General features: G+C 38.3%; 52 protein-coding genes and 1 tRNA gene (1 of these 53 running past the window's edge). 6 read left to right on the top strand and 47 right to left on the bottom strand.

The features are described 5' to 3' along the window. The 21 genes from RUH74_RS16625 to RUH74_RS16525 form a co-directional block, all read right to left on the bottom strand. Nucleotides 1-717, bottom strand: partial view of a serine hydrolase gene (locus RUH74_RS16625; protein WP_313801981.1) — the 5' portion only. 75 nt of this gene lie to the left of the window's left edge; only the first 717 of its 792 coding nucleotides appear in the window; the start codon lies at nt 715-717; the stop codon falls past the left edge of the window. Further along, nucleotides 714-1,724 (bottom strand): ABC transporter ATP-binding protein, encoded by a 1,011-nt coding sequence (locus RUH74_RS16620; RefSeq protein ID WP_313801979.1) that lies wholly within the window; start codon nt 1,722-1,724, stop codon nt 714-716. The genes RUH74_RS16625 and RUH74_RS16620 overlap by 4 nt, the downstream gene beginning before the upstream one ends. Nucleotides 1,725-1,741: 17 nt before the next feature. Next, on the bottom strand, nt 1,742-2,656 hold the full coding sequence (locus RUH74_RS16615; RefSeq protein ID WP_313801977.1) for a C40 family peptidase: 915 nt from the start codon (nt 2,654-2,656) through the stop codon (nt 1,742-1,744). Continuing rightward, entirely contained in the window at nt 2,640-3,749 is a 1,110-nt protein-coding gene (locus tag RUH74_RS16610) for a dipeptide epimerase (protein WP_313801975.1), read from the bottom strand. Before RUH74_RS16610 ends, RUH74_RS16615 begins: the two co-directional genes overlap by 17 nt. A 29-nt stretch (nt 3,750-3,778) precedes the next feature. Next, nucleotides 3,779-4,699 carry a S66 peptidase family protein gene (locus tag RUH74_RS16605; protein ID WP_313801973.1) on the bottom strand — a complete coding sequence of 307 codons (921 nt, stop codon included), beginning with the start codon at nt 4,697-4,699 and terminating at the stop codon, nt 3,779-3,781. 137 nt (nt 4,700-4,836) lie between these two features. Further along, nucleotides 4,837-6,477: a peptide ABC transporter substrate-binding protein gene (locus RUH74_RS16600; RefSeq protein ID WP_313801972.1), complete on the bottom strand. Its 1,641-nt coding sequence runs from the start codon at nt 6,475-6,477 to the stop codon at nt 4,837-4,839. A 77-nt stretch (nt 6,478-6,554) separates the two neighbouring features. Beyond that, nucleotides 6,555-7,553: an ABC transporter ATP-binding protein gene (locus tag RUH74_RS16595; protein WP_313801970.1), complete on the bottom strand. Its 999-nt coding sequence runs from the start codon at nt 7,551-7,553 to the stop codon at nt 6,555-6,557. Between the two features lie 5 nt (nt 7,554-7,558). Then, nucleotides 7,559-8,512: an ABC transporter permease gene (locus RUH74_RS16590; RefSeq protein ID WP_313801968.1), complete on the bottom strand. Its 954-nt coding sequence runs from the start codon at nt 8,510-8,512 to the stop codon at nt 7,559-7,561. Then, nucleotides 8,512-9,444, bottom strand: a complete 933-nt coding sequence (locus RUH74_RS16585) for an ABC transporter permease (protein ID WP_313801966.1) — start codon at nt 9,442-9,444, stop codon at nt 8,512-8,514. The genes RUH74_RS16590 and RUH74_RS16585 overlap by 1 nt, the downstream gene beginning before the upstream one ends. Nucleotides 9,445-9,457: 13 nt before the next feature. Continuing rightward, nucleotides 9,458-10,282: a M55 family metallopeptidase gene (locus RUH74_RS16580; protein WP_313801964.1), complete on the bottom strand. Its 825-nt coding sequence runs from the start codon at nt 10,280-10,282 to the stop codon at nt 9,458-9,460. Between the two features lie 154 nt (nt 10,283-10,436). Further along, nucleotides 10,437-10,754: a DUF3870 domain-containing protein gene (locus RUH74_RS16575; protein ID WP_313801962.1), complete on the bottom strand. Its 318-nt coding sequence runs from the start codon at nt 10,752-10,754 to the stop codon at nt 10,437-10,439. A gap of 159 nt (nt 10,755-10,913) precedes the next feature. Beyond that, nucleotides 10,914-12,125 carry an alanyl-tRNA editing protein gene (locus tag RUH74_RS16570; RefSeq protein ID WP_313801960.1) on the bottom strand — a complete coding sequence of 404 codons (1,212 nt, stop codon included), beginning with the start codon at nt 12,123-12,125 and terminating at the stop codon, nt 10,914-10,916. A 94-nt stretch (nt 12,126-12,219) separates the two neighbouring features. Next, nucleotides 12,220-13,551, bottom strand: a complete 1,332-nt coding sequence (locus RUH74_RS16565; RefSeq protein WP_313801958.1) for a D-serine ammonia-lyase — start codon at nt 13,549-13,551, stop codon at nt 12,220-12,222. Nucleotides 13,552-13,874: 323 nt separating this feature from the next. Beyond that, the gene (locus RUH74_RS16560; RefSeq protein WP_313801956.1) at nt 13,875-15,575 is read right to left on the bottom strand and encodes a methyl-accepting chemotaxis protein; all 1,701 of its coding nucleotides are present in this window, start codon (nt 15,573-15,575) and stop codon (nt 13,875-13,877) included. Between the two features lie 200 nt (nt 15,576-15,775). Further along, nucleotides 15,776-16,747: an agmatinase family protein gene (locus RUH74_RS16555; RefSeq protein WP_313801954.1), complete on the bottom strand. Its 972-nt coding sequence runs from the start codon at nt 16,745-16,747 to the stop codon at nt 15,776-15,778. A gap of 2 nt (nt 16,748-16,749) precedes the next feature. Further along, the gene (gene hutI / locus RUH74_RS16550) at nt 16,750-18,009 is read right to left on the bottom strand and encodes an imidazolonepropionase (RefSeq protein ID WP_313801952.1); all 1,260 of its coding nucleotides are present in this window, start codon (nt 18,007-18,009) and stop codon (nt 16,750-16,752) included. A 2-nt stretch (nt 18,010-18,011) separates the two neighbouring features. Beyond that, nucleotides 18,012-19,685, bottom strand: coding sequence for a urocanate hydratase (gene hutU, locus RUH74_RS16545; RefSeq protein ID WP_313801950.1), 1,674 nt, complete (start codon nt 19,683-19,685; stop codon nt 18,012-18,014). A 201-nt stretch (nt 19,686-19,886) separates the two neighbouring features. Beyond that, entirely contained in the window at nt 19,887-20,549 is a 663-nt protein-coding gene (locus tag RUH74_RS16540) for a PadR family transcriptional regulator (RefSeq protein ID WP_313801948.1), read from the bottom strand. 30 nt (nt 20,550-20,579) lie between these two features. Continuing rightward, nucleotides 20,580-21,803 carry an MFS transporter gene (locus tag RUH74_RS16535; protein WP_313801946.1) on the bottom strand — a complete coding sequence of 408 codons (1,224 nt, stop codon included), beginning with the start codon at nt 21,801-21,803 and terminating at the stop codon, nt 20,580-20,582. Between the two features lie 176 nt (nt 21,804-21,979). After that, nucleotides 21,980-23,455, bottom strand: a complete 1,476-nt coding sequence (locus tag RUH74_RS16530) for a helix-turn-helix domain-containing protein (protein ID WP_313801944.1) — start codon at nt 23,453-23,455, stop codon at nt 21,980-21,982. 119 nt (nt 23,456-23,574) lie between these two features. Next, nucleotides 23,575-24,852, bottom strand: coding sequence for a murein hydrolase activator EnvC family protein (locus RUH74_RS16525; RefSeq protein WP_313801942.1), 1,278 nt, complete (start codon nt 24,850-24,852; stop codon nt 23,575-23,577). A 372-nt stretch (nt 24,853-25,224) separates the two neighbouring features. Between RUH74_RS16525 and RUH74_RS16520 the strand changes: the two genes are divergently transcribed. Continuing rightward, complete coding sequence (locus RUH74_RS16520; protein ID WP_313801940.1) at nt 25,225-25,977, top strand: nuclease-related domain-containing protein; 753 nt, start codon at nt 25,225-25,227, stop codon at nt 25,975-25,977. A gap of 356 nt (nt 25,978-26,333) precedes the next feature. Here the strand turns inward: RUH74_RS16520 and RUH74_RS16515 are convergent, their stop codons facing one another. The 5 genes from RUH74_RS16515 to RUH74_RS16495 form a co-directional block, all read right to left on the bottom strand. Then, nucleotides 26,334-26,645 (bottom strand): hypothetical protein, encoded by a 312-nt coding sequence (locus RUH74_RS16515; protein ID WP_313801938.1) that lies wholly within the window; start codon nt 26,643-26,645, stop codon nt 26,334-26,336. A gap of 28 nt (nt 26,646-26,673) precedes the next feature. Next, the gene (gene cuyB / locus RUH74_RS16510) at nt 26,674-27,390 is read right to left on the bottom strand and encodes a cysteate racemase (protein ID WP_313801936.1); all 717 of its coding nucleotides are present in this window, start codon (nt 27,388-27,390) and stop codon (nt 26,674-26,676) included. 39 nt (nt 27,391-27,429) lie between these two features. After that, nucleotides 27,430-28,935, bottom strand: coding sequence for a Mur ligase family protein (locus RUH74_RS16505; RefSeq protein ID WP_313801935.1), 1,506 nt, complete (start codon nt 28,933-28,935; stop codon nt 27,430-27,432). 30 nt (nt 28,936-28,965) lie between these two features. Then, nucleotides 28,966-30,138, bottom strand: a complete 1,173-nt coding sequence (locus RUH74_RS16500) for a carboxylate--amine ligase (protein WP_396230075.1) — start codon at nt 30,136-30,138, stop codon at nt 28,966-28,968. 207 nt (nt 30,139-30,345) lie between these two features. Continuing rightward, entirely contained in the window at nt 30,346-31,257 is a 912-nt protein-coding gene (locus tag RUH74_RS16495) for a DUF4003 family protein (RefSeq protein ID WP_313801933.1), read from the bottom strand. Between the two features lie 239 nt (nt 31,258-31,496). On the opposite strand from RUH74_RS16495, the gene RUH74_RS16490 reads away from it, so the two are divergent. From RUH74_RS16490 to RUH74_RS16480, 3 genes are all read left to right on the top strand, one after another. Beyond that, a complete protein-coding gene (locus RUH74_RS16490; protein ID WP_313801931.1) occupies nt 31,497-33,347 on the top strand; it encodes an LTA synthase family protein in 1,851 nt (616 codons plus the stop codon). Nucleotides 33,348-33,532: 185 nt separating this feature from the next. Next, nucleotides 33,533-33,793 carry a YiaA/YiaB family inner membrane protein gene (locus tag RUH74_RS16485; RefSeq protein ID WP_053477928.1) on the top strand — a complete coding sequence of 87 codons (261 nt, stop codon included), beginning with the start codon at nt 33,533-33,535 and terminating at the stop codon, nt 33,791-33,793. A 182-nt stretch (nt 33,794-33,975) separates the two neighbouring features. After that, nucleotides 33,976-34,899: a cation diffusion facilitator family transporter gene (locus tag RUH74_RS16480; protein WP_313801925.1), complete on the top strand. Its 924-nt coding sequence runs from the start codon at nt 33,976-33,978 to the stop codon at nt 34,897-34,899. Here the strand turns inward: RUH74_RS16480 and RUH74_RS16475 are convergent. The 5 genes from RUH74_RS16475 to RUH74_RS16455 all read right to left on the bottom strand — a co-directional run bounded on the left by RUH74_RS16475 (nt 34,896) and on the right by RUH74_RS16455 (nt 37,942). Continuing rightward, nucleotides 34,896-35,213 (bottom strand): ArsR/SmtB family transcription factor, encoded by a 318-nt coding sequence (locus RUH74_RS16475; RefSeq protein ID WP_313801924.1) that lies wholly within the window; start codon nt 35,211-35,213, stop codon nt 34,896-34,898. The genes RUH74_RS16480 and RUH74_RS16475 overlap by 4 nt on opposite strands. A gap of 84 nt (nt 35,214-35,297) precedes the next feature. Next, complete coding sequence (locus RUH74_RS16470; RefSeq protein WP_313801922.1) at nt 35,298-35,981, bottom strand: hypothetical protein; 684 nt, start codon at nt 35,979-35,981, stop codon at nt 35,298-35,300. After that, nucleotides 35,978-36,718 carry a hypothetical protein gene (locus tag RUH74_RS16465; RefSeq protein ID WP_313801920.1) on the bottom strand — a complete coding sequence of 247 codons (741 nt, stop codon included), beginning with the start codon at nt 36,716-36,718 and terminating at the stop codon, nt 35,978-35,980. The genes RUH74_RS16470 and RUH74_RS16465 overlap by 4 nt, the downstream gene beginning before the upstream one ends. Continuing rightward, a complete protein-coding gene (locus RUH74_RS16460; RefSeq protein ID WP_313801918.1) occupies nt 36,699-37,601 on the bottom strand; it encodes an ATP-binding cassette domain-containing protein in 903 nt (300 codons plus the stop codon). The genes RUH74_RS16465 and RUH74_RS16460 overlap by 20 nt, the downstream gene beginning before the upstream one ends. Next, entirely contained in the window at nt 37,598-37,942 is a 345-nt protein-coding gene (locus RUH74_RS16455; protein WP_313801916.1) for a GntR family transcriptional regulator, read from the bottom strand. The genes RUH74_RS16460 and RUH74_RS16455 overlap by 4 nt, the downstream gene beginning before the upstream one ends. A 252-nt stretch (nt 37,943-38,194) precedes the next feature. Between RUH74_RS16455 and helD the strand changes: the two genes are divergently transcribed. Further along, nucleotides 38,195-40,459, top strand: coding sequence for an RNA polymerase recycling motor HelD (gene helD / locus RUH74_RS16450; protein WP_313801914.1), 2,265 nt, complete (start codon nt 38,195-38,197; stop codon nt 40,457-40,459). An 88-nt stretch (nt 40,460-40,547) separates the two neighbouring features. On the opposite strand, the gene RUH74_RS16445 is transcribed toward helD, so the two are convergent. The 12 genes from RUH74_RS16445 to RUH74_RS16390 all read right to left on the bottom strand — a co-directional run bounded on the left by RUH74_RS16445 (nt 40,548) and on the right by RUH74_RS16390 (nt 52,859). After that, nucleotides 40,548-41,504, bottom strand: coding sequence for an ABC transporter permease (locus tag RUH74_RS16445; RefSeq protein WP_313801912.1), 957 nt, complete (start codon nt 41,502-41,504; stop codon nt 40,548-40,550). A 13-nt stretch (nt 41,505-41,517) separates the two neighbouring features. Further along, complete coding sequence (locus RUH74_RS16440; RefSeq protein ID WP_313801910.1) at nt 41,518-42,414, bottom strand: ABC transporter ATP-binding protein; 897 nt, start codon at nt 42,412-42,414, stop codon at nt 41,518-41,520. Nucleotides 42,415-42,431: 17 nt separating this feature from the next. After that, entirely contained in the window at nt 42,432-42,635 is a 204-nt protein-coding gene (locus tag RUH74_RS16435; RefSeq protein ID WP_313801908.1) for a helix-turn-helix transcriptional regulator, read from the bottom strand. 25 nt (nt 42,636-42,660) lie between these two features. Then, entirely contained in the window at nt 42,661-43,170 is a 510-nt protein-coding gene (locus tag RUH74_RS16430; protein WP_313801906.1) for a DUF6773 family protein, read from the bottom strand. 183 nt (nt 43,171-43,353) lie between these two features. Further along, nucleotides 43,354-45,264, bottom strand: a complete 1,911-nt coding sequence (locus RUH74_RS16425; protein WP_313801904.1) for an ABC transporter permease — start codon at nt 45,262-45,264, stop codon at nt 43,354-43,356. Next, complete coding sequence (locus RUH74_RS16420) at nt 45,239-46,009, bottom strand: ABC transporter ATP-binding protein (protein WP_313801902.1); 771 nt, start codon at nt 46,007-46,009, stop codon at nt 45,239-45,241. Before RUH74_RS16420 ends, RUH74_RS16425 begins: the two co-directional genes overlap by 26 nt. Before the next feature lie 180 nt (nt 46,010-46,189). Next, nucleotides 46,190-47,167 carry a sensor histidine kinase gene (locus RUH74_RS16415; RefSeq protein WP_313801900.1) on the bottom strand — a complete coding sequence of 326 codons (978 nt, stop codon included), beginning with the start codon at nt 47,165-47,167 and terminating at the stop codon, nt 46,190-46,192. After that, entirely contained in the window at nt 47,164-47,865 is a 702-nt protein-coding gene (locus RUH74_RS16410; RefSeq protein WP_313801898.1) for a response regulator transcription factor, read from the bottom strand. Before RUH74_RS16410 ends, RUH74_RS16415 begins: the two co-directional genes overlap by 4 nt. A gap of 56 nt (nt 47,866-47,921) precedes the next feature. Further along, on the bottom strand, nt 47,922-48,548 hold the full coding sequence (locus RUH74_RS16405) for a hypothetical protein (protein ID WP_313801896.1): 627 nt from the start codon (nt 48,546-48,548) through the stop codon (nt 47,922-47,924). Nucleotides 48,549-48,800: 252 nt separating this feature from the next. Then, nucleotides 48,801-50,660, bottom strand: a complete 1,860-nt coding sequence (locus RUH74_RS16400; protein ID WP_313801894.1) for an ABC transporter ATP-binding protein — start codon at nt 50,658-50,660, stop codon at nt 48,801-48,803. Next, nucleotides 50,657-52,381 carry an ABC transporter ATP-binding protein gene (locus tag RUH74_RS16395; protein ID WP_313801892.1) on the bottom strand — a complete coding sequence of 575 codons (1,725 nt, stop codon included), beginning with the start codon at nt 52,379-52,381 and terminating at the stop codon, nt 50,657-50,659. Before RUH74_RS16395 ends, RUH74_RS16400 begins: the two co-directional genes overlap by 4 nt. A gap of 1 nt (nt 52,382) precedes the next feature. Then, entirely contained in the window at nt 52,383-52,859 is a 477-nt protein-coding gene (locus RUH74_RS16390) for a MarR family winged helix-turn-helix transcriptional regulator (RefSeq protein WP_313801890.1), read from the bottom strand. Nucleotides 52,860-53,034: 175 nt separating this feature from the next. Between RUH74_RS16390 and RUH74_RS16385 the strand changes: the two genes are divergently transcribed. Next, the gene (locus RUH74_RS16385; RefSeq protein ID WP_313801888.1) at nt 53,035-54,510 is read left to right on the top strand and encodes a flavin monoamine oxidase family protein; all 1,476 of its coding nucleotides are present in this window, start codon (nt 53,035-53,037) and stop codon (nt 54,508-54,510) included. A gap of 233 nt (nt 54,511-54,743) precedes the next feature. On the opposite strand, the gene RUH74_RS16380 is transcribed toward RUH74_RS16385, so the two are convergent. The 4 genes from RUH74_RS16380 to RUH74_RS16365 form a co-directional block, all read right to left on the bottom strand. Next, complete coding sequence (locus RUH74_RS16380; RefSeq protein ID WP_313801886.1) at nt 54,744-55,508, bottom strand: helix-turn-helix domain-containing protein; 765 nt, start codon at nt 55,506-55,508, stop codon at nt 54,744-54,746. A 12-nt stretch (nt 55,509-55,520) separates the two neighbouring features. Then, on the bottom strand, nt 55,521-56,345 hold the full coding sequence (locus RUH74_RS16375; RefSeq protein WP_313801884.1) for a VOC family protein: 825 nt from the start codon (nt 56,343-56,345) through the stop codon (nt 55,521-55,523). A gap of 316 nt (nt 56,346-56,661) precedes the next feature. Then, entirely contained in the window at nt 56,662-57,261 is a 600-nt protein-coding gene (locus RUH74_RS16370) for an undecaprenyl-diphosphatase (RefSeq protein WP_313801882.1), read from the bottom strand. A 276-nt stretch (nt 57,262-57,537) separates the two neighbouring features. Continuing rightward, nucleotides 57,538-57,611: transfer RNA gene (locus RUH74_RS16365), tRNA-Ile, on the bottom strand. Nucleotides 57,612-57,671: the final 60 nt, after the last annotated feature.

Raw genomic sequence — 57,671 nt, 5'->3', positions numbered from 1 at the left:
CTGATCAATTAAGACGGCAGCATACACGCTTTTTTTCTCGTATTGTATGATTGCACAATCATGCTCCATACCAAGTAGTTCACCCGTTTTGTTGGCAACCTTACATAGATTTAAATCAATCTGATCAGATAGCTTATTATTAAATTGCTGATTCTCCAACATTTCTTTAGCCTTGCTCGCGCTTTCATTAGATAAAACCCGATTTTGATCGATTTCCTTTAAGCAAGTAAGCATATCAAATGCAGTTGTGTAATTATCAAACCCGTTTTTCAATGCAGTAAAATCCATCATTTTTCGATTAAGCTCTGTATGCTGCAAATTCAGCTCCTTTATCCCCTGATTAATCTGATCCATTCCGATAAGATCAATTAATAGATTTGTAGCTAAATTATCCGAAACAATAATCATTAACGTCATTACATCGATTACTTTTAACGCTAAATCTCTTGATAATGCCTGAAGTACCCCTGCTCCGCCTACTTTTTCAACCGAAGCTATTTGAATCAGCTGCTGCAAATCAATAGTGCCTTTTTCGGACTGTCTAAAACATTCGATCAGAATCGGGATTTTAATAAGACTAGCCGAAGAAAACTTTCCTTCACTATTTATTTCTATTCGTTTATCTTCGGCTTCAATGATTAGACCCATTCTGCCCCTACATCTGGAAACTTCCGTATACACTTTCTCCTCAAGCTCATCAAAATCCATCTTCTTCATTTCATTCCCATCGCGTGTGTGTAGATTTGACGGTTATCAATATCTTTATTATACAAATGGCAGGCTACAAAGTGGTTCTTCTCTACCTCCTGCCATTCCGGCTTAACTGTTTGACATGCCTCCATCGCTAAAGGACAGCGGGTTTTAAATACGCAGCCACTCGGCGGATTAATTGGACTAGGAAGCTCCCCTTTTAAAATCATGCGTTCTCTTCTGTCCTCTACATCTGGGTCAGGGATTGGAATGGCTGATAAAAGCGCTTGTGTATATGGATGAAGGGGGTTTTTATAAAGGTTGGCGCTTGCTGTTTGTTCAACAAGATTCCCTAAATACATGACCCCGATTCTGTCGCTTATATGTTTGACCATCGATAAATCATGGGCAATAAAAAGAAAGGTTAATCCCTTTCTTTTTTGCAAATCCTTAAGCAAGTTAACAACTTGTGCCTGTACGGACACATCCAGGGCAGAAATAGGCTCATCAGCAATAATACATTCAGGATCGAGTGATAGCGCCCGCGCAATTCCAATCCTCTGTCTCTGGCCGCCGCTAAATTCGTGTGGATAACGATTGGCATGATCCCGATTTAAGCCAACATCCTCTAATAATTGGTACACCCGCTCCAAACGCTCCTTCTTATCTGGATATAGACCATGAACCTCCATTGGTTCAGAAATAATTTCTCTAACTGTGGAACGGGGATTTAACGAGGCATACGGATCTTGAAATATCATTTGCATTTTCCGCTGAAAAGCAAAACGTTCCTTTCCTGTCATTTTATGAACATCTTCCCCTTCAAAAATGACCTCCCCTTCAGTCCGATCATACAATCCAATGATTGTTCGCCCAGCTGTTGACTTTCCGCATCCAGACTCACCAACAATTCCAAATGTTTCCCCTTTCTTAATATGGAAGGAAACGCCATCAACCGCCTTTAATACCCGATCCTTTCCTAAAGTAAAATGCTTTTTTAGATTCTTTACTTCTAATAATGCATCCTTGCCCATTCCTTATCCTCCATTCCTTACCAGAAACGTCTTGCCTCACATAATTCCCTCTCATAAATCGTATCCTTTAATTCGATTATTTCAATGCATTTTCCTGTATTCGGAGAATGAATGAGTTTATCTTCTCCATAATATATCCCAACGTGATGAATGCTTCCTTTTCCTTCTTCATATGCAAAGAACAAAAGATCCCCCGGCTCTATTTCAGTTAATGCAATTCTTTTTCCTGCTTGAGCCTGGTCATGAGCATCACGTGGAATGATATAGCCATTCGCTTTACACATCGAATAGCTGAAACCCGAGCAGTCATAGCCAAAGCTGCTCATCCCGCCCCATAAATATGGCAATTGAAGAAATTTTTCACCAGCCGCTACAATATCTTTACCACTTCCCTTAGGAATCATTTCTAAGGAAGGATAGATAATGGCGTCCTCTGCCCTTAGAAACCCCTCTCCTGCTGGTGTTTGAACTTGAATCCAGTTCTCGTCCTTACTAATAACCGGAAGCATCGTTTGGTAGCTTAATACAAACTGCGGTTTCCGGTAATAAGAATATAGAGCTGCTCTTTTTTCGGAAATAACAGCGACTGGGCTTTCATTTATTGCCCAACTTTCCCGCAAAATCAATTGATCCTTAGGCATCCAGCCGGGGTACCCCAGCTGATCTTTAGAGGAAGACTGACTTGGAACAATAACGCGAACCCAATTCCCCTTCTCATCTATCACATGAACTTCTTCTCCGTATAAAACCTGTGTCTGCACTAAGTTTTTATTACAAAGCTCTAAACTATTCTCGTACGTTAAGCCACTCAGCCAGTCTTCAACATATGCAGGATGGCTCACTGCATTCTTATCTATTTCTCTTGGTGAATCATACGAAGTCCAAACAGTAGCGACTGTAACATCTACTAGCCATTTATGGTTTTTCTCCAATTGCAAGGCCTCCTTCAATATGAACATTTCTTATTCCCAAACCAGGCTCCTTCGGAATAGTGATCTTTCTTCCGTTGTATTTTATTCCTCCTTCGATCACTTCCTTGGCAAGCATTAAGGGAGCATCAAAGTCAAAACGTGTGATGTTCTTCTTACTTGCTGCAAAATGTGCCGCTGCCGAAATGCCAATTCTCGTTTCAATCATGCTGCCGACCATACATTCCATCCCGCAGACCTCTGCAAGCTGGTTAATAATTTGCGCTTGATATATCCCGCCTGATTTCATTAATTTTATATTAATTAAATCTGCACTTCTTGTCTTGATTACATCAAATGCTTGCTTAGGGGTAAATACACTCTCATCAGCCATAATTTGTGTATCTACATTGTCTGTTACTTGCTTTAGTCCTTCGATGTCCCAAGCCTTCACCGGCTGTTCTACCAGTTCTATATTTAGATCAAGGCGTTCCATTTTCCGTATCGCCTGAATGGCTTCCTTTGGTTTCCAGCCTTGGTTGGCATCAAGACGGATTTTTATTTTTCTGCCTACTCTGCTCCGAATTTCACGAATACGTTCAATATCTGTTAAAATATCATCTTTTCCGACTTTGACTTTTAAAACGTCGAATCCTTGCTGCACATAAGAAACTGCATCTTCCCCCATTTCTTCTGGCCCATTGACGCTCACTGTAAAATCGGTTTCAATTTCATCTTTATGTCCGCCTAAATACTGATATAATGGCAGTTTACATAGCTTAGACAGACAATCATAAAGTGCCATATCAACCGCTGCCTTTGCACTTGAATTCCCTACTAAAATCGATTGGATTCCTTGAAAAATTTCTTCATAGTTTCTTAAACTTTGATTCTCTAAGAACGGTTTTAGCACATGATGTATTGCTGATTCTATACTTGAAAGGCTCTCTCCTGTAATCACTACTGTTGGAGGCGCTTCACCCCAGCCAATGGTCCCATCTTCACATGTAATTTTTACAATAATTGAATCCGCTGTATGAACGGTTCTTAATGCCGTTTTAAATGGCTTCATGAGTGGTATTGCTACCCGATACGTTTCAATTTTGTCTATTTTCATTATCTCCCACCCTTTTTAAACACTTCCTGTTACTTGACCCCGCTATCAATCATTAACCGTTTTTCTGATGTGTCCATTTCTGCATGAACACCTAAAGGAATGGAAATATGCGGGGAGCAATGGCCGAATTTGAATCCCTTTAAAGCAGGTTTATTTGCTAAATGAGTATAATGAGAGATGACTTCATCAAGCTCCAGTGAAAGCTCTCTTTCGGGTACACAGTTATTAAAGTCCCCAATGAGCAGACCGGCTGCATCAGTAAGCTTCCCAGCCATATGCAACTGATTTAGCATACGGTCGATTGAACGAGGTTCTTCATTAATATCTTCTATTAGCAGCAGCTTCCCTTGCGTATCAATTTCAAATACTGTTCCAATGGTGCTTGCAAGTAGAGATAAATTCCCCCCAGTGATCTCCCCGCCAGCTTTTCCATCAATTAAAACTTCCAATTGGAAAAGGTCATTCGGATACTGAATCAAGGTAGGTTCAAACAATTGCTTAAAATATTCCTTTGATAATGGATCTGCATCGACCTTTCCAATATCTGATGCAAGCATTGGCCCATGAAAGGTAACAAGCCCCGTCTGCTGCCGGATAGCGGTATGCAAAAAGGTAATATCACTGTAGCCCCAGAATATTTTAGGGTGATTTTTCAGCATCTGATAATCTATTTGTGAAGCGATTCGACCAGTGCCATATCCTCCACCCGCACAAATAACAGCCTTCACTTCACTATCTAGAAACATAGTATGTAGATCTTCTAACCGATCCCTATCTTTCCCAGCCAAATAGCCATACTGGTCGTACACATGCTGGCCAAGCCTTACTTTCAGCCCTAATTCTTCTAAAAATGTAAAAGAACGCTGTAAATTCTCCTGATTTGGCGGGCTGGCAGGTGCAACAATGCCAACTGTGTCCCCTATCTTTAATCGGTGTGGTTTTACCCCCATGCTGTCACATCCTTTGCTTTTGTTAATCTTTCTCTACATCCATATTCAGTTTTCGAATAAATAAAGATCGTATGACTGATAATTTTTTTAAAAAGGGATGTTCAAAGCGAACATCCCCATTTTAGATACAAATTTTCTTAATTTTTATCTGCCCATTTCAGTTCCAAATAACCAACTGGATGACGAACGATACCTGAAACAGCCTCGTTTTGTAAATACACTTGATTATAGAAATGGATTGGAATGATTGGCATTTCTTCAAAAAGAATCTTCTCTGCCTTATACATCATTTCAAAGCGTTTCGTTTCATCCGCTTCATTTTTTGCATCCTTAATCAATTGGTCATATTCTGCATTGCTCCAGCCTGTACGGTTCATCGAATGTCCCGTTTGGAAGTTTTCTAGGAAGTTAATTGGGTCTGCATAATCTGCAAGGAAGGAGCTGCGTGAAAACTGGAACTTTAACGCTTTCTGTTCTTCAGCAAATACATTCCATTCCATATTAGCCAGCTTCACTTCAACACCTAAATTATCCTTAAACATTTGTTGAAGCGCTTCAGCAATCTTCTTATGCGTATCACTCGTACTATACGTTAATGTCACTTCTGGGAGCTTTTCATATCCTTCTTCTTCCATCCCTTTTGCAAGGAGAGCTTTTGCTTCTTCAATATCTGTTTTCACAAGATCTCCAGCTGTTTCACGGAAGTCTTTGCCTGATGGATCATTAAAACCGTAAGCAACAAAACCATAAGCAGGCTTTTCTTTATTTTTTGTTACAAAGTCTACAATTTGCTGCTGATCAACCGCCATTGCAAACGCCTTACGAATATTTACATTTTGGAAAGGCTCCATCGTTAAATTAAATCGATAGAAGTAATCTCCAGCCTGATCACCAACCTGCACCTTCCCTTCTGAGAATAGCTGCTCACTTAAGTCAGCTGGTATATCAGAAACATCTAGTTTGCCAGTTTGATACATTTGATATTCTGTATTTGTGTCATCTACAATTGCCCAATGAACTTTGTCTAACTTTACTGTACCCGCATCCCAATACTGGTCATTCTTCTCCATTAAGAAGTGACTGTCATGCTCCCATTCAGCTAGATTAAAAGGGCCATTTCCTACGAAAGTTTCTGCCTCGGCAAACCACTTTGGATTCTCTGTTGCAACCTTCTCATTAATAGGGAAGAATGCTGGGTTTGTGATCACACTTAAAAAGTAAGCTTGCGGGCTAGTTAATGTCACTTCAAATGTTTTATCATCAACCGCTTTAACCTTTACATCATCTGCCGATCCTTTACCCGTGTTAAAAGCTTCTGCACCCTCAATAAAATAGCCTAAGAAGGCTGCAGGAGAACCTGTTTCAGGATCTAACAGGCGTTTCCATGCAAACACAAAATCACCAGCCGTTACATCATCACCATTTGACCATTTCGCATTTTCCCGAATATGGAATGTATAGGTTTTCCCATCTTCAGACACATCCCATTTTTCTGCAGTCGCCGCTTCAGGTTCATGGTTTTGGCCTAAACGGGTTAAGCCTTCCATTAAATTATTTAATCCGCTCCATGAGACAGCATCGAAGCCAATCGGCGGATCAAACGAGGTTGGCTCCATTGCATTATTAAGATAAAGAATTTTTTCACTCTCTGTCTCTTCCTTCGTACTTTCTTCCTTATCTGTTGGTTTAGGCTCATTTCCTGTTTCCTGTTTTGCAGTACAGGCAGCCAGGACAAAAATTAAAATGCACGTTAACAACAAAGATACATACTTCTTCACGCCACTTCCCCCTCTTTTTTTATGTTTCTAGCATTTCTAATTTCAGCTATATGATAATGGCTGAAAAAAAGAACAAACTACTTGATACTAGCAAGCATTTTTATGGCGCGCTCATCCTGCAGCCAGCAGTCCACGTGATGTTCCTGGCTTAGATGAGTCTTAAATGGATATTGCCGATCACAAACCTCCATGGCATATGCACATCTAGCAGTAAACGGACACCCGATCGGAGGTGAAAATAAATCAGGAGGTGAACCGCCTATCGGCACAAGCTCAGTTTCTTCTATATCAAGACGTGGAACAGAATTTAATAAACCCTTTGTGTATGGGTGCTGAGGATTATAAAATATCTCTCGCCTTGATCCTGCCTCCACTATTTTACCTGCATACATAACGACCACCCGATCCGCAACTTGTGCGACTACACCTAGATCATGAGTGATGAGAATAATGGATACGCCTGTTTTACTTTGTATCTCTTTAAATAAATCTAATATCTGTGCTTGAATGGTGACATCTAAAGCTGTTGTTGGTTCATCGGCAATCAAAACTTCAGGCTGGCAGACAAGCGCCATCGCAATCACAATCCGCTGCCTCATTCCACCGCTGAATTGGTGGGGATACTGCTTTAAACGTTCAACTGGGTTCGGAATCCCCACAAGATTAAGCATTTCAAGCGCTGTTTTTTTTGCCTCCTGCCTTGAAACTTGTTTATGCTGTAAAACCCCTTCGATGATTTGTTCCCCAATCGTGATCGTTGGGTTCAAAGCTGTCATGGGATCTTGGAAAATCATTGAAATATCTGCCCCTCGAATATTTCGCATTTGCGGTTCCTTCACAGCTGTTAAATCCATTCCTTTAAAAAGTATAGAGCCATGCGTAATTTTTCCAGGCGGGTTTGGAATCAAACGCATAATACTTTGAGCGCTTACACTTTTCCCGCAGCCTGATTCACCTACAATCGCTAATGTTTCCCCTTTATACAAATCAAAAGTTACGCCACGGACAGCCTTGACTTCCCCACCGTACGTTTTAAAAGAAACATGGAGATCTGTAATTTCAAGTACCTTTTCCACGTTGCTTACCTCCTCAATTTCGGATCAAGCGCATCCTGCAGCCCATCCCCTAGTACATTAAATGAAAACATTGTCAGAGAAATGAAGAAGGCTGGGAAAAATAGCCGCCACCAATGACCTGATAGAATCGTAGACAATCCATCACTAGCCATGGACCCCCAGCTTGCCAAAGGAGGTTGGATTCCTAAGCCAAGGAAGCTCAAAAATGCTTCTGCGAAAATAGCCGAGGGAACCGTTAAAGTCATTTGCACAATAATTGGACCCATAGTGTTTGGCAATAAGTTTTTCTTTATAATTCGAGAGGTTTTCGTCCCAAAGGTTTTCGATGCCAGCACAAATTCGTAGTTTTTGATTTGAAGGACCTGTCCTCGAACAATCCTGGCCATCCCAACCCAGCCGGTTATAGATAAAGCAAATATGATTGTAAACAAACCAGGACCCATAACAACACTGATTAAAATAACGACAAGTAAATATGGGAGGCCATATAAAATTTCTACAAATCTCATCATGACATTGTCTGCTTTTCCGCCTTTATATCCAGCAATTCCTCCATAAACGACCCCAATAAGAAAATCGATTAATGCGGCAACAGTCCCGACAAATAAGGATATTCGTGCCCCAAGCCATGTTCTCGAAAAGACATCCCTGCCCAATTCATCCGTCCCAAACCAATGCTTACTAGAAGGAGGCAGATTTTGATTGGCAAGTTTTTGCTCTGCAGCATCATGTGGCGATATGATCGGTCCAAAGATGGCCATCAATATAAGGAAAATAAGAAATATTAGTCCTGCCATGGCTAATTTATTCTTCAGTAGTCGTCGCCATGCATCCTGCCAGTAGGATAAGCTTGGCCTTACAACAGCTTCTGCTTCTGTTTGATCCTTTACTTTTGGAGAAAACCATTCATCAGGAATGTCCGGTGCAATATGGTGTTTATGAGGTTTCCTTAGTTCCATTAGCTTCCCTCCTTTTTATGCAGCTTGATCCGAGGGTCGAGGATGCCGTAAGCAATATCTACTAGAAACAGCATCATAATGAGAATGGCACTGTAAAATACGGTTGTTCCCATAATGACCGGATAGTCACGCTGGTTAATGCTCTCAACAAAATATTTGCCCATCCCTGGAATTGCGAAAATCTTCTCAATTACAAATGTCCCCGTCAAAATACTTGCTGCCAAAGAACCAAGCACGGTTATAACAGGCAACAAGGCATTCCTAAGCGCATGTTTAAAGATGATTTTCACAGGAGAGAGCCCTTTCGCCTTCGCTGTTCTTATATAATCCTGTGTAAGAACCTCAAGCATACTTGAACGCGTTAATCTCGCAATTATCGCCATCGGTCCAGTTGCGAGAGCTAAGGTTGGGAGAACCATATGCTTTGGGCTTACCCATGTAGCTACAGGGAGGATCCCCCAATTAACAGCCACCTGCTGAATCAGAAGAGTAGCCATAACAAAGTTTGGAATGGATATGCCTAGCACCGCTATCGTCATTGCCATATAGTCGAGAATCCCGTTATGACGAAGTGCTGCAATGATTCCAAGCGTAATTCCTGAAATAACTGCCACAATAAGAGTGACGATTCCTAGTTCAAATGAAACAGGAAATCCCCTTCCAAGCATCTCATTGACTGTTTGAGATGATTTTTTGATTGAAGGTCCAAAATCTAAAGTAACAACCGATTTCAAGTACAACCCATATTGGACAATAAGCGGTTCATTCAGGTGATAATATTTCTCCAGGTTTTTCTGAACGGTTTCATTTGTGGCTCTTTCCTCATTAAAAGGGGATCCCGGCACTGAGTGCATGAGGAAAAAGGTTAATGTAATGATTAGCCAAAGGGTTACAAGCATGGCAATGAGGCGTTTTACGATGTAAGCTGTCATCCAATCACACTTCCTAACAGAATGATGTTCTCATTGCTAATTCAATCATCACAAGCATCGCTCGATACGCCTCCAAAATATCCTTTGCCTGGAAACGCACAATGGTTGTATTTTCTTCTATTTCTGTACCAGGCATTAAATGAGCCCATTCGGCTTGCCCATAGTTGGCAAATTCAATTCTCAAAAGTGGGTGATCTGGTGGAATCAGCGGTTTCACTAAATCTTTATTCTTTAATGCCGCTAAAGTCTTTTCCTTTAGAAGTTCTCCTGCCTTAGCCGGTGTCAATGTTTTAACAGCTGAACGGGTAATCGTTTCCTTTACAATGGCAGTTGTCACATTTGGGATAAGCTGCTCTGCTTCCAAAGCTGCACGATCGTCCCCTGCTACGAGAAGAACAGGTACACCATAGTACCCTGCAACATAAGCATTGAATCCCATTTCACCAATTGCCACATCATTGATATACATATTCCGCACCCCAAAAATCATTGAATGTGACATCACCCCTAACATAGAGGCCCTCGCATGATAGCCGATAAACATGGCTCCTGAATATGAAGAATCCAGCCCCTGAACCATCGAATAGGGCTTCACATCTCCTACAATTACCTTTGCCTCTGGATGGAGTTTTTCAATTAATAGATTATTCATTTTTGAATGGCTGTCATTCACTAGAACCTCTTGACACCCTTCATTAAAGGCTGTTGAAATCACCTGATTTGCCTCTTCTGTCATAATCAAACGGCTTCGCTCGTAGTTGTGTTTGGAAGAGTCAACATGTGTATAGTCAGCAAGTCCAGTGATTCCCTCCATATCAACTGAAATATAAAGCTTCATTTACATCCCCCCTATTATTTCATATACTATTTTCCTAGATTCTATTCCTATATTTTGAGGTAGAATCTATTAAATAAAAAAAACAGCTGTCAGAGAAAAAGGCACTAATCTCTAACAGCTGGATTTCATCTGCGAACAACAGAAAAAGCAGCTTTTATTTATTTTTTATTTGCAAATATTTTATATGGGCATTCTTAAACGCAACCATTAATGCTTTTTGTGAAGATCCAAAGTAGCGCTGCTCAATTTCTTCGGTTAACCTATCCACTTCCAAAATGGACTTTCCAACAAATAATGAATGGACGAATCGAGTAGTCAAGTCAATGGTTGACGAGCACTCCGCATCAATAATCATGTCTGTTTTCCTACAAATGAAAAGTCCTATGAAAAAGGCATTATACTGCTGCATGATAGGATTATTGGAAGAAGTTTTGCTATCCCCGATAACATAGACAGTGCCTTGCTGGTACATGAATGTGCCTCCTATAGAGCAAGGATATTACATGAGGTGTCCATGCGATAAACATAAACATTCAATGTAATGCATAGCTCTTATTAGGATTGTAATATAACAAGGATAGGCTTGACAACCACTTTATTAGATTTTTCTAAATATTTTATTAATTCTTCATTAAGAAGAGAGATTTACATCCATATATAATAACCCTTGATTAAATAATTGCTCTGCAGTTATTCGCGCTTCACCTCCACCTTGAGCAAACAAATCATTTCCGCCACCCTTCCCATTAATTAATGACAAAAGTTTATTTGTTATGTCTTTCATGCTGCCATTCGGATTTTTACCTTTTGCACAAACAAATTGCAGCTTTTCTTCTGCATCAATCACAAAAAACACAACAGCGTCTTCTGATTGAGCTGTCACTGCTCTAGCTAGCTTTTGTACTTCCTGAATCGGTCGATTTTTAAATTGTTTACTGATCATTAATCCGTTGCTTAAAGATTTTCCTTTCGAAAGAAGGTCCTTTGCTTCATATACGACAAGCTGGTCTTTCAATTCTTCGATTGATTTTTCAAGTACCTTTTTATCTTCGCTTTGTTTTTTCGCCGACTCCGCAAGATTTTCTTCGGGTGCGTTTAGTATACTTGTCAAACGTTTGATTTCCTTTTGCTTTTGATGAAGCTGGTTAAGTACGCGGTTGCCGCAAACAAAATGCACGCGAATCTTTTTCCGCTGTTTCTCCCAATCTAAAATTTTGATGGCCCTTACTTCTCCAGTTGAATGTGGGTGCGTTCCTCCACAACCGTTATAATCAAAATCAGGAATAATCACAAGACGAATATTTTCGGTGACTGAAAGCTGCTTTCTCAAACGATAGAAGGATAGTTCGTCAGTCGTAACCCACTTTGTTTCAATGGAGCGGTTCTCAAGAATGATGTGATTGGCTAAATCCTCTGCTGCTTTCGCCTGTTCGTCTGTTAACTCCTCAATATCCAGATCAATTGTTAATACTTCATTTCCTAAATGAAAACTAACAGTAGCAAAGCCGAACCGTTCTTCAAAAGCTGCTGATAGAATATGCTGACCTGCATGCTGCTGCATATGATCAAATCTTCTTTCCCAATCAATTTCACCAATTATTTCTTCAGGTTCATTGAACGGTTTCTCCAAATAGTGGCGGATTTCCCCATCGATTTCCTCTACATCAATAACTTTTATTCCATTTAACGTTCCGGTATCATAGGGCTGCCCACCACCTGTTGGATAAAAGGCTGTTTTCTCTAAAATAGCGTACATTCTTCCTTGTTCATCCTTTTGCTGTTCCTTTAATAAGGTAGTGAATGATTTTATGTATGGATCTTGATAATATAATTTATTTTCCAACGATAAAAGCCTCCATTTACTGAATTTAATTGTTTGATTTGCCAAAAAGTACATTTATTATTGAGGCGCTTCATTTATTCTCTTCTCGCAAGTTTTATTTGCAGCCTCTTGCATAATATTTCTTCATTTCATCTGCCGGAACCATGCTGCCGCCAGTACCCCAAATGATATGTGTTGCATTTTTCAACTTGGCATCCAGTTGCCGGTTTCCTCCTGCCTGCGACTTCCATACCTGGACAGGTCCAAAAAATCCTGCAAGGGCAGACGGTTCGAGATAAATCCCTTCCGTATCCGCTAGTATAGTCAGCAATGTAAATAATTTATCATCATTTACTGTGTAGATCCCGCTAATTTCTTTTTCAAGGAACTTCCCAACAAAGCCTGATGGCCTGCCAACTGCAAGTCCATCTGCCTCTGTTTGATTATCTAGGCCAAAGTCTTGGACTGAAATCTGATCATGCAATCCTGTCATTAAGCCTAGAAGCATACATGGCGAATGTGTAGGCTCAGCAAAAAAACAATGCACATGCTCTTTAAATACTTGCTTTAGTCCGAAGGTTATCCCTCCAGGTCCGCCCCCAACACCACAAGGGAGGTAGACAACTAGCGGATTTTCCTCATTAACCTGAATGTTCATATCCTCTAGCTGTTTCATTAACCGAATGGCAGCCACAGAATATCCTAGAAAAAGATGACGGGAGCTTTCATCATCAATAAAATACATATGAGGATCCCCGGCAGCCTGATTCCTTCCATGTGCAACTGCCTCGCTGAAATCAGAATCATGCTCAACTACATGAACCCCTTTTTCTCTAAGCAAATCCTTCTTCCATTTCTTAGCATCTGCTGACATATGAACATATACGTTAAAGCCTAGCTTTGCGCTCATAATGCCAATGCTTAATCCTAAATTCCCTGTTGATCCGACTGCAATTGAATAACGGGAAAAAAAGTCCTTAAACGTTTGATCCGCTAAGACTGAATAGTCATCCTTCAAGGATATCATTTGATGCTTCAATGCTAGGTCTTCCGCATACTTTAACACTTCATAGATGCCGCCTCTAGCTTTAATCGATCCTGAGATTGGCAGATGACTATCACATTTCAACAAAAGACTGCCTGGTAATTCAAAATGATAGATTTGCTCCAGGCTCCTTTTCATATGTGGGACAGACACAAGAGGAGACTCTATCCATCCGCTACTGCTTTCTGTTTCAGGAAAGACTTTTGCAATAAAGGGTGCAAATCGGGCTAGCCGCTTTTCCGCATTCTTAATGTCTTTAAATGTAAGTGAAGATGGTCTAGACATTGCTTGATACTTAGGATTTGTCCAAAACACTTCCTGAAGATTTATTATTTCATTCAATAATGGGAGCTTTTTTTTCCATTCCTCGAGTGTTCTTCCTAAAATAACTTCCTCAGCCATGATGACCACCTCTATTCGAAAATGATAAGCTATTAATTCAAATTTGCCTGAAAGGAATTTATTTTTCAAGTAAGAACAGCTAAATAAATACAAGCAAGCGATTAAATCTGCTCGCTTGCTTGTTTCTATTTATAAAATAAGAAAGTTGTAGCTTTAAAGCTAGAGAGTGGTCTAGCGCAAGCGTCCGATCGCCTATCAAACTTCAGGCCTCCTCTGCAACGATTGCGTCAACATCGGTTTGCTCTCGCTCACTGTGTTTCCGTTATCGAAAGAACCGGTCCTTCTGCGTTTGTACGGCGATGACCAAGGCACTTGCGCTTTTCTTATATTTTAAATCGATTGGCTAGCTTCTCCATCTCATTTGCCGTATTAACGAGTATTTGAATAGCTGCAGACACTTCTTCCATGGAACCTGTCTGCTGCTCAGATGAAAGAGCAACATCCTGCATTTGGGAAGATATTTCCTTCGAAATGGAGGCGATATTTACAATTTGCAAATTCGCGGCACTTACCTCTTCCTGAATTTCAACTGTGGATGTAAGGACTTGTTCAACTTCTTCACTTAATCCTTTCGTTGATTCCGTTATTTCTTTAAAAGAGTGACCTGCATTTTTCACCTTTTCCATACCAATTTGTACAATCTTATTACCTTGCTCCGATAGTTGAACAGCTTCTGTTGTTTTGCTTTCTATTTCAAAAACAATTGATTTTATACTTTCAATACTTTTTGATGTTTCCTCGGCCAGGGTGCGAATTTCTTCAGCAACAACTGCAAAGCCCTTCCCATGTTCGCCAGCCCTAGCACTTTCAATTGACGCATTGAGGGCAAGCAAATTCGTTTGTTTAGATACATTCATAATGATATTCAAAATTTCATTCACTCTAACCGACTTTTCCTTCAGCTCGTGCATCGTCTTTGAGACATTCGTTGAACTTAGCCGAATATCATCCATCTGTTTAATTGATTCTCCAATAATCACATTTCCATTCATTGCAAATTCGGAGACTTCACGTGAATTTTTTGTAGTGGTTTTTATTCTTTCTGCTATCTCATTTGTTTGGGTAGCAATCTTTTGAAAAATGGATTGTATATGTTCAGCTTCTATCGCTTGGTGATTTGCTGCCTCAGCAACGTTTTGGAAGGTGGTAGAAATTTCTTCAACAATGTCTACAACTTCTGAAGTATTAACAGACAACTCTTCAGTCGATGATGCAACTTCTTTGGAGGTTGATGCGGTTTGAATGAGGGCACTCTTTAAATTTTCAACCATGATATTAAAGTTTTCATTCAGAATTCGTATTTCTCCTGTTGCTTTAATAGTGGCTGCCTCATTGCTTAAATCACCTTCTGAAATTCTCTTTGTATATTCCGTCAAATGCTTTAATGGCAGAATCGTCTTTCTTACATACAAAATAATAATTGTTCCAGCTGCAAGTAATGAAATGACCCCAACAACAATGGTAGATGATACCATACTCCAAGTTCTTTCCTTTAAAATCTTTGCATCGAAATCAATCGCACTAATCGCAACAATTTCACTATCGGCATCATGATTTTTAAAAATAGGAGCATACCCTGTCAAGCGTGTCATTCCCGAATAATCATATACATCCGAGAAGACTGGAGCCTTCGTTTCGAGTAATGTATTTAAAATATCCTTATCAACAGGTGTCATATCGCCAATTTTGATTCCTTGTTTATTTGACTTTTCATCAGGAACAAGCACTTCTCCTTTGATTGACATAATATACTGATTTTCAAAGATTGGCTTATGTGCCGTAGTCCAGTCAATTTTTTCGCCAAGTACTAAAGCCTCTGAAGACGTAAGTGAGTTCAGCCTATCAATCTCATTCTTTGTTAAAAGACCAGTAGTAATATTCGCGCAGCCAAACAGTTCAATGCCAGCTGATTCCTTAACCTTTAAATAGGTCATTCGATAATTTGCAAACGAAATAACCGTCAAACTTACGAAGATAACAACAGACACAAGACCAATCAGCTTAGTTAGGATGGATCTTTTCAAAGTAACCCTCTTTTCTGCATTAACATAGTAAAATTTTCCTGCTATGATTATAAATGATTCATTCTACCCAAACTGTAATAATAATCACTCCTTTTCAAAGAATATGTATATTTTTATCGTCTTTTGTCGGAAATTTCATTTATTGACAAAAAAAGCACGTGGCTATTTTTTCTAGCCTCGTGCTTTTTTGCTTTTTTCCATTATTGGAATCGGTATAAACAGCCTGTCATAAACTGCAGCCATGCATATACACCAGTCTTTACAGTTTCTGCAACGGTTGTATCCTTGCTTGGATCCAAACAAACAAAATCAATATGCCGAACCGCTGAGTTTTTTCCTGCTTCAAGCAGAACATCGAATAGCTCTATAGCGGTTAGTCCTCCTGGAGTAGATGCTGGAACGCCTGGTGCAACAGAAATATCGAGCACATCCATATCCACTGTGACATAGATGCGATCAACCTGCTTAGCAAGTCTCTCAAGTGCATCATGAACAGTTTTTACTACACCAAGTTTGCGTGCTTGCTTTAATGTCACCATTTGAATTTTATGCTCTTTTGCATAATCCACTAATGGCTTTGCGTTAAAATACCCATGTAACCCGATATTTATTACATTTTCACCCTTGACTGCATTTCCATCTATTAATTGTCTTATGGGTGTTCCATTTGCCGGACCTAGTTCTGCTGGATCTCTAACATCCAGATGCGTATCAAGCTGTAAAATTCCTATTGTATCCTCTGGATAGGCATCCTTTACTCCTCTAACAGCACAAGCTGTTGTGGAATGATCACCGCCAATCATACATGTCAATGTATTCGGATAGTCTGCTACTAATGCTTTAGTTGATTCCTGAATACGCTTGTGAGATAAAAGGATATCTGTCGTATGCATTGCTACATCTCCTGCATCCCCCACTTGAATAGAAGTTAAATCCATATCCTCATCCAAATTATAAGTAGCAAAACCTTTCCACATTCTGCGGAACTCCGTCGGATATAGAGATGCACCGGAGACACTAATTGATGAACGTGAAATGGGCGCCCCATAAAGAATGAGGTCTGGAGACTCAACAAATTCAGCTAATGGCCGAACCCAGTGATGAACATATGTTGGTTGCCCTTTCGTTTGATTCCAGGACCATTCAGGCTTTTGCAGCCAATTACTCTTCATTGTTATCCCACCACCAGAACACCTTTTTTCCAAACCTTTTTCACATGATTCACACCAAATAAGTATTGTAATTCCTGATAATTTTTTACGTTCCATAAAACGAGATCTGCTTGTTTTCCAACCTCAAGTGAACCAACTAGGTTCTGTCGATTAATGGCACAAGCAGCATTATATGTTGCTGCTGTTAGCGCCTCTGCAGGAGTTAACCTCATTGAGATACACGCTAAATTCATAACGAGCGGCATGGATGTTGTTGGCGAGGACCCTGGATTACAATCCGTCGAAATAGCTACCGCCACACCCTCATCAACCATTTTCCTTCCTTCAGCTGCTTCTTCCCGCAAATATAAGGCTGTTGCTGGAAGTAAGCAGGCAATGGTTCCCGCCTTTGCCATTGCTTTGATTCCTTCATCCGATGCTTTTAATAAATGCTCAGCTGAAATCGCTCCAACCTTTGCAGCAAGTTCTGCTCCACCGTAGGGCTCAATTTCATCTGCATGAATTTTTGGAATTAAACCTAGTTTCTTGCCAGCTTCTAAAATTCGCTCCGATTGCTCAGGTGTATAAACTCCTATTTCACAAAAAACATCGTTAAATTCAGCTAGCTTCTCTTCAGCGACAACTGGAAGCATGCCATTTATAATGTGGTCAACAAATTCATCTTCTTTTCCTTTAAATTCAGGTGGCACAGCATGTGCCCCCATAAAGGTCGGAACAAGATCGATGGTGTGCGATTCCTGCAATCGTTTCATCATTCGCAATTGCTTAAGCTCTGTTTCAAGATTCATCCCATAGCCGCTTTTTCCTTCGACTGTCGTAACTCCATGCTGTAGGAATGAATCAAGCCTGCGAGTTGTCTGCTCAAATAGCTCCTCTTCAGTTGCTTCACGAGTCATACGAGTCGTGGCGTGGATTCCGCCGCCAGCATTCATAATTTCCATATAGCTCGCACCTTCAAGACGCATTTCAAATTCACGCTCGCGGCTTCCCCCGTATACAACATGTGTATGGGGATCGACCAATCCTGGAGTAACTAAATGTCCTGCAGCATTGACAATTTCTGCTTCATGAGCCCTTGCATAATAACGTTCATTTAAATCTTGTGTAGTGCCAACAGCTTGAATCTTTCCGTCCTCCAGCCATAGGCTCCCATCCTCAATAAGCCCTAACTCAGACATCGCTTCTTTTGAACGCGGCCCATTAAAGCCGGAAGCAAGTGTAGCAAGCTGTGATATATGTTTAATCCAAATTGGCTTCTTCATGATTACTCATTTCCTTTATTCAGCATTGGGATGTTTACCCCTTTTTCACGAGCTGTTTTTTCTGCCAAATCATATCCTGCATCGACATGACGAACGATTCCCATTCCTGGATCAGTTGTTAACACGCGTTCAAGGCGTGCTTCGGCTTCTTTTGTTCCATCAGCAACAATAACCATTCCCGCGTGCATAGAGTAACCCATTCCGACACCACCGCCATGATGTACAGAAACCCATGTTGCGCCACCAACTGCATTAATCATCGCATTCAAAATCGGCCAGTCTGCAACAACATCAGATCCATCCTTCATCGCTTCTGTTTCTCTATTAGGCGAAGCAACTGAGCCTGAATCAAGGTGGTCACGGCCTATGACGATCGGTGCTTTCAATTCTCCACTTGCCACCATATCATTAATGATTTTTCCAAAACGTGCCCGTTCCCCATAACCAAGCCAGCAAATACGAGAAGGCAGTCCTTGGAATTCAATCTTTTCCTGTGCCATACGAATCCAGTTGCATAAATGCTCGTTGTCACTAAATTCCCGCAAAATAACCTCGTCAGTTTTATAAATATCCGTCGGGTCGCCCGAAAGTGCTACCCAGCGGAAAGGTCCTTTTCCTTCACAAAATTGCGGACGGATATATGCAGGAACAAAACCAGGGAAAGCAAAGGCATTTTCTACTCCTTCATCCTTTGCAACCTGACGGATATTGTTCCCATAATCAAATGTAACTGCTCCTTTTTCCATCATTTCAAGCATCGCTTCTACATGTTTGGCCATAGAAGCTTTTGAAAGCTTCACATATTCATCCGCATTATTATTCCGCAGCTCTGCTGCTTCTTCAAGAGACATTTTTGAAGGAACATATCCATTCAGCGGATCATGTGCAGATGTTTGGTCTGTTAGAACATCTGGAATGAAATTACGTTTGATCATTTCAGGCAGAATGTCCGAAGCATTTCCGATCAGACCGATGGATAGTGCCTTACCAGATAGCTTTGCTTCCTGTGCCAAACGAATCGCATCATCAAGGGAATCTGTTTTCACATCTGTATAGCGTGTTTCAATTCGGCGATCAATCCGAGTTTCATCGACATCAATGCCAATGCAAACCCCGCCATTCATCGTAACAGCTAACGGCTGTGCCCCACCCATTCCGCCGAGTCCTGCTGTAACAGTAATGGTATGTTTAAGTGAACCATCGAAGTGCTGCTTAGCTAGTTCTGCAAATGTTTCATATGTTCCTTGCACAATTCCTTGCGAACCAATGTAAATCCAGCTGCCTGCTGTCATTTGCCCGTACATCATCAATCCTTTTTTATCAAGCTCATGAAATGTCTCCCAATTGGCATAGGCAGGGACGATATTCGAATTCGCAAGCAGGACGCGTGGCGCATCTGCATGTGATTTAAAAATCGCTACTGGTTTTCCAGATTGAACAAGCAACGTTTCATCATTTTCCAACTCTTTCAATGATTTCACAATGGCATCAAAGCATTCCCAGTTACGTGCTGCCTTCCCAATTCCTCCATAAACAACAAGATCCTCTGGGCGCTCGGCCACATCTGCATCTAAATTGTTCATTAACATGCGAAGTGCAGCTTCCTGCAGCCATCCCTTTGTGTTCAAATCTGTTCCGCGGTAACGCACAACCTTATCACTTGAAATCGTTTTCATGTCTAAACCCCTCCCTTTTCTATATTTTTATTTTATAATGAAATTTCGGAAAATTAATTATAAATTAAAGATATTTTTATAGTTTATCGCTAATCGATTTATGAATTCGACTATTATTATAAAATATTTCACTTTCTTTTTCATTTTAGTATCAAAACAGATTAAAGACCTGTAAAGAACACAAAAGCGTTAATCGCGTTTTTACTTATCATCTATTAAACCCGAAAAGTAATGTAATAAAGTATCTTTAACTTCAGTAAAAGGTATACCGTCCACTGAACTTTGTGTTAAAACTTGTTCCTCCTTATCCCACATATATTTGCAGTCTTCTATTAATTGAATGGTTTCCTCACACCATTTAATATACTGTAATTCTTGTTCAATCCCACGTTTTAGCACTGCTGAGCTTACTAATATTCTCGGCTTCATGACATTTCTTTCTTTTAGGCTATTCCACTTTTCATGAATAATTTCTTTCATTTTATCTAACCTATGTTGTCGTTCTTTTTTATACATATTAAGCTTAAGTAGAACCTCGTCAACAGGAATATTATCCATAAAGAATGTTTGCATTAGAAATGCATCTTTTATTTTCGGTTCTTCAATTGTTCCCATTAACCAAGCCATTAGACTTTTTCTTCCGCTTTCAGTAATAGAGTATACCTTTTTGTCAGGTTTTCCCTCTTGTTCAATGAATCTGCTGCAAATGAGCTCTTCTTTTTCAAGCTTATTTAATTCAGGATAGATTTGCGAGAGATGAGAATGCCAAAAAATACTCATGAAATCATCAAATTCTTTCTTAATATCGTACCCGCTTGCTTCCCATTTGCTCAATAATCCTAGAATTCCGTAACGTAATGACATGTCATTCACCCTTCATATATTTATATTGATTCAAACCGCATTCACATGCTTGCTCTCTTTTATATAACCTTTTCCAAGCTTCGGAATAAAATAGATCCCTAAAGTACCTATGACAATTAACAAGCCAGAAATTACAATAATCGTTGTTAGCACCCCAAAGTAATCTAACATGATCCCTACTATGAATATACCTGGCAAAGCCATTGAACTTGAAATCATATTGTAAAAACTAAAGGTTCTCGTATAATTTTCCTTTGAAACAACTTCTTGCAAATATGTAACAAATGAAACATTAAAACAGCCCACAGCAATGCCCTGCAAAAAGAAAAGTGGAAGTATCACAACCCAATTGACGACAAAAAATAGACTCCCGATACTAATACTTAAAGCGAATAATGGCGGAATTACTAGCCACTTTTTTTCAATTTTCCCATATAGCTTAGGTACGATCATTGCACCTAAGGCTATCCCAAGCAGTGATGCAGTTCCTATAAAACTTAGATTCTCAACTCCTACTGATAAAACATCATTCAAAAAAGTAATTAATATTAAATCTATTGAAGCAGCAAAAAACATTGCTAAAGCTAGAAAAGTAAAAAGTGGCTTCAACTGAGGATGTTGCCTAATATAACTTATCCCTTCTTTCAATACCTTCCATTGACTTTGTTTTTCTGTTTTCTCTTTCTTAACTAATGGTTTGACACGCTTAATACAAACAAGTGAAAGTAAAAGTATACAAGCAGAAATCATTAATAATGAAGAAGGTGTGTATGCTAATTTTATCATGAAAGCAGTAAACACCTGTCCAACTATTTTCACTGCAGTAAAGCCTAATTGTAATAGACTATTAGCAGTTGGTCGATTTTCCTCCTTAACAATATGTGGCAAAAGAGACTGATTAGCTGGAATAAAAAATAACCCCAAAATACTTAATATTACTAAAAGTAGATACACCCATTGATAGGCTATTAAACGAATAGTCACTAAAAAGATGGCCAGTATTATGACTTTTATAAAATTTGAATAACCCATTACCTTTTGCAACGTCTTATTCTCAATCCAAGCACCGATAGGGAGTGCCAAAAGTGTAATCGGGAAGTAAAAAGCAATATAAAAAAGTGTAAAGGCATTGCTAGAATTGGATTGAAATTCTAGCCATTTTAATAATGAGAAAAAAAGGATTGAATCTGCAAAAACACTTAGCACTCTACTGAAAAATAAGTTCCGAAAAGCCCTATTGTGTATGAGTAACAATTGAATACCACCCTTCCAAAATTTGTTACTCTAAGTATATTTCTTATTAATCAATATGTAAATGTTTATATATAAATATTTATATATAAACACATAACTTCCTGCTTTTCTTCGATAGCTTGTAAAAAAAAATAAGCTGTACGAATACAGCTCATCTCAATAAAAACATCTTTCCTTCATCGCCTAATTCCCGTTCGAAAAGCCAAAGGCGTACTGCCTACGTACTGTTTGAATTTGGCATTGAAATACGTTTGATGGGCATAGCCGATTAATCGAGCAACTTCATCTAATGAAATATCCGTTTCTTGCAGCAGTCGCTTAGCTTCTCGAATTCTTACTTGATGAAGATGAGCACGGAAGGTTTGCCCAGATTCAGCTAAAAACCGCCTGCTAAGCGTACTTTTGTTCATGCGCAGTCCTTCCGCACATGCTGCTAAATTCCAACCAGCATCCCAATAATTTGATTCAATCAATTCCTGAACTTTCTCCACAAGTGGCCGGGGACCGTCTTGTATTTGCTCTTGAACCTGAAGAAGCAACTTCTGGATAAATGTTAGAAGCTCTTGAACAATTTGATAAATAACAGACTGATGAATAATTTGCTTAAAAACCTCGTGATAGCTCGCTTCAAGAGACACACTATGAAGATTATACGCTTTCATATGCCTCCGGATTTGAGCGAGTACACTTGTTAATCGGATACGAACCATTTCAGGGTCTGGATAAGGACGGTCATACGTTAGAAATTCACGCTCTACCCACTCTCTTATTGCCTTTATATTCCTTGTTTCAAGCATCTCAATCCATTGACGCTGTTCAAGTGGTGTCAGAAAAGGGTCCATTTCTAATGGCTCCTTTTGTTTGTTTTCCTCCAAAATAATGTCATAGCCCTCAAAAAAGACCCTTTTTGTTAATTGTCTTGTTTGCTGATACGTTTTCTTTAATGAGCCTATTGAAGAATCTATGTTAATGACAATGGCAAGCGGCTCATCCATTCTCTCTTTCCACCTTGATAGGAAAGAATGATAAACCTCTCTAATCGATTCTATTTTTCCATTTTCCTGTACACATAGAATAAAATCAGATAATGCAAAAAGCTTATGCTTACCTGGAAAGGAATAACGCTGCAGAGCATCATAGACAAGCGGAAGTGTTTCAGCATTAGGTGTCAGAAAAGCAACCATTGTGATCGGATAGGATCTATCCTTTTCTAATAAAAATAAATCAGGGTAATCAATCGTATATGTTTCTACCTTATCGCCATCCTGATTCAAGAAAAAGTGTTGGTCATTTCGTGTTTGATATCGGATTTGCTGTATATGTTTTTTCAAATCATCGGGTGATATCGGACGGAAAATAACATCTTCTGCACGAAAACGGAGCGCACGGTAGGCAGTTTGAAATATCCGCTCAGAGGATAGACCCAACCAGCGTATTTTATACCGTTGGAGCAGCTCACAGAATCTTTCGTTGCTCTTCGTCCAACTGTCCATATCCAATATGACAAGGTCCGGCAACTCTTTTTGCACTGCTCCTGAAAACTCCTCCATCGTATTCCATAGCGTCAACTGAATACCAGGCAGATGTGATTCGAGCATCCACCGAATTCCTTGAGCCTCTAACCCATCTTTTGCCAGCACATGAATATTCAAATGTATCTCACCCCTAAAGATCAGCATAACTAATCAATCGTTTGATTAAGAACTTGCAATAAATAGACTACCCAATTAGAAAAAAGCACTACACCTATTGGTGAGTGCTTTTCGATAGCTTAATAGTTTACATATTTAAGAGGGTTAACAGAGTTTGATCTGCTTCCATTCCATGGTCCGTGGTGGATTTCAAAGTGTAAATGCGGGCCTGTTGAATGACCTGTATTCCCCATATAACCTAACAGCTGACCTTTTTCTACCCTTTGTCCATTCGATACGGAAAGGGATTCCATATGACCATAGACAGTTGTCATGACTTGTCCATCAATTACATGTGTAATCATAACGACATTTCCGTAGCTTCGGTCAAAATTCGCTTTGATTACCTCTCCTGATGCAGCAGCAACAATTGGAACTGCCTCTGTTCGGCCGCCTTTACCAATATCGATGCCTGAATGCAATCTGCCCCATCTCTGTCCATAATGGGAGGTCAGTCTGCCTGTTGCGGGATTCATAAATACTCCATTTGTCATTTCTGGAGCTGCACCGACCTTGTTTCCTTGGTTATTCTTCTGCTTTGCCGCTTGTTTTTTCCTTTGCTCTTCTAATTCACGCTGTCTTTTATTCCACGCTTCAATTTCTCGTTTAATTGCCTGTTCTTGAGCTGCAAGGATGGCAGCCTCATCTTCAAATTCAAGAAGTTCTTCATGCATATCCTTTTCTTGCTCTTTTAACTCAGCTAACAGTTTATTTCTTTCAACATATTGACCATCAAGCTTTTTCTTCATTCCTTCAAGCTCGGCCAATTTTTTATTAAGTTCTTCTAATTGCTTCTGTGCTTCTGCTTCTTTTTTATCAAGCAGCGCCTTATCTTCTTGGTGCATGCGAAGCAAATCGCGGTCTGCTTCCATGAATGAAGTTACCGCACTTACACGGTTAATAAAGTCGCTGAAGCTTTGCGCACCTAATAATACATCTAGATAATTAATGACTCCGCCATTTTCTTGAATGGAACGAATACGTTCCTTTAATAGCTCGTCTCTCTTTTTAATCTGTTCTTTTAAAATAGCAATCTCTTGCTGGAGTTTTTTAATTTCCTCTTTTGCAGCTGCAATTTGCGCTTCTTTTTCTTTAATTTTATTCTCCGTGTCTGCAATTGTAAGTTCTAATTTATCCAGCTCTTTCTGAACTGCTGATTTTTCTTCCCCAATTTGAACTAAGTCATCTTTCTTTTGACTAATCTCTGATTGAACATTTGAACGTTTTTCTTGAATTGCCTTCTTTTTTTCCTCTAGCTGCTTATTTGTTGCTGCATTGGCAGTGCTCGACATTGGCATGAGTAAACTGCTGCAGCCTAAGATAATTCCAATTCCTAGAGTGAGAAATCTTTGTTTCAATTTGATCCATGTCTCCTCTCTATTACCTTATGTACTTTAAGATTCTATTCCTATAGAACAGTAAACCTCATTTGTCTAGTTTTGGCGGAAGTTAAAGAATGGTTTATGAGGTAGATTGTAGAATGATGTTATCATTTAAGGAAAACGAGTCATATTTTGTTGTATCTTCACACATTTTATATTATAGCATTGTCATTTATAAATTTAATCACAAAAATTATTACATTTATATTTCAGCAGATTCCCCCGCTTGTAAAAATAGGTAATATTTCATAGAATGATTATAAATTATAATTGGTGGGAGCTGTCACGGTAATAAAACCCCGTTATGAATCAGAAGAATTAAAGATTTTTCGAATATTAAATAGGCGCATGAATTTATTTGCTGAAGAGGTACAGTATTATAGGCTCCTTGAAAAGGGGTATGAAGGAGAACTTCAATTTGATGCGTGGATGGGCAGTTTGGCTGATTCAGAGAATTGGCTCATTTTGAATGATTTATTGTTTGAAAGCAATCATACTACTTTTCAAATTGATTCATTGCTGCTTGTTAATGAGACTCTTTATTTTTTCGAAGTTAAAAATTATGAAGGAGATTTTATAATTAATGAAAAGGGTAGATGGCTGACGCTAGCAAAGAAGGAAATTAAGAACCCCTTACTCCAATTGAAACGAAGTGAATCCTTGCTCAGGCAATTGCTTCAAAACCTAGGAATAAATAAACATATAGAACCCTATGTAATCTTCATTAACCCCCACTTTCATCTATATCATGCCCCACTTAGCCAATCGATTATTTTCCCCACTCAGCTGAAACGATTTTCAAAAAAATTATCTGTTAAACCAGCAAGCAGAAAAAGCATACAAATGGCCGAAAAGTTAATGTCTGTTCATTTAAAAGAATCACCATACAAAAGAGTGCCTGAATATACTTATGAACAGCTAAAAAAGGGGATCATCTGTATATCCTGCCAATCTTGTGAGTTGCGATTCCAAGATCATATTTTAGTATGCTCAAAATGCTTATGTAGGGATGATGTCAAATCCTCAATTATCCGAAGTGTGGAAGAGTTTATCCTCCTTTTCCCTGATAGAAAAGTAACGACAAATGCTATTTTTGAATAGTGCAAGGTTATAAAATCCAAGAAACTTATTCGGAAGATTCTATTAGAGAACTATACAAGCATTGGCTATGGGAAATCTTCTTATTATGTAGAATCATAGAGTTGCTTGTACGAATTATCCATTATCGAGCTCTTTCCGTATTTACGTGACCGGTTCTTCCAGTTTCAACCATTATTAGGCCCAATCCATTTTTTACGCGACCAATCCTTCCAGTTTTAACCAACATTGAGCTCTATTTGCTTTTTATGCGAACAGTTCCTCCAATTTAACCATAAACATGGCTTCACCTTCTATTTATTCACCTCATCCCAAAATAAGACAAGCCGCTCCAGCATCCCGAGCGGCTTGTTTCCGAGTTATTTACTTTTATCAATCTTCATCGTTCTTCTAAGCACTTCTATTTCCCGTTTTAGCTTTATGTTTTCTTGCTTGATTGCTGTAATATCATCATGATTGTTTTTCTTGGTTAGGGGTAAAAGAGTTACCTTGTACCAGTTTTTTCCGTCTGAAGTTTCCTTTTGCAAGCTTTTATTAAAAACAGCCATAGGATAGGTCTTTTTAATATATTCTGTTTCCTCATTAGATAAGCGAAGCTCTCTAATGTGTACGCCATCGCCAAACGACTCTGACAAAAACTCTTCAAATTTTTCCACTTCATTCAGTTTCAAAAGGTACCCCTCCCTCAATTTACCTCAATTAGTTTTTCGCCTTTTTCACAACTCCGCCAGAATACTCGATCGATCTCTCGACTAGTACATCCATTGCATCTACACAGTATGGCGTTACTGCATCACTTAACTTCAAGCATGACAGCTCCGTGCAGGCGAGGATCACACAGCTGCAGCCTTCATTATGAACTAAGTCCTTTATAATATTTTCGATTATATTTACATCGATGTCCAAATCGCTTTTTACATTATAAATTGTATTCATAATTTGGTCCTGATAGACCTTGTTCGGCTTATACAACTGCATATTATAGGCATTGCAGCCCTTTTCATATATGCCGCTGCTTACTGTGCCATTCGTTGCCAAGATGCCCACCTTGCTTTGATCACCATATGTTTGATGAATCGCTTTACATGTCTCATCAATCATATGAATAATGTTGACACTTGTCATTTCCTGCATCTTATCATAGAAATAGTGTGAAGTATTACAAGGAATCGCAATATTTGCTACGCCGGCACTCTCAAGCAGCTTTATATCCTTTTCAACTGCATGAATAAAAGTATCTTCCTCATTATTCAAAATCACACTTGTTCGGTCGGGCAATGTCGCATGATTAAGAATGATCATATTAATATGATCTTGGTCAGATCCAGCTACAGTATTTTCAATTACCTTTTCAAAAAAAACAGATGTGGCCATCGGTCCCATTCCGCCGATTACACCTAAGCTCTTCTTTCCCATTATTCAACCTTCTCAATTAACAATTTTTTATACTTCAATCTATTCAAGTATTTCTAAACGAAGTTCTTTTTTTTCGCGAAGTAACTGCAAAGCAATTTCAGCTCCATGATCCATTCCTTGACAGCCAGCTAGAAGAACCAAATCTCCTTCTTCCGCCTTAGCCAATGCACGGGCAATCGCATCTGGTAATTCTTCATATAAATCAACTTGGATACGTGCTTCACCCATGACCTCTTCAAAGACACGCTGTTCCTCATCTGTCACCTTATCCTTAGCAGTCACATGAGAGACGCTCTTTGTTGCAATAATCTCATTCAAACCAAGCTTCGCCGCCCATTCAACAATCGCTTCCGCATTTTCTCGGTTAACTGTTGGTCCGCGCTCCCCACGAATGGCATATACTATATGAAGCTTTTTGTAATCCATATACTTTAAGGTTTGCAGTGTTACGTTGATATTCCCTGTATTTGCAAAATGATCATCAATTATTTTAATATCTTCTTCATAAATAAATTCAAATCGCCTTTCAACACCAGCAAAGTTTTTCAATGTATGCTGGATTGTTGACACGGCTACACCGGAAAGCAATGCTACCGTAATCGCAACCATTGAATTGTATACAGAATGAAGGCCAGGAACAGACAGCTCGATATCAAATTCTCCCGGGATGTATTCTGCGCCATTCGCTTTAAACGCCTTCAAAATTTCAACAGTAAATTTAGCTCTTCCCGTTGTTAAATCTAAATTTTTACAATGGATATGGCCTTCTTTGCTATTTACGCCAAAGGTAATTACCTTTGCTTTTGTTTGATTAACAAGCGATGCTGAGTATGGATCATCAAGGTTAAGAACAGCAAAGCTTTTCTCACTCGCATTTCTAATTAAACTGGATTTCGCTTCGAAATACTGTTCAAATGAACCATGTGAATCGATATGTTCCCGGCTAACATTGTTTAATGAAACAATATCATAATCAACTGTCTCCACTCGATGAGTCTCAAGAGCTGCTGATGATACTTCCATACAAACATGTGAAACATCATTCTCCACCATTTGATTTAAGTAATTTTGTAAATCCAATGATTCTGGTGTTGTCAGCTCTGCAGGGATCGACATATCATCAATTTTTATAGAAACCGTTCCGATTAATCCCGTTTTAAACCCTTCATTTTCAAGAATGGCATTAATCATATAGGATGTAGTTGTTTTTCCATTTGTTGCAGTAACGCCAATCATCTTCATCTTTTTAGAAGGATGATCATAAAAGGCATCGCCTAATTGTGCAAGAGCAATTCTGCTGTTCTTCACAACAAATTGCGGGATATCGAATGCTTCCTGTACTTCTTCTACAACAGCTGCTACAGCTCCATTGGCTACAGCCTGAGCAAGGTATTTATGGCCATCTGTTTTATATCCGCGAACACAAACGAATAGATGTCCATTAGAAACCTTTTGCGAATGGTAGGAAATACCGCTAATCCTTATATCCTTGTCATTATAAACACGCTCAACCTTTATCGAACGTAGAAGTTCCTCTAACTGCATTATTTACTACCTCTTTTCTGCATCTATCAATTATTTTCTTTTGAGCATCTTCCCAGCTGTTTTCTTGAAAAAGATCATTCCAGGCTTTGGATCCTGCCAATCCCAGATTGCATAAGCCTTTTTCTTGAATAGCGATTTAAACACTTCGCCTCTAGTCAGTTGACCCGTTCGAATATAACCCTTTATCGCTAACATATCCTCATAAGCGTACCAAAATACACGATTTTTATCTTCTTTCACCGCTTTTGGCGGAAGCGGAGAGCCGGTTAGTTCACGGTACGTAATATAAGGAAAGTTAACACCGACCTTATACAATAGATTGTTGAGGTTTGTAATTCTCGCATTGATTTCAATTAAATAATATTTGCCTGTTTCCGCATCCTTCTTAAACTCAATTTCCGCAAAACCTTTGTATCCAATTTCCTCTAAAAATTTCGCCCCAATCTCGTAAAGCTCTGGAACATATTTTTGCTCCGTATAAACAGAAGCACCGAAGTTAATTGGATATTGACGATGTTTTTGACAGGTTACCCAATGAGTTACCTTAGAATCTTGATTTAAATATGCATCAAATGTGTACATATGATCATCAAATCCAGGAATAATCCGCTGAACAATTACTTCTAAGCCTGCTTTTTCTGCTTTTGCTAAAGCATCTTCTAATTCCTCTTTATTATGAACCTTAAAAATCTTTCTCCTGAAAGTGGCTACAAACGTAGGTGAATCAGTTGGTTTCACAATGCAAGGATATTTAATGATTGTATCGATTTTTTCAAAAAAGTTTTCTTCATTGACTCGGACCGTTTCTGGTACAAGCATCCCCTTTTCCATCGCTAATGCATGAAGAGCTTCTTTATTCATGACTTGCGAATACAGCCCTTTTTTCGTTTGAGGGATCAGATAGCCTTCTTTAAGTTCATCTAAGTACTCATCGATTACTTCTACATATGAATCATGACAAGGAATAAGAACTGGCTTTTCATTTTCCTTGCTCGCATACTCCTTTAGAAATTGCACGAAAGCTTCTGTTTCCTTTTTATAATGAGGCGCAATCAGGCGCTCCGAACAATATTTCGATTCAGCCCCGTACGTATCAGCCCCAGCATAATCCACTGCAACTGTATGTATTCCATTCACACCCAGACAACGGATGGTACTTAAACCTATATAATAATTACACCCTAAAATAACTGCTTTATTCAACTTATTCATCTCCTCGAATATCTATTATAACGACATTCATCAATATATTGATATTGACACAGAAATACGCAACCATGCAAGAGATAATAAGGAATTTCGAACAAATAGCACAGGTATTTTCTGGTTTTATACACAATCTTCATATACCGGAAAAATTGCCTACATTTTCGGTCAATTCAAAAAAAGCACATCCATTATGGATATGCCCTAACTTCCTGAAGAGGCAGCGGCTGCAGATGCTGCCGTAACAGCCGCTGCAGATGCCTGCTGTGCCTGAATCATCGCATGAATCGCTGTTGTCAGTTCTGCGGATGCGTCAATATAATCCTGCGATACAAAGGTTGCTGCTACACTAATCGCCATCTCTTTATACCATTTAAATTCTTTCATCTCTGATAGCTTGACAGCAAGACTGGCAGCTTCCTTTATTTTTCCTGTAAGCGCAATGACGCCAAGTGCAGGGTAATGAATGTCCTTTACCTTTAAACCCCGTCGGATAAGCTCTTCTTTTGCATAGATAACCTCTCTCACCAATTCGTGCTGAAAATCCCCACACATTACAAGCATATTTGCCAAAAATTGCAGATTGTTCCCTTTCCATAATCCCTTATCATTCAACCCGCGGTAATAACGCTCGGAAATTTCTATTAGTTCATTTACCCTGCCATCCCTTTTGGCTATAATCACTGCCGCTGGGTAATCATCATAAGAAGTAAGGAAGCGGTGATGCTTTTTCATTTCTTCATATATCGCATGGATCCGGCTCGCATCCATATCATCATCTAATAAAAATGCAGCAATATATGTGAACGAGGATGAACGCATATTTGCCTTTCGTAATATTTGATAATTATGATGCAAGCGGCTAATTTCCACTTCTGGATGGCTATCCTTTGCCATGATTAGCCCAGTCATTGAAAAATAAATCCCTCTTAACGGCGAAAACATAGATGTACTGCTCTTCACCAGATCAGCGACTTTAATAAAAGCATGTCCATCGATTTTTTTCCCTTTTGCCGCAAATTGGGCAGCGGTTAACAGTACTAGACGGCGATCCATCCAATTGCCTGCAGCTCGGCGCAGCACTTCTACATTTTCTTCAAGTAATTTCTTCTCCAATGTCTATCACTCCGATATCTTCTTTTGTATTAATTCATTTACGAAGCGACAGCAAAAAAGTTCCCTTATTCTGAATCTTTCTATTAGGCACTTACGTCATAATGAGTGAAGTCCTTTTAAAGCGATCATTAATAAATTGCAAAGCAAATAGACATACTTACAAGTATACTTTTGTTTGCAAGGTTTGGTGAAAATTTGTTAAGTTTAAAAAAGGAATTCTTTGGTTAGAGGTGCTTTGTATGCAAAAGTGGAATATGAATCTTAAAAAATATATTTCCCATCCTTTTACACTCATTATGCTTGTGTTATTTATCAAAATTACTGCATTTCAAATGATTATTTTCGATAACAAGTCGATCTTCCATATTGCTTTTATCGAGTTTCCTATATGGGCACTCATGCTAACAAGTCTTCTTTTGATTTTCAAAAAGCGAAGATGGCTTTCTATCTGGATATTTAATCTAACTTTATCTGCACTTTTTATTGTTATTATGTATTACACTAGATACTTTTCAACTGTTCCTTCCTATTATGATGTCAAACAAATTTACCAATCGAATTCCGTAGGAGGCACAGTTGCGTTGCTTGGAACACCATATGACTTTTTATTTTTCTTGGATGTTGTATTGATCCTTCCTCTCATATGGTATTTCACGAAAACATCTAATCGACTCACCTTACCTTTAGCAAAAAAGTCAGCCATCGCTTTTAGCTGCGCCGGGTTAGTTACAACAGCCATTGCTTTTTTCTATCCCTTAGTGGATGTTTCTTACTTTGCCAAAAAGCATGGCTATATTCAATCACAATTCGTTCAATTCTATGAACGGGGACTTGGGAAGGCTTTTGCAAAAAATGATCATTTAACCGATGAAGAATTAGAAAAGTTAAAAGGAAATGCTTACGTCCCTTACTCCGAACATGAAACATTTGGGCTTGCTAAGAATCGTCATGTGTTTACCATTCAGGTAGAGTCCTTGCAGGAATTTGTAATTAACAAATCCATTAATGGGGAAGAAATTACGCCAAATTTAAATAAACTACTAAAGGACAGCGCCTATTTTGATCATGTTTATCAGCAAATCGGCGCCGGTAATACCTCAGACGCTGAATGGATTATGCATACTTCTTTATACCCTGAAGGCATGGATCCGACAGTGAATGTCATTGATGGGAGTGAAATCCCTTCACTTGTACGTACATTGGCACGTAATGGATATGGAACAGCTACATATCATGCCGATGATATAACATATTGGAGCCGGGATAAATTATACCCTGCTCTTGGGTTTAACTATGTATATACAAAAGAGGAAATTCCAAATAAAAAGGAAATTGGGTTTGGGCCAGCTGACGAAGTATTGTTTAGTTATGTTGAAAAGCAACTTCCAGGGCAATTAGAAAAGCACTCGCTCATGTACTCAAATATTATTACATTAACAAGCCATACCCCTTTTGAAATGCCAGATGAATACGAATATCTCGATTTGCCGGCTTCCTTTAAGGAAACATATGTTGGGAACTATCTCCAATCCGTACGGTATACGGATGAACAGATTGGGAAATTTATTCAATCATTGAAGGAACTAGGCATATATGATCAATCACTCATCCTGATTTACGGGGATCACTCAGGCTTGCATGGAGCGCCAGTGACAGAGAAGGATGAACAGCTATTAAAGGAAATGCTTGGGCATGATTACAATTTACATGACCGTTTTGTCGTCCCAGTTATTTTTAATGCACCTGGGATCTTCAATGGTGAAACACATTCCCAGCTCGGAGGTCAGATTGACCTAATGCCTACGTTATTAAATCTGCTGGGAATTGAACACAACTCACAAATGATGGGTCATAATCTTTTTCAATATAAAAAAAATCTGCTAGGTATGCGTTATTATATGCCGGGTGGGTCCTTTATCAGTGATCATACATTGTACACAGCACCAAGCGCTAAACTTCCTGCACGATTATATAATCGGGAAACGATGAAGAAAACGAAAAACACGAAGAATATGCAAAAATATATAGATAATACCTTACAAATAATGCAGTACTCGGACTTTATTAGAAAAGAACAAGAGAAGAAATAGCTTTCCAAATGCAGCCTCAATATCGAGGCTGCATTTATAATTACACGACATAATACCCACTTCCATACAAGTAAAAATATGGTATAATCATGACAGTTTCCATCATTAACATCTACTTTATCTTTCTAACAAACAAAGCTTTAAAAATCAAAATAGATTACAAGAGTTATAAGGAGGTCATTCTTATGCAAAGATATCGAAGGAGAAATACAACTGCATTCACCGTATTAGCCTACTTTACGTTTTTTGCTGGTGTATTTTTATTTTCCATCGGTCTATACAACGCCGATAATCTGCAGCTAAACGAAAAAGGCTATTACATTGCTGTTATGATCCTCGTTGCAGTTGGAGCCATTCTTACTCAGAAGGTTACAAGAGATAATGCTGAAGACAACGAAATTATTGCAGAGCAAGAAAGAAAACAAAACCTTAATAAGATTGATTAATGACGTAAGGAAGACACTAATTCAAGTGTCTTCCTTTTTTAATCTCTTTATATTTTTTCAAGCAATAGATAAAACTAAGTAATTAATTTCGACAATATTTAATTAATTGTTGAACTATTTATCCGTTTGTATCATAATATATATGAGCATATATTCATATAATAAAATAGGAGGTATCCTTTATGGGACATCACCATGGACATTCACATGTTCATAATCATTCACACGCACATTCAGGTAATAAAAGAGCTTTATTTTTATCCTTTCTTCTCATTGCATCTTTCATGATTGTCGAAGTAGTCGGAGGGATATTAACAAACAGCCTTGCACTCCTATCAGATGCTGGCCATATGCTGAGCGATGCTGCCGCATTAGGTTTAAGCTTATTTGCCATTAAGCTTGGCGAAAGAAAGGCCTCTGCTTCAAAAACATACGGGTACAAACGGTTTGAGATTATTGCTGCTGCTCTTAACGGGCTGACACTTATTGTTATCTCCGTTTATATTTTCTATGAAGCTTTCCATCGTTTTTGGAATCCGCCTGAAGTGCTTAGTGGCGGAATGCTAATTATTTCAAGCATTGGTTTACTTGTAAATATTATTGCAGCATGGATTTTAATGAGAGGAGATAAAGAGGAGAATCTTAACGTTCGCAGTGCCTTCCTTCACGTAATTGGTGATATGCTTGGCTCAGTAGGCGCGATTATTGCTGCTTTGCTGATGATTTTCTTCGGCTGGGGAATTGCCGATCCAATTGCCAGTGTGATCGTAGCAATTCTTATCTTAATTAGCGGCTGGAGAGTTATAAAGGAGTCTTTCCATATTTTAATGGAAGGAACGCCGGCAAATCTTGAACTGGAGAAGGTAAAGTCATCATTATTAAAAATCCCAGCTGTCATAGAAGTACATGACATGCACATATGGTCGATTACTTCAGGTATGCCGATGTTAAGCTGCCATATGGTTATTGAGGGAGAAGCTGTTCATGATACCATTCTCCACCGTGCACAAGCAATCCTTCATGATGATTTCGAGATTGATCATAGTACGATTCAAATCGAAAAGATAGAGCATGGCTGTCCAAATCACCATGGAAGCTGTAATTAATGATGATTTGCATGCTCAATCGTTTGTCTTAAAATATCCATCACATGCTCATCATCGCATGAATAAAATAAGGAAGTCCCTTCTCTTCTAAATTTAACCAAACGCAAGTTTTTTAGAAAACGAAGCTGATGGGAGACGGTTGATTGCAGCAGAGACAGTTTTTCAGCAATATCATTTACGGAATGCTCGCCATCAAATAATAAATGTAAAATACGAATCCTTGTTGGGTCTGACAATGCTTTAAAGGTTTGAGATACGATGAAAAGCGTTTCCTCATCGAGTTCTTTTAAGTAAAAATGCGGATCTTTTTCCAAATGAATCATCCTCCTATCCTTATTATAACAATACTTGAAGTGGAAAAAATCATGGGCTTTTAGAAAGCCCATGATTTTTTTTTATTATTCGCCAACAAAGATTGCGGACATTTCTGTTCCTTCAATTAATTCGAGGTTTTTCGGGATACGAATGTACAAATATGGACTGTTCACAATAATATGGCTTCCTTTTTCCCTAGCCTCAGTAAACTGATTAATTGTAAATTCATTTTTCACGATGGAAACATTCACTTCTCTCTCTTTCGGTAGTTTAATCGTTAAGATATTATTCTCTAGTACATAGCTGAGTGGTTCACCTGCCATATCAGTGAAATCAATAGAATCAATGGTCAGTTCACTCGCATAACAGAAAACCTCTATTTTCCCATCATCCACTTGCTTTCTTTCCACATATAGCTCGGGAACGTCCCCATAGATTGTATCAATTTCAAGTGTCTTCCCTTGGTAATTGTCAAAGTTCTTTTGAGTGACTAGGTATCTTTCATCAATGTCTTCAATTTTTCCTCGTCTAAGTGCTTGATGAAGCTGATTATCCGCTTGACTGAGCTCCTTTTCACTGACGGTTTCTCGAGCATGTAATTTTCCATCTGCAACAAATGGGGCAGCAGCCATTGAAAAGAGCAGCACACCTACATAAATAACAAGAAGCCAATGAGTTATTTTCACAGTAACAAACTTTTTGCGCTTATTAATTGATAGGAATGCAATAGCAAGTGCAACCAGTAATATAGGAATGATACTACTCATCTTCTAACCTCCATTCGATTCAAAATAGCAATGGATGCAAAAAAGAATAAACAACTGGTCAATACGATCTTTAAAAGCGCTAAAAGAAGGGATGGCTCAAAAAAGTAGAATTTAAAGATACTTGTTAAGAATGGCTCCTTTTGAACCCTCGTTGTAAGCAGAATAGTACCAAAGAATAGAACAGGAACGAAAAAGATAAATAGTTTACTGACTTGAACTAACGTCCCGACTAAATAGCCAAATGCACTTATACAGAACACATATAAAATGGTCATAGCTATCCCCAGCGCAAATTCCTTTAATCCGCTCTGAAAGCTGTATAGCTGCTCATTGAAAAGAAAATAAGCAATGATTTTCAGCAGGTTGTTGGCAAGCATAGCAGTCATTCCACCAATGATACTAGCTGTTAGTAAAAATAGTACATTTGCCATGCTGCTGCTTAAACGATTCGCCACAAAAGTAAAATCTTGGTTTCGATAAGGCTTTGTTGTAATTATGATGGCTGTTACAAAAGCCCAAATCATTGTAAAAGCAATAACTAGATCTGCGGAATAATACTTCACTTCAATACTAAGATTGCCTGAGGAGGCAAATGTTGAACCAACACCGCCTAAAGAAAATAGCAAAGCTAATAATTGAATCCATATAAGTGAACTGAAAGAATCGATATTTGCTTTTAGTTTAAAAAGATACTGTTTTTTTACAATATCCGCAAAATTAGCGATCATTAAAGACATTGTCAATGCCTCCTTTCGTTTCACTGGTTAAATAGACACATAGATCACTTGCAGAAACAGGAGTAATCTCTAAGCCTGCAAGACTAGCTTTCCTAAATGAAGGCTCATCAAAATCATTTTTTACCACTGCGTATAACGTATCTGCACCTATTTGATTCTTATAAATCAGTTCTTTCTTATCCAACCATTCTAGAACAGTTACAGTTGCTCCTTTTATACCAATCGCCCATTCCTTGAGATCATCCATTGGCATATGCAAATGTTTTTGGCCATCCTTTATCAGAAGAATATCTTCCAGTAAATCTTCTATTTCATCTAAATGATGACTAGAAAGAATAATTGTACGAGGAAAAGCCAGGTAATCCTTGAGCAGTGCTCGGTAAAAGTCCTTTCTAACTGCTGTATCCATACCTGACGTCGGCTCATCAAAAATTGTTAACGGACATCTTGCTGCTAGGCCAACAATCATATTGAAGGTACTCGTTTTCCCTTTAGAAAGCCGCTGATGATAAGCTTTTCGATCAAAGGAAAAGTAATCAAATAGGCGTTCTGCTAAACTCATATCCCAATTCGGATAGAAACTCCCAGCAGCTTCTAATAATTCGTATAACTGCAATGCTGGAGGAAAGCTCATTTGATCATCGATAAAAATAGAGTTTGCAGACACATTTAGGCTATTAAATGGTCCTTCAGAAAAAACATGGATCGTCCCAGAAGTTTCTTTGAGGAAACCTGCTATTATTTTTAACAACGTTGTTTTCCCTGCCCCATTTCGGCCAATCAGTCCTGTAATTGTATTTTCTGCAATAGAAAAGGAAAGCTGATTTAATGCCTTTTTCCCTAGATAAGATTTCGTTAAATCTTTACACTCAATAACCTTCATTGCTCCCCCTCCTCGTTTTGAACGGCCCTTATCATTTCAATTAATTCATCTTCACTCATTTGCAAACGAGAAGCCTCTAAAACCACTTCTTGTACTAATCGCTTCAATGTTTGGTTCTTCCGTTTGTTTATTATCATTTCTTTCGCGTGTACTGAAACAAACATACCAAGCCCCCGCTTTTTAAATAGGATGCCTTCATCAGCAAGCAAGTTAAGTCCCTTTGCTGCTGTAGCCGGATTTATTGTATACATTTCCGCCAACTGGTATTGGGAATACACCTTTTGGTCACTTTCAAAGCTGCCTTTCATAATCTCCGTTTCAATCCATTCTGCGATTTGCACATAAATAGGCTTCGTTCCATCCGTATTAAGAATAGAAATCGCCCCCTTCTAATATAGTGCATTACTGTTGTAATGTACTATACATCATATTTTTAGAAAATTCAAGTTCCCCAGCCAAAATATGAAGTGCTGCTATTGCGAATGATTTGTATTGCATCCGACTAACTTTTCTGATAATATAAGCTTCTTGTCACTCACGCTCCTTTGTATTTCTCCATTGCGGCTGAATTTGTAAATGGAAAGGAGATTCAAATGTCATCTCAACAACAGCACCCCGATTTTCAACACGAAGTTCAACGTCTAGAATTTACAAAAAAGTATATTGATGTCGTGATTAAAACAGCTGAAACGAGCAAGGATCAATTTCTAGAAAATATGAAAGAGGCCTTTCAGGATACAGACGCGCTCGAATCCAGCATGAGCTATTTATCCCTTTTAACAAATGCACGATTCTTTGAAATGTCCCGTGAAGAATTAAAAAACTTGAAGATTGCGAGAAGGAAGCCATATTTTGCCAGACTTGATCTCTTACGTGAAGGCTTGGAGGAGAAAGAAAGCTTATACATCGGAAAAACATCATTATACTCAAGGGAAAATCAGGAACAAATTATTGTGGATTGGCGCTCGCCAATTGCCAATCTGTATTATGAAGGACGGCTTGGCGAGGTCCATTACGAATCCTATGAAGAGAGCTTTAAGGGCTATTTGTCTTTAAAGCGCCAGTTTATGATTGAAGATGGTCAGCTTGATGAAATTCGCGATATCGATCTAACAACGACAGATGAGCTACTTCAAGAGTCTTTATCAAAAAGCTCAAGCAATCGCCTGACTGAAATTATCTCCACCATACAGGAGGAGCAGAATAAAATTATTCGGGCTGACCTAAATCGGCCGATTATTGTCCAGGGGGCTGCTGGAAGCGGGAAAACAACAATTGCCCTTCATCGAATAAGTTATTTCATTTATCAATATAAAGAAAATTTTGCCCCTGAACAGTTAATGATCTTAGCGCCAAGCCGTCTGTTTATCGACTACATATCAGAGGCACTGCCGGAATTAGGCGTAGAAAAAGTCAGGCAAACGACTCTGCAAGACTATATACAAGCATGTATTGATCAAAAGCTAAACATTCAAGATGATGACAAACTCGTACGCCTTTTGGAAAACTCAGATTGCAGCGAAACGCAAACTGCCGCATGGGCATCATCCATAAAAGGCTCCCCTGTCTTTCATCGCATATTAACCAACTATATAACTAGTGTTTATGAAACCTTTTACCCTTCAAAGGACTTTACTGTCGATAAATTTCGGCTTTTCAGCTATAAAAAATTCATCCAGCTTTTTAAAGATGATTATAATTATCTTCCGTTATATAGAAGATTAGAAAAGCTGAAAGCAGTCCTTCAGAATGACCTAGCTAAGAAAAAGAAAAACATGATAGAAAAAATCGAAACATATTACGATGATCGAATCGAACGGGCAATCTATCAAGGAAAAGATCCAGACAAAAGAAGGCAATATGTATCTGATGCGCTTGATAAGAAGGCACTGAGACTTGCTGAAATAAAAAAAGCCATTAGAAATGCTGTTTCTTCTTATATGAAGCAGTTTCCAAGAAAGACATTAATTCAATACTACCAATCCTTGTTTAATGATTCGAAGCAGCTTTGCCAGTGGGCAGAGGGCCAACTTACTGAACAAGAGGCGAATGTTCTCTGCCAATATAACAAACAGCTATTTGCAAAAAAACAGTTCGAAAGAGAAGATCTCGCTCTTTTGCTATATCTGCAGGTCTATCTCTTCGGAATACCTAAGGAATTGAAGGCAAAAAATATTGTCATTGATGAAGCACAGGATTACAGCTTTATGGAGCTTCTCTCCCTGAAAAAAGCACTTGATACAGATATGTTTACTCTTGTTGGCGATCTTGCACAGGGGATTCATTCCTATCGGGGGCTGGCATCTTGGGAAGAGGTAGTAAATAAAATTTTCCCACGCGCAACATACACAGAACTGCAAAAAAGCTACCGTACGACTGTTGAAATTATGGAAAAGGCAAATGAGCTAATGCGGCTGCTCCCCTACTCCTTCCCTGTAGTAGAGCCTGTAGTCAGGCACGGAGAAAGCCCAAAGTTTATTAAAAGAAAAAACGGGAAAGAACTTGTCAGCCAAATTGAAAAGCAAGTGTCTCGTTTAAAAAAGGAAAATTATAAAACAATTGCAGTCATCGGGAAAACAATGAAAGACTGCAGGCTCCTGGATAGCCTTTTTAAAGAAAACTCCCATGAGCCTGTTAAATTACTTGAAGAACAAGAAAAAATCCCAAAAGATGAAATGGTCATCGTTCCATCCTTCTTAGCAAAAGGCTTGGAATTTGATGCAGTTATGATCGTCTGTATTAATGAGACATTTTCGAGAGATTCGGAACTAGATATCAAGCTGCTTTATGTAGCAATGACAAGGCCTTTGCACCGTCTGTTCTTTTTGGGGGAACGAAAGGAAGACTTTATAATTTAACGGCTATTCAACCGCGTTTTCAGCGGCTTCAAATAAAGTCAGCTTCCTAAGATAACATAGGAAGCTGACTTTATTGATTAAATTTTTATTATGCAGCAATATCTCTTTTGTTAAATAGCGCAAATGCCAATGTATGAAAAATGGCTAAGTAAACGATCAAGACGATAATCGAGAACGAAAGTGTCATACCATCAACAGGCGGGACCCCATCGAAATATACAGTTAAATTAGTATTTGCAAATAAGAGGTACTTCGTCCACTCAAACTTACTTGCTAAGAGCATAGTTGCGGTATTTCCAGTAAATAAAAGGAATAAGGATAAACCAATAGCCAATGAACTAATCCGAAATATGGCCGATATCATAAAGGCCATTGTAGCAATTAATAGCACATCTGCTGAGCTTAGTAAGTATTGGGCAGCTAAATGAATAGCCATATTTCGTTCAACTACCTCCCCATTTGCAAATGCTAAATAGGTAACTGTATCAGCTGGAGCACCAAATAATAAAAAACCGACAATAGCTGATAAAACAAATAGGATAGTAAGAAAAAATAACCCATACAAAAGAATTGTCACATATTTGGACAGTAATATTTTTGACCGACTCAACGGTCTAATTAAAAGGAGTTTAATCGTCCCCCATGAGAATTCTGATGAGACACTTCCCGCGGCAATTATAATCGTAAACAACCCTGCAAACGTAATTAGTGCCTGTGAATCCTCTACAAACGTCCACATATGCATCTCATTCTGTGGAGGGATTTCTTGTTTAAGCTGATACTCTTTAATAGCGATTTGTCTTTCATAGTACATTTTTAAGTTAGCATTATTCGCACCTGTTTGTTCTAAAGAAGAGCGATCATTTTCCAACTGTTTTTCTATCGTTTGCTTCCAGTTGTTGTTCTCTGGCGCCGGAGTTTGGCTATCCATAAATTTCGTCAACACACCAAATCCAATTACAAACAATATCATTATTCCAATCATACATAAGGTTGCTTTTCTTCTAATTACCTTAATCCATTCGTTCAGTATTAAATTTCCCAAGACTTATCTCCCCCTAACCAGCAGTCACTTCAAGAAAATGGTCTTCTAACGTTTTTGAAATTGGTTTCACACTATAAATAGCAATATTCCGTTCAATTAATTGATTGATTATAGCAGGGATATCCGTCTTTTGACATTTTATAGTAAACCCAGAATCTACTTTTTTCAGTTCATAATGCTTTTGAAGCCATTGCATGGCTTCACCCAGACTTCCTGTCTCGAAGGCGTATAGGATATGTTTATCATTAATTAATGAATTCACTTCCTGCACTTCTTTTAGCTCTCCCTTTTGTATAATCGCAATTCTGTCACACATCATTTCCATCTCACTTAATAAATGACTTGAAACAATCACACTCATCCCTTTTTCATGAGTCAACTTCCTTAAATAGTCTCTAATTTCTCTGATCCCAGCTGGATCTAACCCATTGGTCGGCTCATCTAAAATTAATAGTTGGGGATCATGCAAAAGGCATTGAGCTAACCCCAGTCTTTGTCTCATCCCTAACGAGTAAGTTTTAACCTTATCATGAATCCGCTCATTCAATCCAACAAGCTCTACAACCTCTGCTATTTTTTCTCTAGAGATATTTTTTTGCATTCGCGCGTATTGAAGCAAATTTTGATATCCAGTAAGAAATTTATACATCTCTGGATTTTCAACTATCGCTCCAATCTGCTGAATCGCTTTACTAAAATCCTTTTTAACACTTTTGCCACAGACGATAATATCCCCGCTGCTTATCTCCATTAATCCGACAATCATTCGGATCGTAGTTGTTTTTCCAGCACCATTAGGTCCCAACAGTCCAAAGATTTCTCCTTTTTTGACAGAAAAGCTTAGCCCTTTAATAATTTCTTGGCCCTTTATCTTCTTCTTGACATTGTCTAAAGCTAATACGTATTCCATCTACCTTCCTCCCATTATCATTCTTCATCCTCTTCCCAAAATAAATCATCCAAGGTCTTTGATAATGCCTTACAAATTGCCACACACAAATTTAAGCTTGGATTATACTTTCCTTGTTCAATTAGCCCAATTGTTTGCCTTGAAACCCCTACAAGTTTCGCTAATTCATCCTGTGATAAATCTTTTGCAACACGAGCTACCTTTAATTTAATATTTTTCATTGCTTTTCCCCCGCTTTTTAGACTGTCATTCGTCTAAATCCTGTTCAGATGCTTTTTTACTTGCTTTCGTAGCAACAGAAAAGCTGCCAGCAAATAAAACAAGAAAGAACGGAAGGTAGATCATCAATGCAGCAAAAAACACAATAACAAAATAAAAGAGGCTGTTCAATAAACCATTACCATATACTATTGCACTTCGAATCCCAAAAAATAAACCTATAATTACACCTAATCCCAAACCGATATATACATTTTTTGAGCTCATTGGAACTTTGCTGTTTCGATCATGAAGCTCCACTTCATCCGAGAAGATGCCCATGCTTGCTGCCCGAACAGTATAATAAAGGCCAGAGGCAAATAAAATAACCAACTCTGTAGTCACTAACTTTATATCTATCCCGTAAAAATAATACTTCATAGCAACCGACATTAAACAAAGAACCATCACAATCATGTAAATTTCCTTATATATTTTGTTTTGCATATTGATGATTCTTTCGTCTGCGATTTTCTGTCTTTTTTTAAGCCATTTCATGTACGTTCCCTCCTAGCAAGTTACTTCCTATTTATCCTATTATATATTATTGATTACAAAATGCAATATATATATTACATTTTAGTTTATATATATTTCTTTTCACTTAAATAAAAAGAGCCTATTTTGCTTAGCAAACAAAATAGGCTCTAAATACTTCACAATAGACAAGATCTATTCACTTCAGATTAACGATTTCTTCAAATTACGTAAATAATTGTAGCGAATAAAGAAAAAATAAATGAGCTGTGCGGCGAGAAAGCTGGCAAGAACAATAACAATCTCTTTTGCGATTGATAATGTAAAATAGCTTTGCAGTGCCATAAAAGCAAATCCGCTATGAATAAAAGCAACCACAATAGGAACAAAGAATAACAAGGCTAACTGGCGAGTCACAATCTTATTCATTTCCTGGTCGGTTAAGCCGATTTTCTTAATGGTTAAATACTGCCTGCGGTCATAATCTAAATCTGCATAAAGACGGAAGTAAAGGAAGCTTCCTGCCGTGATAAAGAAGACTGCCCCTATTAATAAAGCAACAAATAACATCATCTTAAACATGCTCATTTGATTATTTAATAAAGTCCCGCTCACTGTCATCGAATAGGAGCTATCATCAGAAGGAAAGGCTACTCCATCTTTCACTAAATTTTCTGCTATCCCCATCGTTTTCTCAATATCCTTTGTATAAAAGCCAGTAAATATTTCTGTGTTTATTGGTACAAGTTTTTCATATAATTCATCGCTGACGACAAGTCCTTCCTTATAGACAAGCTGCCACGGCAACACAACATGCTCTGTCGATTTTTTACGTTCAAGCTTTATTTGATCTTGCTTTAATGTAAATGTTGCTTGCTTAAATCTTCCAAGTGTTGATGTCAGCATTGCCAATGTGTCGTGTCCTTTAAGCGGTCTTTCTGTAAAATGATAACCTGCTGCTTTAGCAATCTTTTTATAATCAGAAAAAGATATCACAGCTATTTCTTCAGGTGAGTATGGATCTTTAAAAGATGCAGATGCTATTTCTACTATTTTTACCGGTACTTGATTCTTATGATAGCTCAATTGATTCGCTTTTAAATCCGCCTCTATTTGTGCTAAATTCTTTTGATGAAGCGGCTCCTCATTCTTTGCGATATAACTGATTTCTGCTGGATACTCTGCGTCAAATTGCTTATTCATCACATTCATCGAAGCAAGTGTCCCAACTGCACAAAATGCCACCGTTGAAACTATTGTAACCATAAAAAACATCCTGGCATTATCTTTCAAACGATAAGCAAGACTAGAAATCGTAATAATATTTGTTTTTTTCCAAAACAGCAGCCGATTTTTTTGCAATAATTTCGTAATAAATACCGATAGCTGTGTATAGAAGAAGTATGTCCCAACAATTGTCATGCCAATGACCGGCAGCATCCGAAACAATAGTGAATACATCGTTGCCGTAGCGGCTAAATAATAGCTGACTAGCAAAAGTATTGCTGAGAAAATGGATAGAAATACAGATGTTTTCGGCTCCTTTTTCGGCTTTTCTCCCGCCTGAAATAAATCGATTAGTTTATTCACTCGGACAAGAACAGCTGTAAATAAGGAGATGCAGAAAAATAAGATTAAAAAAGCACTTATTGTGATGATTAATACCTTTGTCGATAATATGAATGGAAGCTGTTCAATTCCAATCATCCTTGATCCAATCATTAAAAAAAGCTTCCCAGTAAGTATCCCAATACCAATCCCTGTTAGAATAGACGCAAGCCCAATAAGCATATTTTCAAAAAACACCATACGATTTAATTGACTTCTCGTCATTCCATGCATCATTAATATCCCAAATTCACGCTTTCGTGATTTTAGAAAAGTGCTGACAGAATATAAAACAAATAAAAAGGAAAAGAAATACATAATCACTTCTGCCGCTGCCATTAACTGTACAGCAAGCGAAGCAGTCACCCCATTTTTAATATCAGGGTGAAAAATAAAAAGTGCATAGACAAAGAAAATCAACACAGAGAAAGCACTGCTTAAAAAATATGCCGCATATGTCCGCTTATTACGGATGACATTTCTAAAGACGAACTGTGGAAAGGTCATGGCTATCCCCTCCTAACAGTGCAAGCATATCAATAATTTTTTGGAAAAACGCCTGACGATTATCTCCGCGATAGATTTCATTATATAGCTTTCCATCTTTAATAAAGATAACACGATGACAAAAGCTGGCAGCAACTGCATCATGAGTGACCATTAAAACGGTTGCCCCATCTTCCTCATTCAAAGATGTCATCGTTTCCATAACATCCTTTGATGCCTTTGAATCAAGATTACCTGTTGGTTCATCTGCTAAAATAAGTGAAGGTTTATGTATAATTGATCTCGCTATCGCTGTTCTTTGCATTTGTCCGCCAGAAATTTCGTACGTCCGTTTCTTCAAAATTTGATCAATCCCTAGCTTTTTAGCAACTTCCTGAAGTCTAGCTTCCATCTCACGCACACTTACCCCGTCAAGCGTAAGTGGAAGAACAATATTTTCCTCGACCGTTAATGTATCAAGCAGGTTAAAATGCTGGAAGACAAAACCAAGCTCGTGTCTTCTGAATAAGGCCGTTTCCTTTCGATTGAGCACATGCGGATTTTTCTCCCCGATAAATATTTCTCCTGATGTCGGTCGGTCTATCGTTGCTATTAAATTTAATAGGGTGGTTTTCCCGCTCCCTGACGGCCCCATAATCCCGACAAACTCCCCTTTTTCAATGGCGAAATTTATATTATTCAGTGCTTTATGAGCCACTTTTCCTTCATAGATTTTCTCTAAATGCTTCACGTTGAGAACCGACATGCTATCCACTCCCTGTTCTGTTTGTAGCTTCATTGTATATTTAAATCCACTGACCGTACTATGTCGCTGACTTACAGTTAGCTTACAAATTTGTAAGGTAATTAGTTCTTAAGTGTTCACCCACAGCATACAAAAATAAAGAAAGTGTCTTTTCGCGGTGCCAGGCACCGCGAAAAGACACTAGAAGATGATGCGTACAGTAGTCCCGTGGTCAACTTTTGATTCTATTTCGATTTGGTGGCCAAGTTTTTCGCATATTTGTCGTGCTAGATACAGCCCCATTCCTGTAGATTCCTGAAAGTTCCGTCCGTTTTCTCCTGTAAAATACGGATCAAACACACGGGAAATGTCGCTAGCTGGAATACCAACACCTTCATCTTGTATTTCCAATATACTATTTTTTCCTCGTTTGTACCCTCTAAAATACACCTTACGATTTTCCTTTACCGTATAGCGGACCGCATTCGTAATCAATTGTGTTAATACAAATGACAGCCATTTTTCATCGGAGACGATTGTTGAATGAACATCTATGAGGATGGATGGAAAAATGCGCTTACGAATAAATAAACGTTTCTGACTGGAGGTTACCGAACGTACAGTTGATTCTAAATGGAGGGTTTCTACATAGAAATCCCGATCAAATGTTTCAAGCCTCGCACTATATAAAACCATTTCTAGGCCTTTCTTTAGACGATCTACCTCATCTCCAATGGCCTTAAACTTTGGCTCGTCCTCTTCTTGGATCATTAAATGAATAACAGATACGGGTGTCTTCATCTGGTGAACCCACTGATTGATAAACTGAATATGATCTTCTAGCCTATATTTGTAGGTATGCAAGCCTTTTTTATAATGGCTATATTGAGCTTTCAACAGCTGCTGCAAACCTTCAGCTAAAGGAGAGCCTGCTCCTTGAGAATCGTTCGCCAAACCATCTATTGAAGTCAGCGGGTTTGCCAGCCGCTGATAAAAGCCTTTATTCCGTATATAGCGATAAATAAGATATCCTGTAAGAAGACAGATGCTCAGTATAGCAGCATACCCACTAACAGCCATATTTCGGTAACCATCAAGCCAATAAACGAGTAAGATAAGGAATAATTGCAGAAAATAAATGAAAATGAGGGACATCTGCTCCCGGAAAAATAACTTCATTCATCATGCCCCCAGTTTGAAATGAAACGATACCCTTTTCCGCGAATCGTTTGCAATGCATTACTTATATGTAAGGTTGCCAACTTTCTTCGCACACGTGTGATATACACATTTAATGTATTATCATCAACAAACGCCTGATCATCCCAAATTTTTTCTAGTAATCGATCTCTGCTGACCACACGTTCCGATTTTTTCATTAATTCATCCAAAATTTTTGCCTCTGTATGACTTAATTCAATGTTTTCATCATTGAATGTGAGAATCATTCGCTCCACATCCAGCTTTAAGCCTCCCACGGTAATGGTGCGGCTATTTTGAGAAGCTGCATATGAACCATAAGCCCTTCTAAGATGGCTATTAATTTTTGCAATCACAATCTCAAAGTCAAACGGCTTTGTAATATAGTCATCTCCTCCATTTTCAAGTGCCATCACTTGATCCATTTTCCCTTCACGTGCAGAAATAAATAAAATTGGGCAAGTAGATAGATTCCTAATTTGGCGGCACCAATAATAGCCATCATATTTTGGCAAATTTACATCCAGTAGAACAAGGTGTGGCTCATATTGTTCAAATTGGGAGCCTACAGTTTCAAAGTTATCAACAGTCTTTACGTCAAAATCAAATTTATCTAGATGATCTTCTAGTAAACGAACAAGCTGCTTATCATCTTCAATGATAAAAATTTTAAACATCTATCTCTATTCCCCTTTCTTCTTTTGAAAATTGCCCCAAAAAAATAGAAGATAGCCTAAAAGCTACCTCCTATATATTTGTAACCACCTATATATTTCGTTTTTTCAATGTATGAATCCTTTACCTCCCCTTCATTAGGAAGCTTAGGATTTATATGATTGCATTGAGGTGAAAGATAGGCTTGAAGCTCTCCCTCATATATTAAACTCAATTTCTCACAGTTTGCTAGATCATCGGGTTTAACAAAGCTTGGGTTTTTACTACTAATCACGATTCCACCGGAATATAAAATGGTTGCTACAAACTCCGAACAAAAGAAAGCTTTTTTTCTATGAATTTTTTTATTTAAAAGTACACCAAAAAGACCAATAAAATTATATTTATACTCATGTTTTTCAACTTCAATTTGCCGAACAACATTGAGCATCTGTTTATATTCTAATTCTGAAACAGAACATTTGTAAACTGCACATTTAGCCTTACTAAACAATTTTCCGTTCATATCTTCCTTTACAAAGCCTCCAATAAATGGGTTGTTTACGCGTTTTCTTCCAAAGCTATACGTTTTGTCTAATTCTTTTGTAAAGGAAATGGAAGCATGATTTAAAGGGTATTTCGTGAACCTTCTAATCATTTTAGTTAATAATGTCCCTGTATCTGTAAGAATGATGTACACTTCCATTTCATATCCCCCTTCTAACAACTAGCAAGTTCGCATTCCGTTTTTTCATATCTATTCTTAATTTCATCTTCCTATAAATTCCTTAACAGTTGAACAATCCCGAGCTCTATCTTTATCTAGGACCAGAGTCTTATTATTAATAAAACGCTTTGAATAGCTATAAAGTTTCATTTTTTATACTTTTTTAGGTAATAAAGGTAAATAAAAACAGCCCCTCTGGAGGAAAGGCTGTTTTTATTTATTATATATGACTTATCCTGCTGTTTTTTCTGAGAACTGACTGTTGTAAAGATCGGCATAGAACCCATTTTCCTCAAGAAGCTCTAAATGTGTCCCTTGCTCAATTACCTTGCCTTCATTCATGACAAGAATTAAATCAGCATCTTTTATTGTTGAAAGACGATGAGCAATAACAAAACTTGTCCGTCCTTCCAACAATCGGTTCATCGCCTGCTGAATAAAGATTTCTGTCCTTGTGTCTACACTTGAAGTCGCTTCATCCAATATCATTATTGGCGGATTTGCAAGAATCGCTCGTGCAATCGTCAAGAGCTGTTTTTGACCTTGCGAGATATTAGATGCCTCCTCATTTAATACCGTCTCATAGCCATCTGGCAAGGTGCGAATAAAGTGATCAGCATGTGCTGCCCGTGCAGCTGCATAGATCTCCTCATCTGCTGCTCCATCCTTTCCATATGCCAGATTATCTTTAATTGTCCCATTGAAAAGCCAGGTATCTTGAAGTACCATTCCAAAGCTTTTTCTAAGATCTCTGCGCGACATTTTCCTTGTGTCATGACCATCTATCTTGATCTTTCCGCCATTTAATTCATAAAAACGCATGAGGAGATTAATCATCGTCGTTTTCCCTGCACCTGTTGGTCCAACGATGGCTACTGTCTGACCAGGCGCTACATTAATATTCATATCTTTAATTAACAGATCTTCCCCATATCCGAAATCCACATGTTCAAAAGTAACAGCACCTTGTGCACGTAATAAAGACTCTGTCGTCACTTCTTTCTTCTCCTCTTCTTCATCAAGAAGTTCAAACACACGTTCAGCAGCTGCAACGGTAGCCTGTATTATGTTGGCGATATTTGCTGTTTGTGTAATTGGCTGTGTAAATTGCTTTGAATACGTAATAAAAGCTTGAATGTCCCCAATGGTAATGGCTCTCTGCGTAACCAAAATTCCGCCTACTACACTAATGATGACATAGCTTATATTTCCAATAAAAAACATAATCGGCATAATAATACCTGATATGAACTGAGCTTTTCTGCCCGCTGCGTATAATTCCTCATTTACAGTATCAAATTGCTCTAACGCCTTTTTTTCATGTCCAAATGATTTTACTACTTGATGACCCGTATATATTTCCTCAATATGTCCATTTAATTGGCCAAGTGTTCTCTGCTGATCAGCAAAATGTTTTTGGGACCTTTTCAATATGGGTCCGATGGCAAACATTGAAACCGGCAAGCTAATTACTGCAATTAAAGTCAGGATTGGACTAATTGAGAGCATCATTATAATTATCCCAACAATTGTAACAATAGAGGTAATAAACTGCGTCAAGCTTTGCTGAAGTGTACTGCCAATTGTATCAATATCGTTTGTCACGCGGCTAAGTGTTTCTCCATTAGATCTGCCATCAAAATATTTAAGAGGCAGTCTTCCCAGTTTTTCATTTACATCTTCTCTTAGATCATACACAGTTTTTTGAGCAACACTCGACATAATATATTGCTGTAAATAGCTGAACAAGCTGCTAAAAACATATAATCCAGCAAGAAGGAGCAATATTTGGCCAATCTTTGTAAAATCAATTGCCGCCCCTGGAATACCTTGAAATTTCCCATATGCCCCTTCAAATAATTCAGTTATCGCTGTTCCCATAATTTTTGGTCCGACAATCATGAAGATTGTACTCAATATCGCAGCAACAAAAACAGCCGTCAATTGGTATCTTCGAGGTTTTAAATAACCCAATAGACGTCTTAATGTCCCCTTAAAATCTTTTGCTTTTTGCCCCATCATCAACATGCTTCCTCCACCTGGGCCTTGCCCCATCTGGTGGCTAGTTTGAGCTTTTTTCCTCTTGCTCATGCGATCTCCTCCTCTGAAAGCTGTGAAAGGGCGATTTCACGATAAACATCATTCGTTTCAATTAGAACCTGATGTGTACCGATTCCTGCAATACGTCCATTTTCTAAAACGATGATACGATCCGCATCAACGACTGTACTAATCCGCTGGGCAACAAGCAGCACAGTTGCATCCTTAGTTTCATCTTTTAGTGCTTGACGAAGCTTTGCATCTGTTTTGAAATCAAGTGCAGAAAAACTGTCATCAAATATATATAGATCCGGTTTTCGAACAAGCGCTCTGGCAATCGATAATCTTTGTTTCTGCCCCCCAGAAAGATTGGATCCTCCCTGCTCAATTTCTGATTCATATCCATCTTTCATTAGTTGTATAAAATCTTCTGCTTGCGCAATTCGAGCGGCATGTTCAATCTCATCCTGGGATGCGTTGGGTTTTCCGAAACGAATATTCTCAGCTATTGAGCCAGTAAAAAGCATAGCTTTTTGCGGCACAAAGCCTATTTTTGAACGTATCTCGCTTTGTGGAGCTTCTCTAATATCGACCCCATTCACACGAATACAGCCGCTAGTTACTTCATAAAAACGGGGAATCAAATTAACTAGCGTTGATTTCCCTGATCCGGTCCCGCCTATAATTGCTGTTACTTCACCCCTTCTGGCTTTAAAACTAATATTTGTCAGCGCGGGTTCTTCAGCACCTGGATAGCTAAAAGTCACATGCTCAAACTCAAGTGTCCCTTGCTCACGATCTGCTTTCAGTTTTCCTTCATCAAGAAATGCCGGTTTCATATCAAGTACTTCATTTATTCTTTTTGCTGATACTGCTGCACGAGGTACCATAACAAACATCATAGAAGCCATAACAAGTGCGAACATAATTTGCATAACATATTGGATAAAAGCCATTAAATCCCCTATTTGCATGGCTCCATTATCAATGCGAATTCCACCAAACCAGATAATCGAAACAACAGTCAGATTCATAACAAGCATCATTACAGGCATCATAAACGCCATCACTTTATTCACTTTAATTGAAACATCTGTCAGTTCTTTATTCGCCTTCTTCAAGCGTACTTTCTCCTGTGGTTCACGATTAAACGCTCGTATCACTCGGATCCCTGTTAAATTTTCACGCAAAACAAGATTTAAACGATCGAGCCTTTTTTGAACGGTTTGAAAAAGTGGCATTCCTTTTTTAAAAATAAATAGAATCGAACCAATTAACACAGGCATTGTAACAACCATGATAAGGGATAATTCTGCATCCTTTGAAACAGCCATAATGATTCCCCCGACTAACATAATCGGTGCGCTTACAACCATACGAAGCATCATAATGACAACTTGTTGAATTTGCGTAATATCATTTGTTGTTCGTGTAATGAGTGATGACGTTCCAACTTCGTCAAATTCCTGCAATGAAAACTTCTCCACATGACTAAAAACCTTTCTCCGAATATCACGGCCAAGTCCCATTGCTGCATTAGATGAATAATAGCTTGCAATAACAGAAGCTAAGGCCCCTATTGCTGAAACAACAAGCATTAAACCACCAATCTTCCAAATATATGGTGTGTCCCCTATAACCACTCCATTATCAACGATATCTGCCATCAGTGTCGGTAAAAAAAGCTCAGCCATTGATTGTACAAAGACAAGACCTAAAACCGCTAAAATAATCCATTTGTAGACGGACAAATGCTTCAGTATTTTTATCAATTTAATTCCCTCCTTGATCTGCCGCTTGGGTTTCTAAATAGTTTGAAAGGAGCAAATGCGATTCAAGGAGTTCTTCATACTGTTTATCTGTTAGCTGCTCCATCGCAGCCTGAAACAGTTGGTGAATACCACCATCTTGAAGATGTATCTTCTTTAGAAATGCTTCTCCTTCATTCGTTATCGATAACTGCATTTCTCTTCGATTCCCTTTTACTTTCTGACGGCTTAAAAAGCCTTCCTGAACAAGTCCATCCACCGCATAGCTTAGCGTGCTTTTGGGAAGAAAGGTTTGTTCTCCTACCATTTTTTGTGTCATTTCCTTATGGAGTATAATCGTCATTAACACTGTATATTGGGGTACAGATAATCCATTTTCCACAGCTGTTTTCTGAACAAATCGCACGATATTTTTCTGGACTCTCCAAAAGGAGCGCAATAATTGTGTTGAACGAATTAATTTTTCATTATCACTTTTCATATTCGCTTCATCATCCCTCCAATTATAAACAGTTCAAAAATGAACAATTTAGTTAAGGAATATAAATTAGCACCCTTCTATACCCTTCGTCAAGTAATAATAACTAGCTATCCCTATGACACTTATGCATAACTGCCTCCCTATCTTCATAATTTGAAAATTAGGAGGTGAGAGTTTGGAAAGCGTTCCCACTAGTTTTTCTTCACTTAATTATCCTGATGATATGCTAGCTATCATCAGAAATGGGCTAAAACGAGGAACAGCACCTAAGGAAATCTTAATTGCAGGCGCTGGGATTGCCGGATTAGTGTCAGCCTCGTTATTAAAAAAAGCAGGACATAAAGTTACTATACTGGAAGGAAATACCCGTGTAGGCGGGAGAATTTACACAGTAAGACATCCATTTACTAAGGGGAATTACGTTGATTTAGGAGCTATGAGAATCCCGAATACTCATGTTCTCATATGGGAATACATTCGCCTCTTCAAACTTCGTACAAATAAGTTTATCAATTCTACACCCTATGACTTAATCTTCGTTAATAATGTCCTTACAACACGAAAACAGTATGAGAATAATCCTGATATATTAGGCTTTCCTATTCAAGAATGGGAAAAAGGAAAAACCGCTGCTGAGCTGTTTCTAACAGCTGTCAAACCTTTTATCGATCTTTATAACAATAGTACTTCTGAACAGCGTGAGGAATTATTAAAGCAATACGGCAGGTACTCGATGCAAGATTTCTTGAAATACAATCCACTAGGTCCCCCCCTATCTTCCAATGCTATCCGAATGATTAATGTATTACTTGATATGGAAGGCTTTGAGGAATTATCCTTTACTGATATTTTAATTGATATTATCTTTCCTATTTTTAATGCAGACATTGAGTTTTATGAAATTCATGGCGGAAATGACAAACTTCCATTGTCCTTCCTTGCTGAACTTCACAACAATATTTTATATGGTCAAAAGGTGGAAAGAATCATCCAAACTGATAAAAACATTCTTTTTCAGACGAGAAATCAGATAACAGGTGAAGTCCACTCATTTTCTGGGGATCTTGCAATTACTACCATTCCCTTCCCTGTATTCCAGTTCATTGATGTTATCCCGTATGATTCTCTCTCTTTTAATAAATGGCGAGCCATACGTTCACTACAAAGTGTTACTTCAGTCAAAATTGCCATTGAGTTTAAAAGTCGTTTTTGGGAAAAATTCAAAGTGGGAAATGCAATTTCAGATCTTCCGATACGTTTTAGTTATATACCTAGCCATGGTGTCGGAAAAAATGGACCAAGTATCCTTCTTGCCAGCTATAGCTGGGGACATGATGCAATGCTGTGGAACAGCTTGTCTAATAAAAATATTATTTACTATGCGCTTAAGGATCTTGCCAAAGTATATGGAAATATAGTTTATATGGAATATTTGCAGGGGATTTCCTTTAATTGGGGGAAAAATCCCTTTTCAGCTGGGTGCTTTACCTTATTTACTCCTGGCCAAATGGAGGATTTTGGTGATTCGATTCAGAAGCATGAAGAAAGGCTGCACTTTGCTGGCGAGCATACTTCTTTCTTCCATGGATGGATTGAGGGGGCTATTGAATCTGGAATACGCGTAGCATATGAGGTGAATGAACGTGTATGAAATGGTAAGACATTTCCGAAGGGATTAGACACAGTGGTTGGTGAAAGAGGAGTTCGCCTAAAAAAAGCCCATTCCCTATTAGGGATGGGATATATTTTAAGTGCCAATGATAATCACTTTTTCTCAAATAGTAATTTAAAAAGTTAATTTTTGTTATAAGCAATCGAGCATTGGTATTTAGCTATTCGGCAAATTCTTTATTCAAACGTTTGTTTAAAAATTGCTATCCTACATTAGTTTACTAACGGGATTAAATAATCGAAGGTAACCGCTTCTGTATCCGCATATCTTTCAATCTTATTTACTTGTGCTGGTTGAAAACCATACCGAATGACTACTTGTATGTAGGAGAAGCATAAGAATGCATCATCCGCCCGACAATTTTGTAAAACGGCAAATAATGTAGGTGGAACTAGCTCGAGCCGAATATTTTCCGTTTCTTCTAACAGAAACTGTGACCCTACCTCAAAGCCAATCTCTCCAATAATTTTATCAGGTGTCAATTGCTCGGTTCTTACATAAACTTGTTCAGAAACTTCTCCTCCATATTCTTGAATCCTCTGTTTTGCTAGAATGAAATATGACAAAAATGGATGTGGATTTCTTTTCGCCTCAAACCTTTGCCAAACCATACGCTTCTCCTTTTCCCACTTTGATAATAACAAGGGGTGGGTATTATCCGTTTTGATGCCACCTACATATTTCCTAGCCGCCGCCAAGGCTTCCATCCTTTTATCTAAATCTATTTTCCAGTGGTCGAGCATCATCTTTTTTTGTTGCTCATTAGCATGACTATATCTTTTTATTTCACTTATCGGTATATCTGCCAGTCTCAAGGAGTCTATGATTTTAGCAAGGGGAATTTGATCAGCTGTATAGGCCCTATAGCCATTTTCTAATCGAGCAGATGGATTTAGCAGTCCTTTTTTATCATAAAATCTTAACTTACTAGGAGAAAGACCTGTCCTCTTGGAAAATTCCTGTATAGTAATATGCATCTGTATTCCCCTTCAATTCACTATATATGACCAAACATTTATACGATTATTATCTAGATCATAAATATGGAATCCACCCCATCCATTTATTGGATCACCTGCAATTTCCGAAGGCTTAATCCCATTGCGAATTAACTTATTATACTCATCGAAGAACACGTCTGGGCGTATATCATAGTAAGTTCTAACTTGATTGTCATTTGGCTTTTTTACTATTTTTGTTGTTTGCAAAAGCCAGATATTATCCCAAAAACATTGATTTAATACATTTCTATCGTACGCATCCTCTGACCTCATATGGGCATATCCATTTTCCGCATCAACTTCCACGACTTCGAATCCAAGGTGCTTTTCATACCATTGTGCAGATAACCTCGGATCTCTTACATGGATAATCGTATTAACCGTACCAAAACCAACAATACCAGAAGGTGGATAAACTGTACGATCTTCACCCCTTGCTTCCTCTACTATCGTTAGATTCGTCTGATTAAATCCATAAACTTCACAATACCTTTGACCATTTGGTAACGCATGAATTTCTGTAAACGCCACATCATTCTCAGCTAAATAACTTAAAGTCTCATCCAAATCGTATGAAGCAAAACCAAGCTTCACGTTCCCTTTTGTTTCTGAGGATTGGAAATGATCATACACACCTTCAAATGATTTGATTGTGACCACCCCAGACCTTGGCATTTTCATAAACCCCTTCTTTCCTACCCAAGAGGTTACTTTGTCCAAACATTTCCATCCTAAAATTGTCTCATACCATGCAATTGCTTCATCAAACTTGTCAGGCTCCACCATAATAAAGCCGCCGTCCCAACGATACATCTAAACACCCCTTCTAAAGTAAATTACATCTTTAGCATAAAGGTTAGACCTACTTTAATGTCAAGGATATTTCCGAATTTTTTAAAAATTAAATTTAATATGCTCCATTTTTGATCACTTTTTATCTCTTTCCACAAATACTAGTAACAGAATAGGGAAAAGTGATTTAGTAGGCTAGAGGATAGGCTGCACGGTAAGTCAAAAAAATAAAGCCAGAGGATAAAAACAGTTCGTTTTTCCCCTCTGGCTTTATAATTTCCCATGCTCTTCCTTAAAGTAGCTATGTCTGCTATCTTTCATTCGATTCAACTATTTATCAAAAATCCTTTGATTTCGTTTTTGAAGGTAAAATATACCCCTCACCCTTTTCGTAAATCTTTAATACTTTCTGAATGAATCCGATCTTAGGCACAACATAGTAAAAAATAATCGCAGAAATGATACTTATTATTGCCCCTACAGCGACATCAGCAGGATAGTGAACCCCTACCCACATTCTTGAAATCCCTACTAAGATTGCCGCTATTATCCATAAAAATCCATAGCCCTTTTTATAAAGCCAAAAAGTCATACAAAATGAAAAGAAAAGGATCGTATGGTCACTTGGAAAGGAATTTCCTACTGTTTTTTCTATTAATTTATTCACATTTTCCAGTTCAACAAAAGGCTGATAGTTTGAATGTAGTGTTCCTGCTAGTTTTCCGATGATTTCAGCAAAAATAAAAGTAAATCCCGCACTTATAACCATCATTCTATTCTTATACTCACGAGTAAACCAATAAATAATCGTTGCTAGCGCTAAAAGATATACTGTATATTCAGCAATAAAAACAAACGGAGAATTTAAATATGTGTATTCTTTCCCTAAGTCATTAATCATTCTAAATATATTGATGTTGGTTTCTGTAAATGACATTCGTTACCTTCCCCCTATTTCCTTTAATACTACTACAATTATGTCTTGTGTGTAGTAAATGGAAAATCTATTTACCTTACAAAAGCTTACACTTTTGTAAGGTATAAGTTTATAGCTTTAGATAAGTAACCTCAGAAGCTTATAATAATGGAGATCTAGAATAATAAAATAAAAAAATGGGTAACTAACTAGATCTCAACGAGACGGTTAGTTATCCATTTTTTTTTGCCTATTTCTTAAAAGAAGAATTAGGTTAAACGATCAATTCATCTATGATGGGCCTAAATGGACTCGAACCATCGACCTCACGCTTATCAGGCGTGCGCTCTAACCAGCTGAGCTATAGGCCCGTACAATGGGGCGGCTGATGGGAATCGAACCCACGAATGTCGGAACCACAATCCGATGCG

Origin of the sequence: Cytobacillus sp. (genome assembly GCF_032154635.1) — a bacterium.
Taxonomy (GTDB): domain Bacteria; phylum Bacillota; class Bacilli; order Bacillales; family Cytobacillaceae; genus Cytobacillus.
This window is presented reverse-complemented; position numbering and strand designations above follow the sequence as displayed.

Bases quoted from the DNA above. Each gene is read 5' to 3' on its own strand.
- RUH74_RS16465 (WP_313801920.1), bottom strand. From the start codon at position 36,718: ATGTCTTTAATGATCGCTAATTTTGCGGATATTGTAAAAAAACAGTAT.
- RUH74_RS16580 (WP_313801964.1), bottom strand. From the start codon at position 10,282: ATGAAGCTTTATATTTCAGTTGATATGGAGGGAATCACTGGACTTGCT.
- RUH74_RS16480 (WP_313801925.1), top strand. From the start codon at position 33,976: ATGGGACATCACCATGGACATTCACATGTTCATAATCATTCACACGCA.
- RUH74_RS16415 (WP_313801900.1), bottom strand. From the start codon at position 47,167: ATGAAGTTATTTTTCCGGGAGCAGATGTCCCTCATTTTCATTTATTTT.
- RUH74_RS16370 (WP_313801882.1), bottom strand. From the start codon at position 57,261: ATGTCATTTACAGAAACCAACATCAATATATTTAGAATGATTAATGAC.
- RUH74_RS16610 (WP_313801975.1), bottom strand. From the start codon at position 3,749: ATGAAAATAGACAAAATTGAAACGTATCGGGTAGCAATACCACTCATG.
- RUH74_RS16375 (WP_313801884.1), bottom strand. From the start codon at position 56,345: ATGTATCGTTGGGACGGCGGCTTTATTATGGTGGAGCCTGACAAGTTT.
- RUH74_RS16555 (WP_313801954.1), bottom strand. From the start codon at position 16,747: ATGAAGAGTAATTGGCTGCAAAAGCCTGAATGGTCCTGGAATCAAACG.
- RUH74_RS16520 (WP_313801940.1), top strand. From the start codon at position 25,225: ATGAATTTATTTGCTGAAGAGGTACAGTATTATAGGCTCCTTGAAAAG.
- RUH74_RS16620 (WP_313801979.1), bottom strand. From the start codon at position 1,724: ATGGGCAAGGATGCATTATTAGAAGTAAAGAATCTAAAAAAGCATTTT.
- RUH74_RS16540 (WP_313801948.1), bottom strand. From the start codon at position 20,549: ATGTCATTACGTTACGGAATTCTAGGATTATTGAGCAAATGGGAAGCA.
- RUH74_RS16405 (WP_313801896.1), bottom strand. From the start codon at position 48,548: ATGGAAGTGTACATCATTCTTACAGATACAGGGACATTATTAACTAAA.
- hutI (WP_313801952.1), bottom strand. From the start codon at position 18,009: ATGAAGAAGCCAATTTGGATTAAACATATATCACAGCTTGCTACACTT.
- RUH74_RS16435 (WP_313801908.1), bottom strand. From the start codon at position 42,635: ATGAAAAATATTAAATTAAAGGTAGCTCGTGTTGCAAAAGATTTATCA.
- RUH74_RS16430 (WP_313801906.1), bottom strand. From the start codon at position 43,170: ATGAAATGGCTTAAAAAAAGACAGAAAATCGCAGACGAAAGAATCATC.
- RUH74_RS16470 (WP_313801922.1), bottom strand. From the start codon at position 35,981: ATGAGTAGTATCATTCCTATATTACTGGTTGCACTTGCTATTGCATTC.
- RUH74_RS16590 (WP_313801968.1), bottom strand. From the start codon at position 8,512: ATGGAACTAAGGAAACCTCATAAACACCATATTGCACCGGACATTCCT.
- RUH74_RS16380 (WP_313801886.1), bottom strand. From the start codon at position 55,508: ATGCATATTACTATACAGGAATTTTCCAAGAGGACAGGTCTTTCTCCT.
- RUH74_RS16485 (WP_053477928.1), top strand. From the start codon at position 33,533: ATGCAAAGATATCGAAGGAGAAATACAACTGCATTCACCGTATTAGCC.
- RUH74_RS16605 (WP_313801973.1), bottom strand. From the start codon at position 4,699: ATGGGGGTAAAACCACACCGATTAAAGATAGGGGACACAGTTGGCATT.
- RUH74_RS16565 (WP_313801958.1), bottom strand. From the start codon at position 13,551: ATGGCTGAGGAAGTTATTTTAGGAAGAACACTCGAGGAATGGAAAAAA.
- RUH74_RS16390 (WP_313801890.1), bottom strand. From the start codon at position 52,859: ATGAAAAGTGATAATGAAAAATTAATTCGTTCAACACAATTATTGCGC.
- cuyB (WP_313801936.1), bottom strand. From the start codon at position 27,390: ATGGGAAAGAAGAGCTTAGGTGTAATCGGCGGAATGGGACCGATGGCC.
- RUH74_RS16410 (WP_313801898.1), bottom strand. From the start codon at position 47,865: ATGTTTAAAATTTTTATCATTGAAGATGATAAGCAGCTTGTTCGTTTA.
- RUH74_RS16460 (WP_313801918.1), bottom strand. From the start codon at position 37,601: ATGAAGGTTATTGAGTGTAAAGATTTAACGAAATCTTATCTAGGGAAA.
- RUH74_RS16575 (WP_313801962.1), bottom strand. From the start codon at position 10,754: ATGTACCAGCAAGGCACTGTCTATGTTATCGGGGATAGCAAAACTTCT.
- RUH74_RS16440 (WP_313801910.1), bottom strand. From the start codon at position 42,414: ATGGAATACGTATTAGCTTTAGACAATGTCAAGAAGAAGATAAAGGGC.
- RUH74_RS16420 (WP_313801902.1), bottom strand. From the start codon at position 46,009: ATGTCGGTTCTCAACGTGAAGCATTTAGAGAAAATCTATGAAGGAAAA.
- RUH74_RS16400 (WP_313801894.1), bottom strand. From the start codon at position 50,660: ATGAGCAAGAGGAAAAAAGCTCAAACTAGCCACCAGATGGGGCAAGGC.
- hutU (WP_313801950.1), bottom strand. From the start codon at position 19,685: ATGAAAACGATTTCAAGTGATAAGGTTGTGCGTTACCGCGGAACAGAT.
- RUH74_RS16425 (WP_313801904.1), bottom strand. From the start codon at position 45,264: ATGACCTTTCCACAGTTCGTCTTTAGAAATGTCATCCGTAATAAGCGG.
- RUH74_RS16490 (WP_313801931.1), top strand. From the start codon at position 31,497: ATGCAAAAGTGGAATATGAATCTTAAAAAATATATTTCCCATCCTTTT.
- RUH74_RS16585 (WP_313801966.1), bottom strand. From the start codon at position 9,444: ATGACAGCTTACATCGTAAAACGCCTCATTGCCATGCTTGTAACCCTT.
- helD (WP_313801914.1), top strand. From the start codon at position 38,195: ATGTCATCTCAACAACAGCACCCCGATTTTCAACACGAAGTTCAACGT.
- RUH74_RS16505 (WP_313801935.1), bottom strand. From the start codon at position 28,935: ATGCAGTTAGAGGAACTTCTACGTTCGATAAAGGTTGAGCGTGTTTAT.